The organism is Sinomicrobium halophytocola (assembly GCF_052983395.1).
The window spans coordinates 1-57,671 of sequence record NZ_JBRKIT010000021.1 but is presented as its reverse complement, the minus strand read 5'-3'; the positions used below and the strand labels follow the sequence as shown (position 1 = coordinate 57,671).

The following is a 57,671-nucleotide window of genomic DNA, read 5'->3' as shown; positions in this document are numbered from 1 at the left end:
TTCAGGAATGTTCCAGGATCATGGATATTTCGGAGGAAGTCTTATTCAATACCCTGGCGCAGATCGGACGGAAAGAAATTGCCGATGCCGACAAAAAATTGAGAAAAGAGCGGCAAAACAGGGTTTTTGAGGTGGTAAAGGACCAGAATGAGAAGCTGGAAAAAGTAGATCAGCAGTATCTCCTGGAGCGGAAGATCATTGAAGTACTGTTGCTATATGGTAGAAAAACAGAAGAATTTGAAGATTTTGTCCTTAAACAGGGAGATGAAGGAGAACTGAAACTGGAACGGGTGGTACATAACAGCCACGTTTTTGAAAAAATATTCCTGGATTTACAGGAAGATGAGGTGGAGTTGAGTAATCCTGTTTTCCGTAAGATATACCCGCAGCTTATACAGCAACTCAATGAGCAGGAAGGGTTCTCCGTGAAGAGTTTTGTACATATGATGGAAAATGAGGTGGCGGATGAAGTGACATCCATTCTTATGGAAGAAGAAAAGTATACCCTGCACCGGTGGGAGGAACAGGATATCCTCGTTAAAGATAAAACGGACAGCATTGCTCAACTGGTCAGTGAAACCGTTTTGAGCCTCCGGTGTTTTCTGATAGACAGACGGGTCACGGAACTTCAGGAGCAGACCCGGGAAAACAAAGATGGTAATTCAGAAATTTTGGAGGAGATCATGAATTACCATCAGTTAAAAAGATTGCTGGCTCAAAAGCTCAACAGGGTGCTATAATAAAAATATTTCGTAAGGGCACCGTTTTTAGTATAATTCCAAAGCTTTGGCCTGTTGCAGCATGTCTACCATGTTGTCTACGTTCAGTTTTCGCATAAGACGGGCCTTGTAAGTGCTTACCGTCTTTTCGTTGAGTCCGAGTTCTTCGGCTACATATTTGTTTCTCTTCCCCTCGGCGAGAAGTTTTAAAACTTCAACTTCTCTTGTGGAAAGTTTGCGAAAGAATTTACGGGGTTTGTTTGTACTCTCGTCAAAAGCCAGACGCTGGGCAAGTTCATTGGTGATAAACAGGCCACCGTTGGCGATCTTGGTTATGGCTTCGGAAAGAAGAGAGGTGTCTGCATCTTTGGAAAGATATCCTGAAGCACCGGCACGGAGAGTGCTCAATGCGTAAACATCTTCGGATTCGGAACTGTAAATAAGAACTTTGGCCTGAGAGTAATCCTTCTTCAATTGGCGCAAAGCTGTAATTCCGTTCACTTCCGGAATGTTCATTTCCAGAAGAATAATGTCCGGGCTAACTTTGGGTAAAACTTCGAAAAGTTCGGAAGTTGTACGCACTTTAGCCGCTACTTCGATTTCTTTATTGTCGCTGAGGGCTGCAACAATGCCATCTTGTACTACCGGATGGTTGTCGGCAATTAATACTTTAATCATGATGATCTGTTTTTATTTAGGATTAGTTAGGTTTTTCACAAACCATCGCGAATAAGTAGGAAATAGTGACTAAGCACAATTTGGGGTAAGAGGGTATAAATATAATTAAAAAAAATATCTTATGCAAAAATAAAGAAAAATATTTCGATTTTCTTTATACTTAAAGTCTTACATACGTCAGTAAATATGATGTTAAAATACAGTTAATTATTACGCATAATTTAAATATATCAAACTTTAACAGGTATACAAGTCAAAAAACAGCATCTTTTTTCGGTTGTTGAAAAATATAAAGAATAGGGGTTATAAAAAGAAAGGCAACCATATAATAGGTTGCCTTCACTGGTTTATAATTTTAATTCTTCAGGTATTTCACAAACGGGTATCGGGATCATTTTGTGTTTATTGGCCTTATTGAAGCGTTGGTAAATAGCAAACACTTCTTTTTTCCTGCCTTCAAAATCTACGGGCTTTTTACCTTCGGCATCCATTTTCATCGCCCATTCCAGTTCCGGGTACGAAGCTCCTATCTGGTCTTCGTCTGTACGGTCATCGCCCCACAAGCCATCGGTAGGAGGGGCCATAAGTATTTCTTCGATAATGCCGAGGTGTTTGGCCAGCTGATAGACTTCCGTTTTTAAGAGGTCCGCTATGGGGCTTAGGTCTACTCCGCCATCACCGTATTTGGTATAGAATCCTACACCAAAATCCTCAACTTTGTTTCCAGTACCGGCTACGAGGTAACTGCGTAATGCGGCAAAATAGTAGAGGGTAGTCATTCGGAGCCTGGCCCTGGTATTGGCCAGTGACATAAACCTTTCTTCTTCACTGTTTACAGGAGGCAGACTATCTATAAGGCTGTCAAAAACCGGGGTCAGGTTAACGGATTGCATACTTACGTTATCATGGTTTTTTTGTAGCCATTCAATGTGTTTCAATGCCCGGGTTACCTGGTTTTTCGCCTGGTGTATAGGCATTTCCAGGCATAAAAGGGGCAATCCTGTCCGGGCACACAACGTTGAGGTTACGGCAGAGTCTATGCCGCCGGAAACACCTATAACAAAACCGTTGATTTTAGCGTTCTCCGCATAACTCTTTAGCCAGTGAACAATATGATCGATTACTTTTTCGGTTTTCATTCCGTTGTAGTTTATTCTGTTTACCTTTGCCAGTTGTTAGGCCGGGTAAAATTATTAAAAAGATTGGTCGATAATAAATGGTAATTTCACACTTATGCGAAAAATTGTGATATTTTTATTAGCATTCCCGATTGTTTTATCCTGTAACCGGAAAGATCGCCTGGAAGAAGAAATAGGGCAGATTGATGTGAAGGTACAGGTAGACAGGTTTGATCTGGAATTTTCCAAAGCTACTCCCGAAACCCTCCCACAACTGAAATCCGATTATCCTTTCCTTTTTCCTCCGCAATATACGGATAGTGTGTGGATAGAAAAAATGAAAGATACCGTTCAGCAGGAACTTTCGGATGAAGTGCAAAAGAAATTCCCGGATTTTTCCGATTCCGCTGCCGGATTGCATTCTCTTTTTCAGCATATAAAATATTACTTTCCGGGATTTAAGGAACCCAGAGTGGTGACACTTGTTTCTTCGGGAGTAGATTATCGCAATAAGGTGATCTGGACAGATAGTTTGCTGTTGGTGTCTCTCGATACTTATCTGGGCAAAGATCACCGTTTTTACAAGGGAATTTCCAGCTATCTGAGTAAAAACTTTTCCGCAGAAAATATTGTCCCCGATGTGGCATCCGCCTATGCTGTACATCGGATACCTCCGGACCGGGACAGGAGCTTCCTGTCGGCAATGGTACAGGCGGGAAAAGAACTCTACCTGAAAGACCTTCTCATACCGTCGGTGCCCGATGCATTGAAAATAGGATATACCGAAAAAGAAATGATCTGGGTGAATGCCAATGAAAGGGAGATGTGGCGCTACTTTGTGGAACGTAACCTGTTGTATGCTACGGACACCAGGTTAAAGGACCGCTTTATAGAACCTGCCCCTTTTTCTAAATTTTACCTGGATCTGGATAACGAGTCACCCGGTGGGGTTGGTCGTTTTATAGGCTGGCGGATCGTACGGGCTTATATGAGAAACAATGATGTATCTTTGCAGGAATTGTTGAACGCTCCGGCGGAAGATATTTTTAAGAGATCGGGCTACAAACCTGAAAAATGAGGATATATCCCGGTTAACCGGGCATTACTGGAATACAAACAGAATTAACAAAGAAGAAAAATGGCAAAAACGCAGAAATCCAATATAAAAATCTCCGTAGAACTCGATGAAAACAGGGTGCCGGAAAAACTGCACTGGTCTGCCCAGGACGGTGGTGTTAATAATGAAGAAGCTAAGGCCATGTTCCTCTCTATATGGGATAGTAAAAACCAGGAAACATTACGTATTGACCTGTGGACAAAAGACATGCCCGTAGATGAAATGAAAGTGTTCTTTCATCAGACCCTTGTGGCTATGAGCGACACTTTTAACAAGGCTACACAAGATGAAAAAATGACCGCGACCATGCGGGATTTCTGTGAGTATTTTGCAGAAAAAATGGAATTGAAGGAGAATAAATGATCTTTTTTACCGGCTGCTGTTAACTTCCCGGTTGATACTTTCTATATATCCCAGGAGTTCTTCCTGTCCGCGGCCGTCCGAAGAAGAAGTGATAAAATGCGGGGGTGCTTCTTCCCAGGGACCTTCCAGCATTTTTGCTAAGTATACTTGGGTGTTCCTTTCTACTGCTTTTGGTTTCAGTTTGTCCGCTTTGGTAAATACAATGGAAAAGGGAATACTTTTCAGTCCCAGCCATTCCATAAATTCCAGGTCTATAGTCTGAGGTTCGTGCCTTATATCAATCAGTACAAAAGCGCATACCAGTTGCTCCCGCTTTTCAAAATAGTCTGTGATGAATTTCTGGAAGGTCTTTTTGATTGTTTTGGATACCCGGGCATAACCATATCCGGGAAGGTCTACCAAAAACCAGCGGTTGTTTATCCTGAAATGGTTGATAAGTTGTGTTTTTCCCGGTTTTCCGGAAGTCTTTGCTAGTTGTTTTCTATCCGTCAACATGTTGATCAGGGAGGATTTTCCCACGTTGGACCGCCCTATAAAAGCATATTCGGGTATGTGTTCGGAGGGGCATTTGCTTACATCCGTGTTACTGATTACAAATTCTGCCGTGCGTATCTGCATATTTAAAAATTTCGGGCTTTCAGCCATTTTTCCAGAAGTACATTAAATTCTTCAGGATGTTCCATCATCGGGGCATGGCCACATTTGTCGAGCCAGAACAGCTCCGAATCCGGCAGCAGGCTGTGAAATTCTTCTGCTACATTCGGGGGGGTCACATTATCGTTTTTTCCCCAGATGATGCATGTAGGGGTAAGCATGTGCGGAAGGTCGTTTGCCATATTGTGCCGAATGGCGCTTTTGGCAATGGCAAGGGTTTTTATGAGTTTGGAACGATCGTTTACCGCAGCATAAACTTCATCTACAATCTCTTTGGTGGCGACCTTCGGATCGTAAAATACATCTTCGCTTTTTTTCTTGATAAACTCATAATTTCCCCGCTTAGGATAACCGTCGCCCATAGCGCTCTCATAGAGTCCGGAACTCCCGGTAATGACCAGTCCCTTAACTTTTGACGGAAACATTTTGGCATGTAAAAGACCTATGTGACCGCCCAAGGAATTCCCTAAAAGAATCACCTGGTCCAGTTCCTTGTGCTCTATAAATTGTTCGAGGTATTTCGCAAAACTCTTTACATTGGTGCGTAAAAGAGGTTTTTTGTATATAGGCAACTCGGGCACTATAATTTTATATCCTCTTGTGGAAAAGTGCGAGGTCACACCGTTGAAGTTGCTCAATCCCCCCATTAAACCGTGGAGGATAATCATCGGGGTGCCTTCTCCGACCTCTAAATAAGAATATTTTCCTTCTTTCTTTATGTCGTGTACCATCAATAGGTTAGTTGTTATTCTAAGATAGCAAATTTACATAAAATTGTGTCACCGCAAATTTTACTTCCCAGCTCCTTTCATATTTTATGAAAAATAGGGAATTCCGGGCCCTGGATGGCTTGTTTAAGGGCTAGGATAATTCAACTTGACACAGGTGAATAAATGACATCATGTGTAAGGGTATTATGTTAAAATGAACTCGCTAAACGGGTGTTTGTCATAGGTGTTATTCCCAAAAACACCCATTAAAACGTGTATTTCAACGGAAAAATCGCAAAACTTATCAACAAAGTGGTAGGAAGTGGTAAAAAGTGGTAAATAATTCCATATATTTGAAAAAGTAAACCACAGAACCTTACGGTTTGATAATGAATAACTTCATCGGGACATACGAGTGTAAAGCGGATGCCAAAGGGAGGGTAATGCTTCCCGTGGCACTCAAAAATCAGCTTTCGCCGGTTTTGCAGCACGGATTCGTGCTCAAGAGGGCTGTGTTCCAGTCGTGTCTTGAATTGTACCCGATGGAGGAATGGAATGTGTTGATGCAGAAAATGAATAAACTGAACAGGTTCAAGAAAAAGAACAACGATTTTATTCGTCGCTTTACGGCGGGTGTTAAAATGGTGGAGGTGGATGCTACCGGGAGGTTGCTTATACCTAAAGACCTGGTGGCGTTCGCAGGGATCGATAAGGAAATAGTGTTGTCTTCGGCCATTAATATTATTGAGATTTGGGACAAAGATAAGTACGAGCAGGCTATTGACGATGCTGCTGTGGATTTTGCCGATCTGGCCGAAGAAGTAATGGGTAACGAAGAAGAGGATGGAATATCATAAGCCCGTGCTGTTGGAGGAGTCTGTAGACGGACTGCAGATAAAAGAAGACGGAGTTTACGTGGATGTAACTTTCGGGGGTGGCGGACATTCCCGTGAAATATTGAGCAGACTGGGAGAAAAGGGGAGACTCTTTGCTTTTGATCAGGATGAGGATGCGTGGGGAAATGCGCTGGAAGATGAAAGGTTTGTGCTGATCCGTGAAAATTTCCGGTATGTAAGGCGTTTTTTGAGGGTGAATGGTGTGCGGCAGGTGGATGGTGTGCTTGGTGATTTCGGAGTGTCTTCGCATCAGTTTGATGTTCCGGAAAGAGGGTTTTCTACCAGGTTTGCAGCCGGACTGGATATGCGGATGAGTAAAAAAAACGAACTGTCGGCCTACAATGTGGTAAATGATTATGACGAAGGACGTTTACGTGAGGTACTGAGTTTGTATGGAGAACTGAAAAATGCCAGGGCCATGGCCAGGGCGGTGACAGAGGCCAGAATGCAGGAACCGGTAAATACCACAGAAGAGCTGAAAGAAGTGTTGAAGCGGTTTTTGCCCAGGAATAAGGAAAATAAAATATTGGCCCAGGTATACCAGGCCATCAGGATAGAGGTGAACCGGGAGATAGAGGTATTGCGGGAGTTTTTGTTGCAAATGCCGGAATTGTTGAAGCAAGGGGGGAGGTTGAGTCTTATAAGTTATCACTCCCTGGAAGACAGGTTGGTGAAACGGTTTATACGCAGCGGCCTGTTTGAAGGAGAGCCGGAAAAGGATTTTTATGGAAATATAGAGGTCCCCTTTAAAAAGGTGGGAGGACTGATCGTTCCGGATGCAGCGGAGATAGAAAGAAATAGCCGGGCGAGGAGTGCGAAGCTTCGGATAGCGGAGCGGATTTGAGAAGACCGGAAAACAAATAATAAATAAACAGGTGGTGAAAAGCAGGGTGATTGACATACTGAAGGGAAAATTCCTTGTAAGTGAGGATGCGGTGAAAAACTGGAGGTTTATCCTGTTCGCATCTGTCCTTGCCGTGCTTATGATCGCCAGTTCCCACAGTGCGGACAAAAAAGTGCATGAAATAGCAAAGCTTAATGACGAGGTAAAGGAATTACGCAGCGAATATGTAGATACCAGGGCAACCATGCAGCAAATGAAGCTCGAATCCACTATTATGTCGCGTTTGAAAAATAAAGGATTGAAACAATCGGAGACAGCGCCGAAAAAAATAGTGATTTTGGAAGGCAGGTAAAAACAAATTACCTGTTCCTTTCGGAAAAAGGATTTTTTAAAAAAGGATCAATGCCGATAACAGAAAAGAAAATATTGCACAGATTGTACTTTGTTGCCGGGGCCATGTTCCTGTTTTCTTTGGCTGTGGCCGTTAAGCTTGTGTTTATACAGGTAGATGGAGAAGAATACAGGCAAATGGCGGCGGAACGTACGATCCGGAATTTTACGATCCCGGCAAACCGGGGCAACCTCTATTCCGATGACGGTAGTTTGCTGGCCACGTCAGTGACAAAGTATGACATCCGTTTCGATGCATTAACTGTTTCTGCTAAGAATTTTGAAAAAAACCTAAAACCACTTTCCGATAAGCTGTCGGCCCTGCTCGGTAAACCATCTTCGTATTACCAACGGGTATTCCGGAAAGCCAGGGCTAATAAAAATCGCTATCTCCTTGTGGCCAGGGACCTCGGGTACGCCGATTATATCCGGATAAAAAATTTCCCGTTGTTCGAACTCGGACCTTATAAGGGAGGAATTATCGTTGAGCAGCATGTAGAGCGCGAGCATCCGTTGGGAAAAATGGCAGAGAGGAGTATCGGGTACGAGCGTCTGGATGGGGAAGGGCATGCTTTGCGGGTAGGCCTGGAAGGTGCTTATAGCGAATACCTGAGAGGAAGGGAAGGCAGACGCCTGAAGCAACGTATCGCAAAAGGACAATGGAAGCCGATAAGTGATAATAACGAAGTGGAACCCAGGGACGGTTATGACGTGATCTCTACCATAGATATCAATATACAGGATATAGCGCACCACGCCCTGTTATCGCAACTGGAAAAATATAAAGCGGAACACGGAACCGTAGTGGTAATGGAGACCAGAACCGGGGAAGTGAAGGCTATTTCCAATCTCGGCAGGACAGAGGATGGGAAGTATTATGAAAAGCTGAATTATGCCATAGGGGAATCTCATGAACCGGGATCTACGTTTAAACTGATGGCTCTTGCTGTGGCGCTGGACGATAAGGTGGTTGATACCAGTGATATTGTGGATACCGAAAAAGGTACTATATATTATCATAGGAGGAGAGTCAGGGATACTAAGACAGGGGGTCATGGAAAGATAACCATTTCCAGGGCCTTTGAGGTATCGTCCAATGTTGGGGTAGTGAGGACCATTCATGACCATTACAGCGATAACCCCGAACGGTTTGTGGGAAAACTCCGTGATATGGGACTCGATAAGCGATTGGGGCTGTCTATTAAGGGAGAAGGGAAACCTTATATCCCCGATCCGAAGAACAAAAAACAATGGAGCGGTATAACTCTGGAGTGGATGGCATTCGGTTATAATGTTTCACTCACGCCGCTTCAGACGCTTACTTTTTATAATGCTGTGGCCAATAATGGTGAAATGGTAAAGCCAAGGCTTATAAAAGAAGTAAAAGAGTGGAACAAAACCATTCTGAAATTTGATAAAGAAGTGATCAATTCGCAGGTATGTTCGCCGGAAACCATAAGCAAGTTGCAGGAAATGATGAAGAATGTGGTGCTTCGGGGAACAGGTAAGCGGTTGTATTCTCCTAATTTTTCCATGGCGGGAAAAACGGGGACAGCCCAGAAAAACTACGGTCAGAAAAAAGAAGGGAAATTACAGTATATATCGTCATTTGCCGGCTATTTTCCTGCTGACGATCCCAAGTATTCCTGTATCGTAGTCATTCATGAGCCCGACAAGAGTGTCGGTTACTACGGCGCGGATGTGTCCGGGCCCGTATTCAAGAGTATAGCACATAAGATTTATACGAATTCCCCCTTGATGGATGAAGTAAAAGACCTGGAGAATGATAAAGAGGAGACCGATAAGGATTACCAGTCTTACTACGCCAAGGCACAGAAACGCCTGGAGATTGTGCCCGATGTTATGGGGATGAGTGGCATGGATGCCATTCCGCTGTTGGAAAACCTGGGGTTGAAAGTTAAGGTGGAAGGAAATGGAAGGGTTAAGAAACAATCCATATCGGGAGGAAAAAAAATAGTACCGGATCAAATTATAGTATTAGAACTGTCGTAGCAGATGAACGTGTTAAAGGACATATTGTATAAAGTGCCTATAGATGCCGTTACCGGAAATACTTCGGTGGCGGTAAACGCGTTGTGTTTCGATTCGAGAAAAGTATCTCTTAACGATGTTTTTGTCGCCATACGGGGTACGGAATCGGATGGACATGCTTATATAGCGGGGGCTGTTAAAAAAGGCGCCATAGCTATAGTTTGTGAAGAAATACCGAAGGATATTGTTAATGGTGTTACTTACGTACAGGTGTCCGATACACATTCTGCCCTGGCTATCATGGCTTCCAATTACTACAGGAACCCTTCGGTGAACCTTAAAATGGTGGGGGTAACCGGTACCAACGGTAAGACTACTATTGCTACCTTACTGTATCAATTGTTCCGAAAAGCGGGGTATAAGGTAGGATTGCTCTCTACGGTAAAAATACTCGTAGACAATAAAGAATATAACGCAACACATACCACCCCCGACCCGGTCACCATCAATTATTACCTGAACCTCATGACACTGGAAGGGGTGGAGTATTGTTTTATGGAAGTGAGTTCACACGGTATCGCTCAAAAGAGGACACAGGGACTGCACTTTACCGGTGGCGTGTTTACCAATCTTACTCACGATCACCTGGATTATCACAACACTTTTGCGGAGTACAGGGACGTTAAAAAATCCTTTTTTGACCATCTGCCCAAAAGTGCTTTTGCGCTGACCAATGTAGATGATAAGAATGGTCTTGTAATGATACAGAATACCGCAGCGGAAAAATATACCTATGCCCTGAAGTCTTATGCGGATTACCGGGCAAAAATATTGGAGAACCAGTTTGGGGGACTTCTGTTGAAAATAGGTGAGAATGAAGTTTGGGTAAAGCTTGTGGGTAAGTTCAATGCTTATAATATGCTGGCCATTTACGCTACTGCGAGGTTGTTGGGACTGGAAGAAATGGAAGTTCTTAGATTGATGAGCGAGCTCAACAGTGTAAAGGGGAGGTTCCAGTATTTCATATCCGGAAGAAAGATAACCACTATTGTCGATTATTCACACACTCCCGATTCCCTTAAGAACGTATTGGAAACCATAAACAGCATCCGTACGGGGAATGAAGAGCTGATCACAGTAGTGGGATGTGGAGGAGACCGGGATAAAAGTAAAAGACCATTGATGGCGGCGATCGCATCGGAACTGAGTACCAGGGCCATTTTTACATCAGATAACCCCAGAACCGAAGATCCCGAAGCCATAATAAAAGATATGGAAAAAGGAGTGGCCCCCCTGAACTTTAAAAAAACATTGTCCATAACCGATCGAAGACAAGCTATAAAAGCAGCATGCCAGATGGCGGACGAGAATGATATTATCCTTATCGCCGGTAAAGGTCATGAAACCTATCAGGAGATAAACGGTGTGAAAAAAGATTTTGACGATTTCAAAATAGCGGAGGAAATGATGAAGGAATTGCAGAAGTAGTCCTTTTCACCCGGTTAAGATAGTAAACAAAGGCAAAAACAGTAAAAACAGATAGATTAAATGCTTTATCATTTATTCGAATACCTGAGCAAACACTACCAGATCCCCGGATCGGGACTTTTTCAGTTTCTTTCGTTCCGGGCGGCAATGGCTATCATTTGCTCTTTGCTCATATCCACTATTTTCGGAAAGCATATTATCAATTTCCTTCGCAGGCAACAGGTGGGAGAAACAGTGAGGGACCTCGGATTAAAGGGGCAGTCCGAAAAAGCGGGTACGCCCACTATGGGGGGGATCATCATTATACTCTCTACGCTTGTGCCTGTATTGCTGTTTGCCAAACTGAACAACATTTACATCATTGTATTGCTCGTAACTACGGTATGGATGGGGGCAATCGGTTTTGTGGATGATTATATCAAAATATTTAAAAAGGACAAAGAAGGTTTAAAAGGCAGGTTTAAGGTCCTTGGTCAGGTAGGGCTGGGTATTATAGTAGGCACTACCTTTTATTTTCACCCGGAAGTTACTATCAAACAAGATCCCAAAGCGGATAATACCGAAATAGTAACTACTGTAGGCGCTACGGGAAATGAGGGGGAGAAATCCACAAAGACAACCATACCCTTTGTTAAAAATAATGAGCTGGATTATTCCAGGATCATAGCGTGGACCGGGGAAAATTATAAAGATTATGCATGGCTCGTATTTATCCCTATCGTGATATTCATCGTTACGGCGGTTTCCAATGGCGCGAACCTTACCGATGGTATAGATGGGCTTGCAGCCGGATCATCGGCGATAATTGTTATTGTCCTGGGGCTATTTGCCTGGGTTTCCGGTAACATTATCTTTTCCGATTACCTGAATATCATGTATATACCCCGTGTGGGCGAGTTGTCTGTTTATATAGCTGCTTTTGCAGGAGCACTGGTAGGTTTTCTTTGGTACAATACATATCCTGCCCAGGTTTTTATGGGAGATACCGGAAGCCTTACGATAGGGGGAATTATCGCCGTAATAGCTGTAGCTGTAAGGAAAGAATTACTTATCCCTGTGCTGTGTGGTATTTTCCTGGCGGAGAACCTGTCTGTTGTTTTGCAGGTGAGTTATTTTAAATATACCAGGAAAAAATACGGTGAAGGCAGACGTATATTTTTAATGTCGCCCTTGCACCATCACTACCAGAAAAAAGGGTATCACGAAAGCAAGATCGTAACCCGGTTCTGGATCATAGGTATTATGCTTGCTGTGATTTCCATTGTAACGCTGAAGGTCAGATAGGATTAGTTGTTAAAAGAGCGGTTGTTATGAATGTAAATAGCAAAGAAGACAAAGCCGGATTAGTAGTGCTTGGAGGCGGAGAAAGTGGTGTCGGGACGGCGATTCTTGGAAAGAAGGAAGGTTTTGAGGTTTTTGTTTCTGATAAGGGAACTATAAAAGAGAAGTATAAAGACGTTCTTAAACACTATGAAGTAGAATGGGAAGAAGGTGGGCATACCGAAGAAAGAATATACGGTGCCAACCTGGTGATGAAGAGTCCGGGAATTCCGGATAAGGTGCCGCTCATCCGGGAGCTGGCCGACAGGGGAATTCCGGTGATATCCGAAATAGAATTCGCTGCGGGCTACACAAACGGACAGTTGATCGGGATTACCGGAAGTAATGGTAAGACAACAACAACCATGCTTACCTGTCACCTGTTGAAAAGCGAAGGTCTCAACGTAGGTATGGCCGGAAACATAGGAGATAGTTTTGCGCAGATGGTGGCTGAAGATGATAAAGCATACTTTGTCCTGGAGATCAGTAGTTTTCAGCTGGACGGAATAAAACACTTCCGGCCGCATATAGCAGTGATCACCAATATCACCCCCGACCATCTGGACAGGTATGAGTATAAATTCGAGAACTATATAGCATCGAAGTTCCGGATAACGATGAATCAGACAGAAGAAGATTACCTCATTTACGATGCCGATGACGAAGTGATAACCGACTGGCTCGAAAAGTACCCTGTAAAGTCCCGGTTATTGCCTTTTTCCCTGGAAAAGGAGATAAGTAACGGCGCTTATGTAAATGAAAATAAGATAATACTAACTATAGATAACGATCAGATAATTATGTCAACAGACACATTAGCATTAGAAGGGAAGCACAACATAAAGAATACCATGGCGGCTTCCCTGGTAGCCCACCTGGTGAAAGTAAGAAAAAAGACCATAAGGGAGAGCCTGGAGAATTTCCAGGGGGTGGAACATCGGTTGGAAAAAGTATTGAAGATACAGAATGTACAGTACATAAATGACTCTAAAGCGACTAATGTAAATGCTGCCATGTATGCGTTGGACAGTATGTCTGCTCCTACGGTCTGGATTGTCGGAGGAGAAGATAAAGGGAATGATTATGCCGTACTGATGCCCCTGGTGCGTGAAAAAGTAAAAGCGGTTATCTGTCTCGGCCTGGATAATAGCAAGATTATCGAAACTTTTGGTAAAGTGGTAGACCTGATGGTGGAAACCCAGTCTATGGAAGAAGCTGTTAAGATCGCATATAAGATTGCCGAGAAAGGTGATAACGTATTGCTTTCGCCTGCATGTGCCAGTTTTGATCTGTTTCGGAATTACGAAGACCGGGGTAACCAGTTCAAGGAGGCCGTAAAGCGATTATAAGGAAGGTGCCGGTCCCTTAAAGGCCGGATAGTTGATATATAAATGTTGATTCGGGTTGGATATATCCGGAAGAACTGATAAACAACGACAAACCGGAAAAAATGCATAGTATATTTAAAAATATAAAAGGAGATAAAACCATATGGGCTGTAGTAGCTTTGTTGGCGGTGCTTTCCTTTTTACCGGTGTACAGTGCCAGTTCCAACCTGGTATATGTGGTGGGAAATGGGACTACCGTAGGGCATTTGTTGAAACACGGCCTGTTGTTGTTGTTAGGGTTCGGTATTATTTTTGGTATGCACCGGATACCGTACAGGTATTTCAAAGGTCTGTCCATCATAGCAATGCCCGTAGTGTTTTTACTGCTGGTATATACACTGGCACAAGGTACGACCATAGATGGAGCCAATGCCAGCAGGTGGGTTCGCATACCATTTGTGGGGGTTAGTTTTCAGACCTCTACGCTGGCCACGGTGGTGTTGCTGATATATGTAGCCAGGTACCTGTCAAGGATAAAAGAACAGGAAGTGACTTTTAACGAAACCCTGTTGCCGCTTTGGGTCCCGGTTTTTCTGGTGATGGCATTGATACTACCTGCAAATTTTTCTACCACCGCTATCCTGTTTTTTATGGTATTGGTATTGTGTTTCCTGGGGGGGTATCCTATGAAATATATAGGAGCCATAGTTGGTGTAGGGGTTTTTTGCCTGTTGATCTTTGTTCTGGTTAATAAAGCATTCCCCGACCTGTTGCCCAACAGGATAGATACCTGGGTGAGCCGTATAGAAAATTTTACCAACGATGAAGATACGGAAGCCGATTACCAGATAGAGAAAGCAAAGATTGCCATAGCTACCGGTGGTGTTTTGGGCGTAGGTGCCGGTAAAAGTGTAATGAAAAACTTTCTGCCGCAGAGTTCTTCCGATTTTATCTATGCTATTATAGTGGAAGAATATGGCCTGGCAGGAGGGTTGTTATTGTTGTTCCTGTATATGTTATTGCTGTTCCGTATAGTTATAGTGGCCTATAAGGCCGATTCCGTATTCGGAAAACTCGTGGTGGTCGGTGTTGGGTTGCCAATCGTTTTTCAAGCTTTGATCAACATGGCGGTTGCGGTGGAATTGTTTCCGGTTACCGGGCAAAACCTGCCGCTTATCAGTACCGGGGGGACTTCCATCTGGATGTCTTGTATGGCATTGGGTATTATTTTGAGTGTCAGCGCCAAGCGCCAGGAAGTTGTGGAGCAGGCGGAAGTGAAGGTAGAAGAGGAAGAACAAAACCCGTTAGAGATATTAAGTGAGCAATTATAAGTTTATCATATCAGGAGGAGGTACCGGGGGGCACATTTACCCGGCAATTGCCATCGCCAACGAGCTGAAAGCACGTTACCCGGATGCAGAGTTCCTTTTTGTAGGGGCCAGTGACCGGATGGAAATGGAGAAAGTACCCCAGGCTGGATATAAAATAGAAGGATTGTGGATATCCGGGATACAGCGGAAGCTGACGCTTAAAAACCTGCTGTTCCCGTTTAAATTGATAAGCAGTTTGTGGAAAGCCACCAAAATAGTGAACAGAATTAAACCGGATGTGGTTATCGGTACCGGAGGATTTGCCAGTGGCCCGCTTTTACGGGTGGCTTCTGGAAAAGGTATACCCTGTGTATTGCAGGAGCAAAATTCCTATCCCGGGATCACTAACCGCCTGCTGGCCGGTAAAGCACGAAAAATATGTGTGGCCTATGACGGACTCGAAAGGTTCTTCCCTGCGGAGAAGATCGTTAAGACAGGAAATCCGGTGCGTCAGGACCTGTTGAATGTCGGGACAAAAAGAGCCGAAGCACAGGAATTTTTTCAGCTACAGCCGGGTAAAAAAGTATTGCTGGTGCTGGGAGGAAGTCTGGGGGCCAGGGCGATAAACGAACTGGTTAAGGAGTATTTACCTCTTTTCCGTGAAAAGGATGTCCAGGTATTGTGGCAGTGCGGAAAATTATACTATGAAGAATTTAAAAAACACACGGATAATACCATCCGGGTGCATGCGTTTATAAACCAGATGGCCCTGGCCTATGCCGCGGCGGATGTAGTGATTTCCAGAGCAGGCGCCGGTTCGGTTTCTGAGTTGAGTATTGTGGGGAAACCGGTAATTTTTATTCCCTCGCCTCATGTGGCAGAAGACCATCAGACCAGGAATGCCTTGGCTATAGCAGAAAAAAATGCAGCTATCCTTATCCGGGAAAAAGACCTGGATGCGGTTTTCGGGAAAGAGTTTACCGCTCTCATTGCTTCGGAAGAAAAGCAAAGAGAATTTGGGGATAATATCCGTAAACTCGCTCTGCCGGATGCTACCGGGGATATAGCGGACGAGATAGAGAAATGCATTCGAGAAAAGAAATAATGATCAGGAAAATTCCTGTCAGAATAAAGAAAAGAAACAGTAGAAGCCGTAAATGAACCTGAAGACCATACATAATGTCTATTTTATAGGTATAGGGGGGATAGGAATGTCCGCCCTGGCCCGTTATTTTAAGTTCATCGGGAAGAACGTGCGGGGGTATGACCGCGTATCTACAGAAATAACGACCGAACTGGAAGATGCCGGTATGACAGTGACGTTTAAAGACGAAGTCGATGAAATTCCGGAGGAGTTTCGCAATACAGTAGATACCCTGGTAGTGTATACACCGGCCATACCTAAAGATAGTGCCTTACTCAACTACTTTACCGAAAGCGGTTTTGAAGTTTGTAAACGTGCTCAGGTGTTAGGATATATCACGGCAGATTCTTTCTGCTATGCGGTTGCCGGGACACACGGTAAAACAACGACTTCCGCAATCCTGACCCAGGTATTGCAGCAAACGGGAACACCTATTACCGCATTTCTCGGGGGGATTTCCGAAAACCTGGACAGCAACTTTCTGCTCGAAGGAGATAAAATAACCGTGACCGAAGCAGATGAGTTCGATCGTTCTTTTTTACATCTTTCACCGGATATCGCCTGTATAACCTCGATAGATGCCGATCACCTGGATATTTACGGGGATAAGGAAGAAATGGATCGGACCTTTAACGCTTTTGCCGGAAAAATAAAACCCGGAGGCAAACTTATTGTTCGCTACGGGCTGCCGCTTAAAGGGATTACTTATGGTATTGAAAGCGAAGCGGATTATGCCGTAGAAAATCTGGAAATCAGGGACGGGGGATATGTTTTTGATATCCGAACACCGGAAGAACTGGTAACCCTTGTGAAATTCGGTAAGCCGGGAAAACACAACTTGCTGAATGCCCTTGCGGCATTTGCCATGGCAGTGGAAGGCGGAACATCTCCAAGAGCAGCAGCAGACGCACTGATCAGTTTTAAAGGGGTGAAGCGGAGGTTTTCGTATCAGTTGAAAACCGATACGGTAGTTTATGTAGATGACTACGCCCATCATCCTACGGAGATCGATGCCGTACACCAGGCCGTAAGGGAAATGTACCCGGAGAAGAAAGTACTTGCTGTTTTTCAGCCGCATCTGTTCAGCCGTACCAGGGATTTTCTGGAAGAGTTCGGCAGAAGTCTCTCCGGCTTTGATGAAGTGGCGCTGCTGGATATATATCCGGCCAGGGAAGAACCGATAGAAGGCATCACTTCCGGTCGCCTGCTCGATGAAATTAATAATGAAAACAAACAGCTGGTGAGTAAGGTGGAATTGTTGTCCCTGCTGAAAAAAACGGATGCAGAAGTAGTACTTACATTAGGCGCGGGGGACATCGGGCGTGAAGTAGGCAAGATCAGGGAAATACTGTCCGAAAAAGAAAAAAAATAAGTATGGGGTTCCGTAGAGAGGCCCGTAAAGAGTTAAAAAAAATAGAATATTAACCAATTTATAAAAACAGAAATGTAAATATCCGTAATATGCGAAAAGTAGTAAACATAATCAAGTTGTTTTTCGCACTTATAGTGCTGGTATTTCTGTATTCATTTGCTAATCAAAGGCATAATAAAAAAACGATAAATAGTGTTAACGTAGAATTTCTGGATGGAGATAACCTGTTTGTTACCTATCCTATGGTTAATAAATTGTTAATACAAAATACAGACTCTGTCCCGAACATACCTAAAGAAAAATTAGTTTTGAATAAGTTGGAGGATATTCTGAACTCTAACGAAATGATACAGGATGCCCAGGTCTATCTTACTGTAAACGGGCAGCTTGGTGCAAAGATAAAGCAAAGAGAACCCATAGCCCGTGTAGAGGGGCAGGCTTCGTTTTATATAGACAGAGAAGGAAAACGGATGCCCCTTTCCCCCGTACATACGGCCCGCGTACCATTGGTAACAGGGAAGATGAATGAAAATGACCAGGAAGATATCTATGCGTTGGTGAAGTATATAAATGAAGATAGGTTTTTAAACAGGAATATTGTAGGAATACACAAAACGGGATCAGGATACGAACTTAAGCTGCGAACGGACGACTTTACTGTAGCTCTGGGTAACACGGATAACCTGGAACAGAAAGTCGTTAATTTTAAGGCGTTCTATCAAAAAGCGTTAAAGGACAACTCTCTCGAAGCGTACAAAAAAGTGGATCTGCGATTCAATGACCAGGTGGTGTGCACCAAAAAGTAAGATATGGAACAGGAGAAATACGCAATAGGATTGGATATAGGAACCACGAAAATCGTGGTAATGATCGGCCGTAAAAACGAATACGGTAAAATAGAGATATTGGGCATTGGGAAAGCGAAAAGTCTGGGTGTCCATAGAGGAGTGGTGAACAATATTACACAAACCATCCAGTCCATACAACAGGCGGTGCAGGAGGCAGAGAACAATTCCGGAAAACGGATAACCGAAGTAGTAGTGGGTATAGCCGGACAACACATTCGAAGCTTACAGCATAGCGATTATATAACCCGCCCGAATTCGGATGAGGTTATCGACGAATCGGACGTGGACAGGTTGTGTAACCAGGTGTATAAACTTGTGATGCTTCCCGGAGAGGAGATCATACACGTATTGCCACAGGAATATAAACTGGACGGGCAATCCGAGATAAAAGAGCCGGTAGGGATGTACGGAGGCAGGCTCGAAGCTAATTTTCATGTGGTGGTAGGACAGGTGTCTTCCATTCGAAATATAGGTCGTTGTGTAAAGAGTTCCGGACTGGAATTATCCGGTATAACACTGGAGCCCCTGGCCTCGGCAAATGCCGTATTAAGCCGGGAAGAAAAAGAAGCCGGTGTGGCGCTTATCGATATAGGAGGCGGAACAACAGACCTGGCGATTTTTAAAGATGGCATTATCCGCCATACCGCGGTAATACCTTTCGGAGGAAATGTAATAACCGAAGACATCAAGGAAGGCTGCTCCATCATCGAAAAGCAGGCGGAACTCCTTAAAATCAAATTCGGTTCCGCATGGCCGGGAGAAAATAAAGACAACGAAATCGTTTCCATCCCCGGTTTGAGGGGAAGGGAACCAAAAGAAATAACCCTGAAAAACCTTTCTAAGATCATCCACGCCAGGGCGGTGGAGATCATAGAGCAGGTATATATGGAAATAAAGAATTACGGGCATGAGGACCAAAAGAAAAAACTCATTGCCGGTATTGTACTGACCGGAGGAGGAAGCCAGTTGAAGCACCTGAAACAACTGGTTGAATACATAACAGGAATGGATACCAGGATAGGATATCCCAACGAACACCTGGCCGGGGATTCCGATCCCGAAGTGGCCAGCCCCGTGTATGCCACGGCTGTTGGCCTTGTTATGAATGCGCTCGACCGACAGGAAAGAAATTTTATAGAAGAAAAAATTGTAGAAAAGGGAACTGAAACCGATCAACAACAATCCCAGCAACCAACCAATGATGAGCCCGAAACTATATCACAACCAAGGAAGGAACGAAAGTCGTTCCTGGAAAAATGGTCTGATAGAGTGAAAGATTTTTTAGACAATGCGGAGTAAAAAACAGTATTGGCTAAAGGAAAATATTTTAAAACCTGTAAACAAGAATTATGAGTAGCAACACAGATTTTGGAAACATCTCATTCGACATGCCTAAAAACCAGAGCAATGTAATCAAGGTTATCGGTGTTGGAGGTGGTGGCAGCAATGCCATAAACCACATGTTTCAACTGGGTATTAAAGGTGTCGATTTTGTAGTGTGTAACACGGATTCGCAGGCTTTGGACAATAGTCCTGTGCCTAATAAGATACAACTCGGGGTGTCTCTCACCGAAGGGCTGGGAGCAGGGGCCAATCCCGACGTAGGAGAAAAAGCGGCCATAGAGAGTTTCGAAGAAATAAAAGGCATGCTCGACAGCAATACCAAAATGCTTTTTATAACTGCCGGTATGGGTGGTGGTACCGGGACCGGGGCAGCTCCTATTATAGCCAAAATGGCCAAGGAATTTGATATTCTTACTGTGGGGATTGTTACCATACCCTTCCAGTTTGAAGGTAAAACTCGTAACGAACAAGCCCGGAGAGGAGTGGAGAACCTGCGTGCACATGTAGATTCACTTGTAGTGATCAATAACAATAAACTTCGGGAAGTATATGGTAACCTTGGTTTTAAAGCAGGTTTTTCCAAGGCCGATGAAGTATTGGCAACAGCATCCAGGGGGATAGCGGAGGTTATCACCCATCACTATACACAAAATATTGACCTCAGGGATGCCAAGACCGTTCTGTCCAACAGTGGCACCGCTATTATGGGGTCTGCTGCCGCATCAGGAGGTAACAGGGCACAGGATGCTATAATAAAGGCATTGGATTCCCCGTTGCTCAACGATAACAAGATCACCGGAGCCAAAAACGTACTGCTACTTATCGTTTCGGGTGGAGAGGAGATCACTATAGACGAAATAGGAGAGATCAACGACCATATTCAGAATGAAGCCGGGCACGGAGCCAACATCATTATGGGTGTGGGAGAAGACGATACTCTGGGAGACGCTATTTCGGTTACGGTAATTGCTACAGGTTTTGATATAGAGCAACAGCACGAGATCGTAAATACCGAGGCTAAAAAGATAATTCATACCCTGGAAGACGAGCAAAAAGCGACTCAGGAGCTTATGCCCAATAAAACTTTTTCCACGATGAACTTTCCCGGAGAGCCCAAAGCTGCTCCGAAGGAGGAAAAGGAACCAACCGTAAAGCACACACTTACGGATGATGCACCCGAAGATTTAAAAAAAGGACCGGACCTGGTCTCAACGACAGACCTTATCCGGAACATAAACGTCATATATGATGAAGTTTATGCCAAAGAAGAGGACTTTGTCATTATAGATACGACCGAAAATATCCGGAATATAGAGGTTGAAGCAGAAGAGGTGAGAATGAAAGAACAGCAGAGACAGCAACAGCAGACAATGCTTTCTTTTGATATGCCTTTAAGTAATAAACAGGATAATCCCGAAGCAAAAAAGACCGAGCAACCGGAAAACCCTGAGAAGAAAACCCATGTGTTTACTTTTGAGATGGACCATGATGCGAGGGATTTTGATGTAAAAGACCATGTGGAAGTTGTGCCTGTTACCGAAGTTTCCCAGGAAGGAGTAAGACGGTACAGCCTGGATGATTATATGGAAATGGAAAGCCGGCTTTCAAATGCCAAACCTGTACAAAAGAAGTCCGAAACCATAGATAAGGAACTCGCCATAGAGAAGAAAGTGGTAAATGAACCTGAACAACAAACTCAAAACAGGGAAGTAGATCCTTTTAATACTTCTATCGAAGATAGCCTTAAACTAAGGGCAGAAGAACGAAGAAAAAAACTTAAGGAGTTTAATTATAAGTTTAACAACAATACCACCAAGATCGATGAGATCGAAAAACAACCTGCTTATAAGAGAATGGGGGTAGAATTGCACGAAAGGACATCCGAAGACGGGACTTCCAGAATTTCCGTGGGAAAGGATAGTAATGATGATGTGCAGTTGCGATCTAACAATTCTTTCCTGCATGACAATGTAGATTAAAGAAAGTATTGTTCCCGGAGAGCCGTTTTTTCCGGCAGGTTTCGGAGAACAGATAATATAGGGTTAAGTTATGCTTTAAAGAAGTTAAACGTTATGTGTTTTTAAAAACCATGACGTTTAACTGTTTTTAAGAGATCAGTCAAAAAATCTTATAATTTTTAGATACACGTTTTGTAATTCTTTCTTATATTCGCAGTCCGGAAATAAAAGCCGATAATATGAGTTTGCAAAGTAAAGTAATGGAGGAGATGAAGGCGGCGATGAAAGCCAAAGACACAGTGTCTTTAGAAGCTTTACGCGCTATTAAATCTGCTTTGTTACTTGCCCAGACCGAGAGTAGTGCCAAAGAATTGAGCGAAGCGGATGAGCTTAAGTTATTGCAGAAACTGGTAAAGCAACGTAAAGACAGTGCGGCAATCTATACGGAAAAGGACAGGGAAGACCTTGCAGAACCTGAGATAGCCCAGGCGGCGGTAATCGAAAAATTTTTACCGGAGCAGATGACCGAGGAAGAAATTGCAGAGGTGATAGAAAAGATTATTGCCGAAACCGGCGCCGGAGGCATGAAAGATATGGGTAAGGTAATGGGACTGGCTACCAAGCAATTGGCCGGAAAGGCAGACGGGAAGGTTATTTCCACAATAGTAAAACAGAAATTAGCATAAAAATAAGTATCCCGGACTTTTATAGTTCAGGAATGGCTCCGTAGTTCAACTGGATAGAATATCAGATTTCGGCTCTGAGGGTTGGGGGTTCGAATCCCTCCGGGGTCACTACAAGTACCAAGTCCGGCAACAAATGTTGCCGGATTTTATTTTTTGGAGAAGTTGAAACGCAGTTTCCAAACTTCGGAAAAAAAAGTAGCAAAGCGAGAACTTTTCGGGCTTGGTATTTGCAAAGAGGAGCTATAGGGATCACGAAGTAATCCCTCCGGGGTCACTGGATGGAACAAATTCAAAAATGATGAGTTTATCCCATTTTTATTTTCATTTAAGTGTTTGTAAATTACAACAATACGCTTGATTGCTTCGTTGACCGGGGCGGTTCGATATTCAAATTCGCTAAAAGTCAGATTTTCTTCGGCAACCCGATTAATGATATTATTGAATTGTTCATCAGTTATAGTCCTTACGTCTGTCTTTTGTGGGATTGAGTGTAACTATAATCAATAAATCGAGCCACTCCCATGGATATAATTATGATTGTATTTCACTTTTCAAAACTATTTTTTAGATAGATAAATCACGTTTAATAAAATTGAAAAAAGGATTATCGGGATGAAGACTTCATTTAGATTTTGAGGAATAACAGACCACAATGCCAAACATAGCATACTTATACCTATGGCTATAAATGACAAATAATTGTTTCCTGTTTTTAATGTCACCAATAAATAAATAGGATTGAGCCACAGTAAATTCCAGTTATACTGAAAACCTGTATGGTGTGAAAAAAGGCATAAACAAGTTAGTATTAAACCTAATGACCCCAAAATGACATTGCTTATTTGAGTTACGGTTTTTAGACTTTTGGGAATTAATACAACGAATGTGGCAAGGCAAACCACAAGGATGATGGTGATAGCAAGTGGAGAAAATGCAGGCTTTGTGATTTTAAAACTTTTCGGCAATAGCTGTTGTGTATTTGTAATTAACTTTTTATTGTTTTCAGTTTTTGTGGATTGAAAGTTCTGGGCTAAATAAATGGGTAAAAACGTTTGATCCCATATTGTTATCTTTTTATCTGTATTTTCCCCCAGAACAACATCAATACCCAACCTATACCAGGGCTTATCATGTAGCGCATTGTGTAAACGCTCTCTCCAAGTTACCTCGGTAATTTCATTATTTTGTTTTATTTCCGGTTTTATTCTAAAGACTAAATCCCTGATTTTTGTAGAACAATTGTTCTTAAAGAAATCGTAGTAATAATACCTGTTGGCAGGTTTTAGATTTTCCGTAAGAAAATTGCTGATATAAATTTTTTCTGAAGGGTTAAGGTTTATTTCTTGTTCTACAACACCACGTTGCTGATCCAGATACGAATATATAAATTCCGGATATGTTCTCTTTTCCAGGCTATATTTCAATTTCCCGGTTATAAACTTGGTAAAAAAGAAGGGTTCATCGGGATTAAAGACACCAAAATCATAAACAAAATCTTCCCCTTTTGACTGGTTTTGAATCCTGATTGCGCTATGACCGAAGATGGAATATGCTGCTCTTCCAGTAGAACATGTAAGTAAACTTACTGTAATTGTATCTTGTTGGGAATAGGTGAAAAGAGGATTGCAAAGAAGGAATAAAAACGGAAGACCTATAAGTACCTTTCTCAATATAGCTGTGGGAGTGTAGCATTCTGCTATACTTTTATGATGTCTTGAAATAGTTCTCAATTTGTATGGAAAGAATGAAATACTTATGGTTGCATAGCTATTTGATTAGCTATATAAATTCCTGAAAATGTAAGTCCTCCGCCAAATCCTGCCAACAAAAGCTTATCACCACAATTTATATTTCCATTTTTCAACCCGTTATACCATGCAATCGGTATGGATGCTGCCGATGTATTTCCGTATTCTTTGACACTTTCAAGACATTTGTGAATAGGAAAATCTAATTCGCTACATACAGCTTCCAGAATTCGTATGTTAGCACTATGTGGAATAAGCCAGTTTAGCTCATTAAGGGCTACGTTATTTATGATACATAGCTTTGTAATATTCTTTACCAGTGCATTTACAGCCCATTTAAAAACGACTCTGCCATTTTGATGAATCTTACCATCATTTTTAATGTATTCACCATTTAACATAATTGGCAATGACGTCTTATAGAGCTCTTTACCATAGCTGCCATCAGTTGTTGTAATAGGGGCAAATAAGTGATTTTTTTCTGAAGACTCGACTACTACCGCACCTGCACCATCACCGAACAAAATACATGAGGTCCTGTCTGAAAAGTCACAAATTTTAGAAAGTGTTTCGGCTCCGATTACTAAAACCTTTTTATGAGTATTTGCAGCAATCAGACCCTTAGCCAATGTTATGCCGTACACAAATCCTGCACAGGCTGCCGATAAATCCATACAACCTGCATTTTCAATTTTAAAATAATCCTGAACTCTACTTGCTACACTCGGAAATGATTGATCTGGTGTGCTGGTAGCTACTATGATAAAGTCTATTGTTGAAATATCAAGCGAATAATTTTCCGTTAAATTCTCAACTGCTCTGATGCATAAATGACTTGTGCATTCTTTGGCTTCGGAAAAATATCTGTTTTGTATTCCTGTTCGGCTTGTTATCCATTCGTCAGAGGTGTCCAATATTTTTTCAAAATAAGCATTGGATATTTTTCTTTCCGGAACATACATGCCTATGGTTTTAATTGTCGCATTCATAAATTCAAAATTGCCTTACAGATATTTTTTAAAAATCACACATCCTATATGACCTCCAAAACCAAAGGTGTTGCTCATGGCATAATTGATAATGCGTTCTTTTGCCTTTCCCAATGTGAAATCGAATTTTCCTGAAAAACCAGGCTCAATTTCTTCTGAGTTAATGGTAGGAGGAACAACATTATTTGACACGGCAAGGACAGAAGCCACGGCTTCCACAGCTCCGGCGGCTCCTAACAAATGTCCGGTCATCGATTTAGTAGCACTTAAAGAGGTTTTTGTATGTTCTCCGAATACGGTACGAATGGCTTTTAATTCGCTTAAATCTCCTGCTGGTGTAGATGTGGCATGTGCATTAATGTAATCTACTTCATTAGCTTGAATACCGGCTTCCTCCAAAGCTAATTTCATACCTAAGACAGCACCTTCTCCTTCGGGATGAGTACCCGTAATATGATAGGCATCAGCGGCAAGTCCGCCCCCAACAACTTCTGCAATGATTGGTGCATTACGTGCAAGCGCATGATCTAAGCTTTCCAGGATTATAGCTCCTGATCCTTCGCCTAATACAAAGCCATCCCTGTTTATATCAAATGGTTTGGATGCTTGAAGATAATTAGTGTTGTTTGTAGACATGGCTTTAGCTGCATTAAAGCCTCCAATGGAACTTTCTGTTATTGAAGCCTCCGAACCTCCTGTGATAATAACATCTGCTTTATTCCAACGGATATAATTAAAAGCATCTATTATTGATGTATTACTTGCAGAACACGCAGCGACTGTTGTATAATTCACCCCTCTTAAACCATACTTAATAGAAATGTTTCCGGAGGCATTATTTATCATTCTTTTGGGAACGAAATAAGGACTAAATCGAGGTATCCCATTTCCTGTGTAATATTCCTTTACCTGTTCTTCAAAAGTGGAAACCCCTCCATCTCCTGAGGCCCAGATGACACCAATTCTGTCTCTATTTAATACCTCAAAATTGATTTGAGCTTTGTTTACGGCTTCGTGTACCGCGGCTAATGCAAATTGGGTGAAAAGATCGTATTTACGTACTTCCTGTTTAACCATTGTTCGTAAAGGATCAAAATTGATTACTTCGCAAGCAAATTTTGTTTTGAAGTTGGTACTATCAAACCTACTTATATTCTTCGCTCCGCTAATTCCGTTAACCAGAGATTTCCAAAAATCATCTGCATTATTCCCTAAAGGTGTTATAGCTCCTAATCCTGTTATTACAACTCTTTTCATTTTTTACAAAATAGCCATATACCTAACGGTATATGAGTGTTAAAATTTTTTAATTTATACGGAGCCTTAAAATTTCTTCTTCTAATAAATCCATGTTTTTTAAGAGTATTTCAGGTTTGTCAAGTGTTTTTGAGATCAGAATGCTTCCCTCTATCAAGGCGATCATTTTATGAGAAAAAGACCTGGCATCAACATCTTTAAAGATTGATTTCTTTATTCCTTCATTGACAATGCTTTCAATCAAGTCTGACCAATGAACAATTTTTTTCATAACAGCACCTCTAAGCAATTCATTGCCATTATCAGCATCTACAGCGGTATTTAAAATAGCGCAGCCACCATTGTCAAATAGGGTTTGGTAAGCAGATTTAAAATAAACGACAAAAGCCAATAATTTATTCAAAGGATCTTTTGCGTTTTTAACGCATTCATAAAGTGGCCCTGTTTGCACATTATAATTATATATAAAAGCCTCTAATGCCACCTCGTTTTTATCTTTAAAATTACCATATATGCTACCTTTTGTCAATCCGGTAGCCTCTGTAATATCAGATAAATAGGTACCTACATAACCTTTCTTATTGAAAATGGGAGCCGTCTTTTCAATGATGAACTTTCGAGTATTCTCGTTTCGTACCATAAAACAAATATACCTTACGGTATATGGTTATCCAAATTTTTTATCTTAATTATTAAAAGAACTTCTGAATTCAGAGGGTGTTATATGGGTTTTATTTCTAAATAATTTATTGAAAGATTGCGGGTATTCAAAGCCTAATTGGTATGCAATCTCCCGAACGGTCAATTGTGTTGTGGTTAACAATTCTTTTGCTTTCTCTATCAATTTATTATGTATATGTTGCTGGGTAGTTTGTCCAGTGGAATTCCGAAGCATATCGCTTAAATAATTGGGAGAGATGTTCAACTGTTCAGAAATGTATTGTACCGTAGGTAATCCATCAACTGAAAACTTTTCATTATCAAAGCAATTATTCAATAATTTCTCGAGCCTCACCAATATTTCGCTATTCCCTATTTTCCTTGTTATAAACTGCCTATTGTAAAATCGGTTACTATACTGTAACAATAATTCAATCTGTGCAATGATTACATCCTGGCTATAATGGTCAATATTACCTTCATATTCTTTTTGTATATTATTGAAGATTCCATCAATAACCGCTTCTTCTTGCTCTGATAAATGCAGTGCTTCAGTCAGTTCATACGAGAAAAAGCCATATTTTTTGATTTCCTTTGCCAATGGATAGCCGTGTAAAAAGTCTGGATGAAAAAGAAGAGTCGTTCCTCCTTTTGGAAGAGCATCTCCTTTTGAAAAAGACATAGCCTGATTGGGCGCGACAAACGACATCACCCCGGCATCAAAATCATAGTAACGCTGACCGTATTTTAATTTACCTTCAAAATCTTTTTTTATTGAAATAGCGTAAAATCCAAAAGTAAAATACTTGGGCAGGCTATCTTGCGGGTCCATATCTGCAGACCTGAAAATACTTACCAGAGGATGTTTCGGGCTAGGCAACCCCCAGTGCCGGTGTTCCTCAAGAATGGACTTGATTTGAAATGGGGTGTGATTTTCTTTCATAACTACTAATTTATACTTTTTTAAACAAAAAATCTAATATCAAAAATATCAGATGATGGTCCTTAAGTTTTACGCCTGGTCTGTTGGTCTTACCACAATTTCATTAATTGCCACACGTCTTGGATTAGTAACTATAAAGCCCACTGTTTCTGCAATATCTTCTGCATGCAGACGTTCAACCTCGCCAAACATTGCTGTAAAACCTTCCCATTGTCCTTCTTTCTGTTCAAACAGTTCTGTGGTGGTTGCACCGGGTTCAACAACAGAAAAGCGTACAGACTGTTTGGTGAATTCTTGTCGCCACGCCTCTGTGGCTGCCGTAACTCCAAATTTCGTGGCATTGTAAATAGCAACTTGCGGCGCTGCGAAGCGGCCACCAACTGATGATATATTTACCACATCCACAACTTTGCGTGGGCTGGTTGCAACCGCTTCAATAAGATGTGGCAAGGCTGCTTTGGTTATATACATTAGTCCTTTTAAATTGACATCTACCATTTGTTCCCATTCTGACAATGGCGATGACACGGAAGGACCATTCAACATAACGCCCGCAGCATTTACAAGTGTGTCAAGCCTGCCAAATTGGGCAATTGTTTTGGTAATGGCTTCATTAGCTTCATTCACCCTGGTAAGATCTGCTTCAATTAAGAATGCTTCGCCACCGGCGTTTTTAATTTGTTGTTCCAATTCGTTAAGCCGCTCAATTCTTCGTGCTACAAGGACTACTTTGGCACCTTTTGAAGCAAGATGAATTGCAGTTGCTTTTCCTATTCCGCTCGATGCACCTGTAACAAGTGCTACGGTATTATCTAGTTTTTCTGACATTTTTTTTGTTTTTAATTAAGTTGAAGCTTATTATTTTTAATTTCTTCTGAAGTCATAGTACTTTATCTTCTCGTTTCATCTGCTTTTTCTTTTTCCAAATCAGATGAATTCCCTTACCTCAATTCCTGACTGGAAGGGCTGAGTTTTGAGTGGATTTCGATAAGGTCAAAATCTTTTCAAGGTGTTTGTTGTACTCTTCAAAGTAAAATTCGGGTTGTGGGTTTTTGACCACATCAAAACAGTTGAATTGAGGTAATATATCATAGCCTGAAAACTTGTAGTTCATGGCTACATTAAACAATACATCTTCAGGCGATTTACCTTCCAACAATACTTGATTTGGGTCGTTGAAAGCGTAGGCGGGTGCGTTCCACGAAGCAGAAACAAAAAACTTTCTGTTCGGTAATTGACCACCTGTACCGTATTGTTTGTCCGGTTGTTCGTCAATACGCCCGTCTCCCCAAACAATTTTTCTGGTGAGCATACCGTTCATAAATACCTCGTCTGTATACTTTTTGTAGGTATAAGGCGGATTAAACCAAAAAATCGGTGTCTGAAGAAGTACCAAATCTGCTTCTGTATGTTTAGCAACTTCCTCTTCTACATCATAGCCCTCGCTAATCACGGTTTCAAGAACATTTAAACCTTTTCCTTTGAAGAAAGAAATAGCTTGCTCCGTTAATGTTCTATTTAATTTACCTTCTGAAATGCCTTCCCATTTTTGGTGTGCATTAATGATTAAAACTTTTTTCATTTTTAATGTTATTTAATTATACATTACAAAATTCCGCAAATGAAGGAAAGTGGGAGTGTCCAAATCTCTGAAATGATTATCCAAAATTTTTTTCATTATGGAAAGCTTTTACTATTATCGAGTAAAGTTGAATATATCCCTGGTTTTTCTGCTCCGGAAATTGTCTTCTTTCAGGAATACACCAGTTTCTTACAGATGGGCGTAACAAGAATAGATGTTTAGCTGTGCGGACTGCTATTCAAATAATTGTTTATATTTTGTAGGGGTAAGATTGGTTTTCTTCTTAAATAACCTATTGAACGATTGCGAATGCTCAAAGCCCAGTTGATAAGCAATTTGTGAAACGGATAAATTGGTCACCGTTAAATATTCTTTTGCTTTTTCAATCAACCTATTGTGAATATGCTGTTGTGCATTTTGCCTTGTTAATGAACGAAGCATATCACTTAAATAACGAGGCGAAACATGTAATTGCTCAGCCAAATGCTCCACTGTCGGGAGTCCGTTATTTATGGTTTCTTCTTTATCAAAATATTCATTTAATAGTTCCTCCATTTGTGCTAATAGATCACTGTTTACCGCTTTTCGTGTGATGAACTGGCGCTCGTAAAAACGATTACTGTAATTGAGCAATAAATCAATTTGAGAAAGAATAATGTCCTGGGTGTGGCGATCGATATGCTGATATTCTTTCTCTATTTTCTGAAAAATTTCAATACTATTTTTTTCCTCCTGTTCTGAAAGATGTAAGGCTTCATTAACAGAGTAGGAAAAGAAACCATAATTTTTAATGGTGGTCTGCAATGGATGTTTGTACAAAAAATCCGGATGAAACATTAGCATATACCCTTCTCCCGGTTCTACATTCATTCGTAAGATATCTTTATTACTAAATGATTGTACTTGTTTTGGCGCAAAAAAACTCATTGCACCTTTATCGAAATCATAGTATTGCTGTCCGTACTTCATTTTTTTTAAAACATCTTTTTTGAGAGAGATGATGTAAAAATTCACAGAAAAATGTTCCCAGATTTCGCTTTCAACAGCTTTTATACCAGAAGCGGAAATCACGCTTACTAACGGATGCAAAGGGTCGGGCAACGACAAATGACGGTGAAACTCGGATATGGAATTGATAACGTTCATCACTGACTTTTTTTATTAAACTTAGATAAAGCAACTGCTATTTTTAGGCAGTTGCTTTATCTTCTAATTAACCAAAAATGTTTTTATGCATTTCTTGTCTGAATGCTTCATTTCCAATTTTTAATCGCCTTTCATACTGCTCTTTAACATCTTCTCCTGCTACATAGCGTATTTGGTCTTTCCCGTCGGTGACGGCTTGGTAAACCACTTCGGCAATTTGTTCGGCAGTTGAAGCCGATTTGTGCGCTTCTTCAAAATTACTAAATGCTTTGGCTTCAACGTCCTGATATTCAGGAAGCGAATTCATATCGAGCGAACGACCAATAAAATCGGTTAACATAAGACCCGGGGCAACTGTTTTAATACCAATTCCGAATTGCCCTAATTCGAGCGAAATACTTTCCGACCAACCTTCCAAAGCGAATTTGGTAGCATTGTAAACAGAACTTAACGGGAAACCCCAAATTCCGCCGACAGAAGTGGTACTGATAAATAAACCACTTTTCTTTTCTCTGAAATACGGAATAAATGCTTGTGTTACACGCAGCACCCCTAAAATATTGGTATCGATTTGACGAATGATTTTTTCATCGCTACTTGCTTCCATCGAGCCCATCAATGCATAGCCGGCGTTATTGAAAACCACATCAACACCTAATTGAATCGCTTTGTTTGCCGTATCTTTAATCTGATCTAAATTGGTAACATCAAGTGGTAACAGCGTAATGTTTTCCAATTTTGAAAGTTCTGTTTCTCTTTCAAGATTTCGGACGGTAGCAATTACATTCCAGCCTTTTGACTGAAATAATTTTGCGGTGGCTTTTCCCAATCCTGATGATGCCCCTGTAATAAAAATTGTTTTTGACATTGTTTTGCTTTTTAAATTTTACGAAACAAAGATCGACTGAAGACAGAAATCAAATGTTGCGAAAATGAGTTATATTGTAACCAAAATGACGAGCTAATTCGGGATGTAAGCCGCCTATTAATAGCTACGATTTTGCCCCATTCACTAAGCAGACATTCAATTGATGGAAGGTTTGACACCCCTCTGGCTGCGTTTATAAGTATACCCGCTCAGTCAAATTCTTCAATCGTCGTGTACTTTTTCTGCTTCTGAAGATTTCCAAATACCATTTGATACACTTGTAAAAAGAGTGACAGTCTTGTCAAAGTGTTAGTCCTCCATCAACTAATAATACTGCTCCGTGTATGTAATCCGAATCGGAAGAAGCGAGAAATAAAGCGGATTTAGCAATATCAATAGGAAGACCTATTCTGCCCGCAGGTAACTTTTTAGTATCTTCCCGTGTTTTATTTTCTTCATCCGGAGTAACATTTTCTGTAAAAAATTTAGTTTCAATTACACCAGGACAAATAATGTTGGCGCGAATGCCATATTTACCATAATCATAAGCCAACTGCTTGGTGTATCCGACCATTGCATGTTTTGCTGATATGTAAGCAGCACCTCCAAACTTTGCAAAAAGGCTAGCCACCGAACCTACGTTAATGATGATGCCGGAATTTTTTATTAGCATGCCATTTAGGGCAGCATTTGTAACGAGATAACAGCCTTTCATATCGGTGTCAAAAACTTTATTCCAAAGAGATTCATCGGTTTGATGTGAAGGCGCAAATTTGTCAAAATAACCAGCATTATTTACCAAAATATCAACGTGTCCGTAGTGATCTAAAGTGTCTTTAAAAATTTGATCAACACTACTCTTTTCAGAAATATCTCCTGCAACAGCAAAGGCATTTCCATTATTTGCATTAATCGCATCTGCAACAGCTTTAGATTTTTCCAATTTTATACCTGCCACTACAACTTTTGCGCCCTCTTGGGCAAACAACTCCGCAATAGCTTTTCCAATACCACTTGATGCACCAGTAACAAGTGCGACTTTGTTTTTTAATTTCCCGTTCATTTTATCTTGAGTTTTTAATTATCTGGGCTTACATTTTAAGTTTAATATTCAACGGGAATAAGAATAATACATTCCCTTATTAAGTTACTATTATGCTTGCTCTGTAGGAAGAATAAATAGTTCTGCTAAATTCACATGTTCCGGTGCCTGAAGAGCATACATAATACTATTAGCTATATCTTCTGGTTCCAGATAGGTGATTTCTTTTTTATAAGCGTCCAGTTGTTGCCGTTTCGTGGCATCTGTTGTCTGATCAGGTAATTCTGTATCTACAGCTCCGGGTTGTATACAAGTAACCCGAATATTATGCTTCTTACCTACTTCCATACGCAGACCTTCGCTAAAAGCTGTTACTGCAAATTTTGTTGCCGAATAAACGGTATAGCCCGGACCAAAAACCTTACGCCCGGCAATCGATGAAGTGTTAAAAATATGACCAGAATGATTTTTGATCATATATGGAAGTACTGCTGCGGTAGTATTTAAAACTCCTTTTATATTAATATCAACCATGCGATTCCATTCATCTGTATGCAATTGGTCTATATCGGAAATAGGCATGATACCGGCATTATTAAAAAGAATGTCTATGCAACCATATGCCTCCATTAATTTTGTGATACCTGATTTTACTGAAGCATCGTCCGCTACATCCATTTCTATGGCTAAAGCTTCTCCACCGGCTTTAGTAATTTCTTCCTGTAGCTGATTAAGACGGTCTATTCGCCGTGCGGCAATTCCAACCCGGATGCCTGCGGCAGCCAAAGTTTTTGCCGTGGCTGCACCTATACCACTGGAAGCACCAGTAATCAGAGCTACACTATCATTAAGTTTTTTTCTCATTTTATTATTTTTTTAGTTTCTGTTTTACAATGTAGACATGTCTATTACGAAACGGTAACGAACATCGCCTTTCTGCATTCTTTCAAATGCGGCGTGAATATTTTTAATGTCAATCAATTCAATTTCTGCCGTAATGTGGTGTTCTGCACAAAAATCAAGCATTTCTTGTGTTTCATAAAGCCCCCCAACCGCAGAACCTACTATGCTTTTACGACCTAATTGGAACATTCCGACATTTTCAACCGTAAATCCCTTTGGTGGAATACCTATACAAATATGAATGCCGTCCAGTCTTAGCAAAGAGAGATAAAAGTCGAAATCGTGTTCTGCACTTACGGTATCAATGATAAAATCAAAAGAAGATTTAACCTGATCAATTTGTTCGGGATCTGTTGTAACAACAAAATGATGTGCTCCTAATTTTTTAGCATCGGCTTCTTTCTTTGGTGATGTACTTAGAATGGTTACTTCTGCGCCCAATGCCACACCAAATTTAACGGCCATATGTCCCAATCCGCCTAAGCCAAGTACAGCAAGTTTGTGTCCCTTGCCTACTTTCCAATGTTTCAATGGTGAGTAAGTGGTGATACCCGCACATAATAATGGCGCAGTAGCAGCAAGGTTAAGATTTTCTGGAATACGTAATGTAAATTGCTCATTTGCCACAATAGTATTAGAATAACCTCCATATACCGGTTTATTGTCCCTATATTTATCTAAACTGTTATAGGTAGGAACAACCCCGTTTTCACAATACACCTCAATTCCCTGCTCACAAGGTTCGCAATGTCCACAAGAGTTTGAAAGCGTTCCAACCCCAGCAAGGTCTCCAACTTTAAAGTTCTTAACATGTGCTCCTATTGCTGTTACTCTACCAACGATTTCATGTCCTGGAACCATAGGGAAAATGCCGGGAAACCATTCGTTGTTTAGCTGAGCTACATCTGAATGGCATACCCCACAGTAAAGAATATCTATTTGAATATCATGAGCACCTACATCTCTGCGTTCAAACGTCCAAGGTACCAATTCACTATTTGCGCCTAAAGCTGCATAAGCTTTTGTCTGTATCATAGTATTTCATCTTATAATACAAAGTTCTGCAAATGAATGTAAAAGGCTGTTGTCCAAATCTCCGAAATGAGTATCCAAATATTCGGCTTATTTTTTCCTTTTTTGGGATTAGTTTTTTAAAGCACAATTAAAATATATCAATTCTGACTGCTTACAATTACTTATAGGATTATGAAAACAACATCTCCACAAAATATTTTAGCCTTTTTTTGATTAAAAATGAATATATTATGCATTTCCCGGATGAACACGATAAAAGGATATTGAGATTGTTGCAGCGAAACAATAAATTGACCGCGGAAGAAATGAGTTTTAAAGAAAATTTAGCCAAAGTGCGGTTCAACGCAGGATAACAAAATTGAGAAGAGAAAAGGTAATTGAGGCTGATGTGTCTATAATCTCTCGAAAGCGGCTGGGGTCGGAATTACCTGTGTAGTGGATGTGGTCTTTCACGAAGGAAGCTCAAAATCTATCGATAAATTTAAAACCGCTATGCAAAAATGTATAGAAGTAGCACAGTGTTATTATGTGACGGGAGCCTATGATTTTATCCTGATCGTTATTGTAAGGGATATGCAACATATCGAAGAGTTTTTTAAAAAGCAGCTTATGGATAATTCCGATTTAAAACATTTCTATACCCATGTCGTAATAGACAAGGTCAAAGTAAGTTATGGTATTGACATTTAAATACAAGATATTGAGGTATCTTTTTCAGCTTTTTTATTTTGTTTATTGTTACTGTTTACACATTTAATGAAGGAAAGCTGTTAATTAATTCAATTAATCTCCCAGATGGTTTTCCATTTTTTAAATTCAGAGGGTGTAATCCTGTATCGGGCGAAATTTCCTTCATGCATACTTATGAGCTCCGTTTCTACTGCTTCTGCAAATCTAGCCTGATCTTCAGGTGGTAAATTTTTAGCTTCACTTTTTATCCTAATTGAAGCTTCTTCTTTCGGCATTGCCGTCAGTATAATATTCACTATTATAGCTCTAATTTCTTCCCTGTATTTCAAACGAAATGTATCAGGTTCACCCAAAGATTGGCGTATGGCAGCATAGCGCATTGCTGACCTTTGGTACGCCCACATGAAAACATCTTTAAACAATTCAACGCGATTCTGTTCATATATACCGAGAATTCCTTTTACATAATAGGTCTCCGGCACATCTATAAATGACAAGGGGGCAAGGTTGTGACGGTTTAGGGGTATATTTGCTGCTAATCGTGAAACTCTTTTATTAACATCGTCAAAGGGTTGTAAATATGGGAAATGAACTAAAATAAAAAAAGCTTGTTCAAAAGGATTTTCAATTTGTCTTACCTTCTCCAATATGAGATCGAAGAATCCGGATATAAGTTGGGGAATACCCAAAGGGGTAAAAACAGAGTTGGTAATACCTACTCCAAATTCTCGCAATCTACCTGAAGCAGCCGGATTAGGCAAAAGGTTATTGGATAGAAGCGCATGTAAATTGAGAATAGTGTATCGGTTAAAACCAATCTCCTCGGCTGTATCTACAAGGAATTCAATCGCATCTTTATGGTTTAAAATCATTTGGGTTTCTTTGGGAGATTTATCCCCTGCAGGCTTTCCCTCGTAAATGAGCAGTTCTGTATCTAATAAAGAGTAGGTATTCCCCTCCAAACGACTGGAGTTCCATGACAGATCAATCAATAATCGGTTTAAAATCTGTTGTGCATATGTTCCTGCTGGTTGATTCTCCCCTTGCGTTTTGCCTATTTTTACTAATTTTTTTTTATCCTCAGATGTCAGATAGCTGTCTACATTAGGTCGGTAATTTTCCAAAAAATCCCTGTTATAACCAACAGGTATTCTATGAGCTTCGGATTGGGAAACAAAGGCAAGTATTTTTTTACTTTCGGGAGATAATGGAATTAAATCTTTTAACTGATTTTGTGGCTCTGTCTGCTGCTCTTTCGGAAAGTACCGTCTTGCCCGCGCTTCTCCAGATATAATGATCTGATTACGGTCTTTAAGTTCTTTAAGCCGCCGTTGTAAAGTCCGTTTTTCAATTGGAAAGTCCAATCTGGTTAAAATTCCATCAATGGATAAGCCGTCCTTGGTTAATATAGCTAAGATAGCATTTGTTTGCCGTTCCTTTTTCATAGCTTATATAGTTTGAAAATTATGACAATAGTACTTTTTTTTTGTCGCAAAAAAAGAACCAAATCAACTTTGGTTTTTGGGACGATTTTCATAAAAGATATATACAATCAACCACGAAGGAAGCTCAAAATCTATCGATAAATTTAAAACCGCCAGGCAAAAAAGTATGGAAGTAGCACAGTGTTATTATGTGACGGGAGCCTATGATTTTATCCTGATCGTTATTGTAAGGGATATGCAACATATCGAAGAGTTTTTTAAAAAGCAGCTTATGGATAATTCCGATTTAAAGCATTTCTATACCCATGTCGTAATGGACAAGGTCAAAGTAAGTTGTGGTATTGACATTTAAATACAAGATAATTGAGATGTCTTTTTCAGCTTCTTCAAATTTTCCATGAACCGGTTTGACAATCGTTTTGTCAAGCCTGCAAAGAAATCTCTTGTAGGCAGATTTGTCCATTCTGTAAGTGCGATTTGAAATATTCCGATGCTTGCGTCGAAATACTTGATGATTTTTCTCTGGTATTTCCCGGGCTTCACTTATAGGTTTGGAGGATCATCGTGTACTACCGGAATTACCACAGGGAATCTTTTATGAATTCTTTTCCGCCTGTTCAGTTTCTCCCGGAAGGAAATTTAGTTTCTTGTTTTATAAGGTCTGCATGTTTTTCAGAATGATTTTTTTATCCGCAGCAGTTTTAGCCAGTTCCAATGCCTTTTCAAAACTTTGTCTTGCTTTTTTGATATCTACCGATCGGTATAACGTTCCTAATAACGTATGATAAAGGTGATCCTTTTTTAGTATTTCCAACTTTTCAACTTCTTTTATCGCTTCTTCCGGACCCTTTATTTTGGAAATCACATAGGCACGATTAAGTGCTGCTATCGGGGAGTAGGCTATGGAGATTAACTGGTTGTATAATTCTACGATTTGCTGCCATTTTTCCGGCGAATCTTCTTTTCGGGTGTGCCAGTACGCAATTCCCGCTTCCAGATGATAAGTGGATAGGGTATCACCCCGGGAGGAACGCCCTAAAAAATAGGTCCCCTTTTCTATGAGTTCCCGATTCCATAAAGAAGTGTCCTGGTCTTCATAAAGGATCATTTCTCCGTTATTGTCCATTCTCGCTTCAAAACGGGAGGCGTGAAAACACATCAAGGCCATTAAAGCATTTACCTTCGGTACATTACAATGAGGGGTTGCCAGTAATAATGAATTCAACCGCATGGCTTCCAGACAAAAATCTTTTCGCAAAACGTTGTTGTTGGAAGTAGAGTAATAACCTTCCGAAAATACCAGGTAAATGATCTTCAGAACATTATCCAACCGATCCTCTATCTGTTTTACGGTGGGATAAGTTATAGCTATCTGCTGTTCTTTTAGTTTTTCTTTTCCTCTTTTTATCCTTTTATAGATTACTTCCCTATTGGTAAGGTAGGCCTCACAAATTTCATTAATTCCGAAACCGCATAAAAGGTTTAGCGATAAGGCTACCTGCGATTCGTCGGGTAGGGAAGGAGTGCAAAGTGCAAAGATCATGGCAAGCTGACTGTCATCTATGTTTTTTGGCGAAAGATCAACTTCTATTTCCTGGTGGAGATTTGAAAATTTATGATGGAGTTCGGGAGCAATTTTCTGATCGAAAACATGGGTATGTTTAAAGTAATTTTTGGCCTTGTTTTTTGCCACGGCATACAGCCAGGCTTCCGGATGTTCCGGAACTCCTTTTATGGGCCAGGTTTCCGTGGCTGCCAGAAATGTGTCACTCACAATATCCTCTGCAATTTCTATATATTCCATGCCAAAGAGATGAGATAACACGGAAATCATTTTCTGATGCTCCCGGCGGAATAAATGAGGTATAATCTCTTTTTCTGTCATAAACTAAAAAATGCCTGTTGTAAATATACAAAGGCATTTAATACTACGGGAAGGAATTCTTTTTGGGCAACATTCGTTCAGGCCAGCCACATGGAGGATTGAAACGATGTTTGATAAGAAAAGTACGTATAACATATATTTCCGACATCGTAGTATTCACAACTTTCTTTTCCTTTTCGAACAGCAACTTCCTGTTCATTGTTATACGCTTCGGTAATTAATACATACGAATGGGAATGAATATGGTTTTTGAGCAGCCGGTGGGCTTCTATCAATACGCTTCCGTATAATTTGTAAAATCCTCCTATTTCATAACCCGATAACTCTCCGTAATGTACTACGGCTTTGATGGTCAAATCCTTCAATTCGGGATATTTTTGCTTCAGGATCTCTGTTTCGGAATGAAAAGCATCCATCATTTTACGGAATTGAGACAAAATCCGATCGATGGAAATTGCCTTGCCCATGCGATAGAATAAAACAGCATCACCTTCTATTTCAGCCACTCGTAAAGAAAGATCATTTGCCCGAAGTACGGATTTAAGAAGTATGGGCATAATTGTTGTCCCTTCTTCGGTGGAAATTTTCTTTACGAATTTTGAATATCCGCTGATATCAACGATAAAAATAGTTCCTGATGCCGTTCGATTTCTCATCATTCTTAATTTTAGCAATAGTGTTTACCTGTTAGAAGCTGCTCTGACCGGTTAGCCTGCAGCCATCCTGATTTCAACATTTCCTCCCAATTCCAGGATCGGGCACCCCGAGGCTATTTCTGCTGCCTCTTCATAATCTTTGGCTTTGACCATGATCATTCCCCCGATGGACTCTTTTACCTCTACATACGGGCCATTGGTAACTCCTTTGTTATTTACAACCATTCCCTTTCCATCCCAGCGCTTTAGCGGGGCAGCGAGCTTATCCTGTTCTTTTAAGGTGCCAAACCACTCCTGCCAGTGTTCCAGATGCTTTTGCAATTCATTTGGAGACGGTTGTATGTCTTTTCCCATAAAATCTCTTCGGAATATTAATAAGAATTCATTCATAACGATTGTCCTTTTAAGGTTTAGATTTAAAGATACGATGAAATATTATTTGTTTTAATTAAAAAAGGAAGCCCTGCACGAAGTACAGGAGCTTCCTTTTAACCTTGATTACGAAAATTGCCCGACTTTATAACCTCCCGGTTCATTGGCAAAGGCAATATTAATACGGTTCCAGCTATTAATTGCCGTTACACCAAGTGTTAAATCAATCAGTTCCTCTTCGGTAAACTGTACTTTAACTGTTTCGTATACGTCATCCGGAACTTCCGAAGCCGTAACAGCCTCTGCCCAGGCCAGGGCAGCCCTTTCTCTGTCCGTATAATAAGGAGTTTCCTTCCAGGCGCTTAACCCGTAGATACGTTGCTCGGTTTCTCCCATAGCCCGCAGTTCTTTGGAGTGCATATCCAAACAGTATGCACAACCGTTGATCTGGGATACCCTGAAATCTATCAGCTCCAGCAATTGTTTGTCAATAGTTCCTTTTTTTAAATAAGCATTAATACCTAATAAGGATCCTATTGCTTTTTGTCCTTTTGCGAATACGTTTAATCTGGTTTTCATGAGAATAAATTTTTAATGTTATACCTTAAGAACAACCGAACTATTCATATTGGACAAAAAAATCAAAAAAAAATAAAACATGAAAAAAGCCGGAGAATATCCGGCTTTAGCACAATTTAAATAGGCTTGACCGAAACCGATTCCTTGGCGATCTTCCACCCGGACGCGGTCTTTTCCCATATCAGGGTAAAAAACATTTTTTCCGGCCTGTTGTTGAATTCCATCTCCCTGTTGACAATGACCATAGCGGTATGATCGTCCGCGTTAGCATACAAAAAGTCACTGTCTTCTCCCAGTGGAGCCAACCCTTGATCTCTACGGCTCGTAAAATAGGTAATAAGGTCACTTTTACTCATAGTGCTAACCTGATCCTTTTCATTTACCATAACGTACATCACATTATCCGAATAGACTTTTTTCAGGAAATCCACGTTATAATGTGTTGCCTCGTGAATGTGCTCTTTGGTAAGTGCAATCAATTCTTCTTTATTCATGATTATATAAAATTAAATTAATACATATTTCAGGATATGGAGATCCCTCCGTCAGCCGGAAGGATGACCCCGGTGGTCCAGTTCGATCCGGAATCGAGAAGTAAAATGGCATTGGACACAATATCCCGGACTTCTCCCCTCCGTTGCATGGGGATTTCTGCTTTTTCACTATTGTGAATGGCAGCAACGGTTTCTTCGTCAAAACCCGCGGATTTCAGAATATCCGTATTGGTCGGCCCGGGAGCCAGGGCATTTACGCGTATACCCAAAGGAGCCAGTTCCAAAGCCCAGATCCTGGTCAGCATATTTAACCCGGCCTTAGCAGAACCATATGCGCTGGTCTGCGCATAGGCCTTTATACCATGACTACTGGTGATATTTAATATTTGACCCTGTGTAGCCGTTAAAAAATCCAAACACTTTGAAGTTAATAAAGAAGGTCCGATCAAATGTGCCTGGTACATGTTTACCATGGAATCCCTGGAAATATCTTTTATACCTCCCAGCTCCACATGACCTGCACAATGCACCAGAATATGGAGTTTTCCATCCCAGTGTCTGTTGATAAAGTAGATAACCTTATCGGTATCGCCGTCGTTTAAGCTGTTGTATTCCAGAGTGCTAATTCCCGGCATTTCCTGTTTAGCCGCTTTTAACTTATCTTTGTTCCGTCCGGTAATAAGCACATCCCATCCTTTTTTATAAAAATAGGAGGCAATACCTTTACCAATACCTGAAGAACCACCTGTAATGAGAATTTTATTTTTCATTTATAACGAATTTTGAGGTAAAATTAATATTTAAATAATTGAAAAACAATAACTTACCATAGGGTTAGTAACTGGTAAGGCAGTTTGAATTATTGATTAGGAAAGGGTTATAAACGAAAAAAACTGAAAAAAAATGAGTTATAGCAGGAGAACAACTATAAATTGTGAGAACAATCCTGAAGCCGATTGTACTATTGAAGCATCACTATCGATTTTGGGCGGAAAATGGAAACTCAAGATCTATAAAGCGTTAAGACCGGGAAAGCCCTTGCGGTTTACCGAGATTAAAACCATTATGGATCCCATTTCAGATAAAACCTTATCCGCCCAGTTACGGGAAATGGAAGAAGACCATCTTTTGGCAAGAGAAGTGTTTCCTGTAGTTCCCCCAAAGGTAGAGTACCGGTTGACAGACATGGGAAGGTCTTTGGAAAGTATCTTTGTAGCTCTTGAAGAATGGGGAAAAAATTATATACGCCAGCGGTAATATCAGGTCCGTAACAGCGGTTTTCAATTTAAACGAAATAAAAAAGTTCCTTTTTTGTCCAATTTTAAAGACATGATTGTTATACCGGTGTATAACCTTTAAAATTTGACAACATGGAATTAAAACAAACATCAGACAACGGGACCTCTTCTGAGAAAAAGAAACTGTTAATTATCGGAGGCGGATTTGCTGGATTTTGGAGTGCTATGAGTGCCGTTCGGCAATCCCGGGAACTTCAGAAAACAAAGGAACTGGATATCACCCTGGTTAACGCTGACAATTATTTTACCATACGCCCGAGGCTATATGAAGTTTCTTTGGAAGGGCTACGGGTCCCACTGGATAAATACTTGAAACCCACAGGAGTTCATCAGATTATCGGAACAGCCGAGATGATTTTTCCCGATAAGAATGAAGTAACCGTAAAAACCCCGCAAGGTGTAATGGACCTGCATTACGATTATCTTGTACTTGCCACCGGGGGGACATTAAGAGCATTAAATGTGCCGGGAATAGAATACACACACAACGTAGATACCTTTAACGGGGCAAAACGTCTGGAGGATCATATCAAGGCCCTGGCCCGGAATGATTTCGGGGAAGAAGGAGCAGATACGTTCGTAGTGGCCGGAGCCGGGTTTACAGGATTGGAAACGGTAACACGGATCAGGGAAAAAGCAACTGTTTTTCAAGAAGAACATTCTCCGGAAAAAACAAATATCAGGGTTTACCTCATTGACAGGGGAGAAAAGGTAGGTAGCATGTTTTCCGAAGAAGGACAGGAATATGTAATACGTGCCTGTAAAAACCTGGGCATTGAAGTCATAAACGAAACTACCATTGACAAGATAACACCGGACGCTGTTCAGTTGAGTAACGGGCAGAACATCCCCGCCAAAACAGTGATCTGGACCATTGGCATGGTAGCCAGCTCCCTTACCAGATTTTTTAACGGAGAGAAGGATCAGTTGAATAGGCTGATAGTGGACAAATATTTGAAACTGCCGGGATATGATAATGTCATAGTAACCGGTGACGTTGCCAGTGCTTCCGTAGACGACGGCCATACAACCATAATGACATGCCAGTATGCACAGTTTATGGGGAGATGGGCAGGACATAATGCGGTTAACGACCTGTTTTCAGAGCCTCTGAAAGAATACGATCAGAAGGGATATGTGACCTGTCTTGACCTGGGAGAAGGTCAGGCCGTTTACAGTTTCGGATGGGACAGGGTGGTACAGCAGAAAGACAGGGAAGCCAGCGAAACCAAGAAATGGGTGAATACCATTCTTATTTATCCGAATGAAGATGTAGAAAAAGCATTGGCGGAGTCTTATCCGGAAATACCCCAGTTTTAAGTTAACGGAATATCTTGTGAACGGTGTAAAATGAAATAAGTATTACTTATTCGTATGTCAATTTCTTTACGCTTTTTATAAACAGTTCGAAAATTGTTTTGTAAGGTTTACAACTAAAAAGGCTTCTCATTTTCGGGGAGCCTTACACTTAATCTCAACCAAATCAGGTGGATAAAACAATAAAGGCAAACTGTTTGTCACGTTTTATATTGTCCTTGCTGGCGATTTTCGCCTTTTCTACGATCAATGCCCAATACAATATGGAACTCTTTAGACCATAAAAGAAAGAGAAATTATTTTTTCCCACTTATAATTTCCGAAAATTTAACCGCAATGGATGTCCCTATGAAAAAATCATGATTGGAAACGCTGTCTTTTGTTTCAAAGATCCGGTCCCGGCTATGCAACCAGCGGCCCTCCAATCTACAGGATATCCAGGGTGCCGGCAGATAGTCCACGTTCCATGATAATCCTGTAGTCCTAAACCCATTTGTCGTTTCTGTAGGGATGATAATCCCTGTCTTATCCTGGTAATATTCCACCCGAATTGCAGTTTTCCAGGTTTGGTTTAAAGTGAATTGGCCAATGATAATGGGGCTGAACCAAAGGTCATAAGCAGAACTATTTTTTTGCTGTTGTTGTATTCCGACATCAAAACCGGTAGTAAGTATGACCCTGTCCGTAAGTTGAAATTGGCCATATAGGTTGTTAAAATATCGCATTCGCCGGGTAGTGTCCGGATCATCCGTACCCATAAATGTACTCCAGTTCAATGTTACCCGCCCATCAGGGTTAAAAGTTACCAGGGTACCGAAAGAGGGTAGTGAATTTCCCTCCAATCGTTTAATACGTTGCCAGCCATTGCAGATCAGTACGGCAAATTTCCAGTTGTCGTTGAGAGTATAAGTGAGTTTTGTTCCCGTGAGAAAGTATGGGGAGTTCTCTGCTGATATGGAACGTGTCAACGTCGGGTTATCCATAGAAATGGCAGTTTCAAAACCGATATGTGAAGGCAAGATCCCGGCATCCAGCCAAAGCGTGTTGTTTTTGTTCAGTGATATTCCGATGCTGGCTTCAAAAATATTTTTCATAACCCCTGATTCTGCGGCATAATTATCACTGGCATAAGTACCTGCCTGCAGGGCAATACTACCCCTGAATTTTGGATGTTCCAGCTCCAGTTTTACCAATCCTAAGTTCAGGTTAAGTTCATTGTGCCGGTTGTGGTTAAAGAGAAAAGGCTGGCGATAATCTTTTCGGGGGTGATTCAGGTCATATACATAAAACACATCCATAAAACCTGAAATATATAGGGTGGGCTTTTGTTGCCAAATATGGTCTGCCTGTGCCCCACAGAGATTTACCATAAAGGTTAGGCAAGTACATAGAATTATTGACTTTCTGAGCATGGTATTGTCTTAATAAGTGAGGTATTTGCATTAAACCGCCAAATCTTCCCGGCTGGTCTTTGTTTTTAACTGGTGTTTCTTTGCCAGAATGGCCAAACCGAAGGTTAATACCCCCAATCGCCCGATAAACATTACAAAAATGACCACCAGTTTTCCCCAAGCACTCAAATTACCGGTAATTCCTGTGCTTAACCCCACTGTTCCAATGGCGGAAGTAATTTCAAACAAGATATTATCCAAAGGGAAGTCTTCTGTAAATGCCAGTAATAAAGTAGCGACAAATATGACGGAGGCGTATAGTATAAAAACCGATGTGGCCACGTACAACCGTTCTAAAGGAATGGTTTTGCCGAAGAAGGCCACCCGGCTGTTATTTCGTATTCGACTCCACATAATGGCTATCAGGGCAGTCAGGGTTGTGGATTTCAATCCTCCCCCGGTACCGGAGGGAGAAGCTCCTACATACATTAAAAGGATTACGATAAGCAGAACAGCTAATGAAAAATTTCCTATCGGAACGGTGTTAAAACCAACGGTGGTCAGTGCTGTCATGGCTTGAAAAAAGGAAGCCGTGAATTTGGAATTTCCCAAATGATCTACGGATGGCTCAAAAAAATAGATCATTGTGGTCCCGACAGCTAATAAAAGGGCAAGTACCATAAAAATAATCTTGCTGGTGTAGGTAATGCGTCTGGTTTTTCCCGATATTCTGTTCCATAAATCGGTAACCACAATAAAACCCAGGGAACCGCATATAGCTAGTACGGAAAGGATCACATTCACAGAAGTATTCCCGGCAAATTGTTCAAAACTATCGTTGTAAAGGCCGAAGCCTGCAGTGCAAAAAGCGGAAATACTGTGATAGATACTGCTCCAGATGGCAAAATTGTGCTCCACTCCCGCATTGGTGAAAGCAATATAGAGGCACAATGCTCCGATAGTCTCTATTACTACCGTGAAAATAATGACTGACCGTAAAAAATCTTTGATCTGAAATCCTTTGGGCATAGCAAACTCCGCATTTAAAATACGCTGATGCCAGTGGGTAAGATTACTCCTTTTGGATAGTAGAATAAAGGAAGTAAATGTCATATAGCCAATACCTCCTATCTGGAAAAGCAACATCACTACAAATTGACCAAACCAGTTATAAGTATCATAAACACTTACGGTAACTAACCCGGTGGTAGAAATGGCCGAAGTAGCTATGAATAAACTGTCCAAAGCCGAAACCGCCTGTTTGTGGAAAAAAGGCAAGCATAGAAATAACCAACCTATACAAGTGTAGGTGGTAAATCCGAACAACAAATTTTGTTGAGGAGAAAGTGAGAGTTGGAACTTTCTGTATTTTTTTAAAAGACTGTGCATTGAAGTATTTTTTATTTTTATAATCGCTATTCGGGAAACCGGCCTGTTTCTTCCTGTAATGTGCTTAAATGAAATTGTAATTCTGCCAGGGTTTTTTCTATTTGCGGTTTATTGCTGAAATTTATATTAACTGTTTTGTACAGTTCCAGGATTTCATTCAGGCGAGCCTTAATATCCATCAGTTTTGTCTTAAATTCTTTTGGATAGTCTGAAGCCAGTAATCCGTTTACCTTTTCTTTGATTTCCCGATCAGACTGAAATAAATCTTTTAATCCCTCAACCTCATTTTTTTTGAATTGACGGCTTAACTCATTCACCTCAAAACAAATGGCAACAATGGTTTTACAGGCGCTTTCGTTCAAAGGGAAAGTTGCCGCTTTTTGTGGGTTCATGGTTATTTGTTTTAAGCGTGAGAATTGTTAAAAAAGAAGTACAGAAAAATGAGGGCCAGTATTCCGGTCATTATGACTGTTGGCCAAACAAGATATTTGATGTCTGTATACCAGTCACTTAATGATTGGTAGGATGCCTCTTTATCCTGATCGTTGAAGAAAAAATTCCGTTTCATTACCTGTGATATTTGAACGTTACAAAGGTCGGATGAAAGGAATATGTAAAAAATCAAGGTTTACCCTACTGGTATAAAGATTTTGTAAAGATTATTGAAACCGGTAACCGACACCGCTTTCGGTGATAATGTGTTCCGGGTGGTTGGGATTGTTTTCTATTTTTTTTCTGAGAGTACCTACAAAAACCCTTAAATACTGGGTTTCTGCCTGATAGCCATAACCCCAGATTTCTCTTAAAATATGTTGGTGGGTCAGGACCCTGCCTTCATTTTTCGCAAAAAGGGCTAAAAGATTGTATTCCGTAGAGGTGAGTTTAACGATGTCCTCATTCTTCTTTACCACCCGTGCTACCAGGTCTATTTTAAGATCACCGCAGACGATGGCAGATTCGTTGATCACATCCCGGTTCCTTCGTATGGCAGAACGTATCCTGGCCAACAATTCGCCGGTTCGGAAGGGTTTGGTCAGATAATCGGTTGCGCCGTTATCCAACGCAGTGATTATATCCTTTTCGCTGTCCCGGACGGAAAGAATAAGAACAGGCCTGTTATACCATTCCCTTAATTCCTTTAATATTTCGTGCCCGCTTTTATCAGGCAGTCCCAGGTCGAGCAGGATCAGGTCCGGAGGGTGATTTGCTGCGAGGATCAGGCCTTCCCTTCCGTTGACAGCCTGGACTACTTTATAGTCGTTGCTTTCCAGGTTAATCTGAAGCAGTTTGCGTATTTGAGGTTCGTCGTCGATGATGAGTATTTCCGCTTTATTCATTGTCCAGTGGGTTGATCGATGATGTTTCCGAGGGGATCCGGATAGTGAATTTAGCCCCACCTTCATGTTGATTTTCCAGTTGTATTTTGCCGTCAAGAGCTTCGGTAAATCCCCTGGCTATGGAAAGGCCCAATCCTGTTCCCCCGGTAGCAGAATGGGACAGCCTGTAAAACTTGTCGAAAACAAAGTCTATTTCGCTTTCCGGAAATCCCGGCCCGTTATCTGAAATGATGATCCTGCATTCGTTCCCTGTATTATCGGCCTCAATTTTAATAGTTGTTCTTTCGGGGGTGTGCTGCAAGGCATTATGGACGATATTGTGTAATACCTGCTCTGTCAATACTCTGTCGATTTTAAACAGGGGGAGGTTTTCATCCGGATCAAATGCTATACGACGCTCGCCGATATCTTCCTTATTACTTTGAATTACCCTGAAAATCAGCTCATTTATATCACACCAATCCGGATTGGGTTTTAAAACGCCTGCCTCCAGGCGGCTCATGCTCAAAAGATTTTCTACCTGCCGGTTCAGGCGAAACCCCGCAATTTCAATTTCCGAATACAGTTCCGTTTTGTTGTGATCCGACAACCTGGCCCCACTATCTTTAATCGTGTCAATAGCTCCTATAATAGTGGATATTGGTGTTCTCAATTCGTGTGACAATGAATTGAGCAGGGTATTGTACAACCGGATACTTTTTTTTCTTTCTTCTTCGTCCCGGACCTTTCTTTCATATTCCCTGATCTTAAAGGTCAGTACCGCATTGATGAGGGCGATGACAAAATACATCAAAAACATTAAGGCATCTTCCGGTGTACCGATATGAAAGGTAAATGTAGGCGGGATAAAGAAGAAGTTCCAGATCAACGCACTCAGAAGGGCTGTAACCAAAACCGGGAAAATATCGAACAACATGGCCAACAGAGAGACAATGAGCAACAGAATAAGCGCTACAACCCGGTAACCAATAAAATCTACTGAAAAAAAGGAGATGACCGAAGTCAGAATGATAAGCGAAATACTGATCAGATATTGACCGGTAGGGCTATATTTTTTTGTTCTGAACAAATTCAAACTTTTTTATTGCAAATTTAACTAATGGAATATAAAGATTTTGCAAAAATATCATACAGGTCATTCAGACACAGGGGAGATACTGTTTTCCTGGTCGTAAATTGAAAATATTCAAAGTAATCCGGCCTTGATTGAAAGGTTGAAAATCCCGCTATAGTAGAGTGTCTTATTGCGAAAACATATGATTCGGGTGTTTTCCTTCTATTCTTTACTTCGGGCCGCAGACAGCTTCGTAAATTTTAGCCACGGATACACGGATATAGCAATAGTTATTATCCGCGTATCCGTGGCTAAACAGATTTTCCGTGTAATGATTGGGTTTTATAAATTACTTCACTACCGTAGCTTCAAATTCGATTTTCAGCGTTTCGAAAAGGACTTTTACCTCCATTAAGGTAAGTGCTGTTTTGACACCGTGTTTCTTTACCCAGTCCAGGTAAATATCAAAACCGGTATCAAAGAGTTCTTCCGATGAAGTGGTGTAGACATTTAGTCGTACGATATTTTTACATTCATACCCGGCTTCTTCAATTACCCGTTCCAGGTTTTCCAGTGCCTGGACCAACTGGCTTTTCATATCGGCGTTGCTCGAAGTCCCATCCGGATTTACGGCTGCCTGCCCTGCACAATAGAGCGTGCCTTCTGCTTGTTTTACTTCTACGGCCTGTACATAGCCGCGTTCGTCCTGCCATGACCAGGGACTGAATTCTCTTTTTTCCATTTGTCTGTTTTTTGGTTAATAATTACAAATCACATGGCAAAGATGAGCACGGTATGAAGTTTAATTGCGTGATAAATATCACAATTAAGAATAGGAGAAAGCGGCTCAGGAAGAAAGCCGGCTGAGGGTTTCGCGCGAAACACCGAGGTAGGAAGCGATCAGGGTTTTAGGCACTCTTTGAAAAAGGGAAGGATAACGTTTGATCAACTGTTCGTAGCGTTCTTTTGCATTGGAACTCAGAAGGGACAAGATGCGTTGCTGTGATGCGATATGGCCCGAAGTCGCTTTTTTGAGAAAAAAATGTTCCATCTTCGGAAGGCCCGAACATAGTTTCTGATAATCTTCCAATGAAATACAGAGTACACAGGTGTCCTCCAGGCACTGTAAGGACATGGTGGCTTCGGTCTTTGAATAAAAAGCGAGAAAATCCGTCTCCCACCAGTCTTCCATAGCAAAGGATAAAATATGCTCTTTGCCAGACTCGTCGTTATATATCAGTTTTAAAAGTCCGGAAACCACAAAATAAGTATATGTTACATCTTCTCCCTGGCGAATAAGATATTCACGTTTTTTGAAGTTATGAACGGAGAAATGAGTAACGACAAATGCAAATTCATCTTCTGTTAGTGGTACTATTTCTTCTATATGTCGCCTTAACGTTTCTCGCATATGTCCGGTCTATAGAAGTTTTAGTTGAAGTCCAGTTGATCCAGGATATCACTTTTACGATTAATAACAAGGGAGTCTGCTTTTTTAAGTAACCGTTCCTTGTTGCTAAAGTAATATTTATATTTTGCCTTGTTTAGCAGGCTGATGTCGTAGTCGTCAAAATTTCCCGTTACATCCACACCTGTTTTGAACGGAACAGGAGATTTGAGTACTGAAATGTGGTAGTCATAACTCATGTCCAGGTTTTGTATTCCCCCCACGGCGAGTTGGTAACGGTCGATTTCGAGCAGTGCAGGAAGTATTTCCAGGTGGCTTTCTTCGAAGGTCATTTCCATATTCAGTTCCTTTATCGGGTTCTTTTCTTTGTTTTTGAACATAAAGGTTTTGGCGAGATCGGAAAAGGTCGGTCCGTCAAGTACCATGATATCATGGGCTTTCAAGGCAGCAATACCTTTAAGTGTGGGGATTTTTATGTCCATGTCTTTGCTCAGTTTGGCGTTACCTTTCAGCCTGAAATCGGCTTTGCCTTCAAAGGATCTGGTCATCGGGAAAAGAGAATCCAGAACAGGAAACACGCGATGGATCTGGTCCATTTCAATATTGCTCAGGTATAAGCGGAAATCGAGATCGGCTTCTTTATTGGTTTTGGCCGAGTAAGATATGTCAGCCTGCAATTGCGCTGCCAGGGTATTGAGATGAAAATCCTCCAGTTTCATTCTGCCTTCTTTAATTCTCGCTCTGCCATAGATATTGCGCATGTCCATATCACCGAATTTCAACCGGTTGATATTGGTGTTTAAGGTGAAACGAAGATTGTCCGGGATTTTAAAAGTGTGTTTTTCGCCTTTAAGAGCATCCGTTGCAACTTCCTGATCGATTTTCTCCATGTTATCTACATCCACAACTTCGTCGGGAGGAGAGGAGAATACCTGCATTAACTGATTGGCGTCTATAAAATCTGCATCTACCTCCAGGATTGCCGTCACGGGATCGCCGGATTTGAAGCCTTTGAGGTGTTGTATATTTCCGGTAAGGGTTGCATCGGAGTGTCCGAAATGGAACTTGGCGTGATCCAGGGTAATATTGTCATTTTCAAAAGAAATCCTGGAAGCAGGCATTTTAAGCGGAACACCCATTTTCGGACTGTATGCGATAAGGCGGTGAAAGTTAACGTGGCCTTTCGGGGTCCATTTTTTCGGAGCCTTTTTGTCCAGTCTCATCACGTAGTTCCCCTGTTTTATCGCTACAAAATCTTTCTTCTGACGTAAAGCCGCACTGTCTATGGTAAAACGAGATGTAATATATGCCGCTTTGCCGTCCTCTTCAGGAAAAAGCCGGGCTTCCACATTTGCTTTTTTGACTATTCCCCTCAGAGAATCCGATTTTGAAGTGAATTTAAGTGTTTTCAGACCCATCGTCACGTCGAGCTTGACTTTCTTTTCTCCTTGCTGGTCTACTTTAAGGTCAGCCGTGAGCTCTTCGGCGGTAAAATCGAGATCGTTCTTATAGACAAGTCTGGCATCCCGGATATCCACATTTCCGGCCATGTTACTCCGCTCATTTTTCTGTTGAAAGAAAGAAGTTTGCAGTTGTCTTGTACGAAACCACAAGCTGTCTTTGGGCGAATCGATATCTACATCGTCAAATTGCAGATTCCCTATCAGATTGATGTTCTCATAGTGATTGCCCGTGAGGTCATTGAGTTTAAAATTGGTTTTGAGATCGGCCTCGATATTCCCTTTGGCTTTAATGTTTTCGTCTACCGGGAAACTGGTGTAGAACTCGGTAAAGTGGATATTGCTTTTCAGGGCAATATCAAAAACAGCGTTTTCGAAAAGATGCTCTATATTCCCGGATGCGTCTATATGAACTCCCGTTCCGTTAACACGCAGATGGTCGATGGTCACCGATGAAGGAGCGGACCCATCCGGGAATAGGACAGAAGTGGCCCTGACCGACATATCCTCAATTTTTCCCGGGAAATCCGAATAGGCCAAACTTGCATGATCTATATGGAGAATGGCATCTATACGGGGTTGATGATCCTTGCCGTAAAGGCCGTTTACAGTTAGCTGAAGATCGACTTTCCCCTCGGTATCTATTTTTTCGTTATGCAGGATATGGGGAGGTATCAGTTCAACAATATTTTTAAAGGAATTGGTAACCAGCCGGGTTTCCAGGTCGGCGGATAATTCCTGCCGTTCCGGATACAGTTGTATTTGGCCCTTAGTGGAAAAGTGGATGTCGTTCAAAGAAAAATCACTCTCTTTGATATGTATTGTTCTATCGGATTGATCGTAAAAAAGTGTGGAAATTATGGTGATATTTTTTATTTGATAAGGCTTGCCTCCATCTTTGTACATGGAAATATTATCGCTCTTATTGTGAGTGTTGAGAAAAAGTCCCTTATCTCCTTTCACAGCCTTCACACGGAAATTGAAATCCTGTACCCGGTAATTGTTTTTGGAGAGCCCGTCTTCATAAAGGAGGTTCCCGTGTTGAATCTCGAGATTCTTCAGTACGATTTTCTTAAAGGAAAAATCGCTTTCGGTGGTATCGGTCGGAATAGTGTCTGTTACCAATCCCAGTACATCCCAGTTGGGATTGCCCAGGGAGTCTACCATAGCGTGTATGTCCGGACGATATAGTCTTATATTGTTAATATGGAGTTCATTTTTCGCTAGTAATTTATACATATTAAGGGTTACCTGGGCGTCGTTAAAGGCTGCCAGCGTATCCCCGGAACCGGAGTGTGCCGGGGGCAATACGGCGCCGTTTTTAAGACGGACGCCAAACCGGGGGAAACTGGAAAAAAAGGTGAGTTCTATACTTTCGCAATCTACTTCTCCGTGAATGTTTTCATTGATGATCCGTACCACCTCGGGAGTGATCTTTTCCGGAGTGAAAATAAAATTGAGGGCTATGGCAATGACTATCGACATCACTGCAAAAAATGTCAATAATACGATCCCTGCCCTTTTGAATGTTTTGCTGATCTTCATTTGTAACGGGTACTGTTTCCGGATAACAAAGATATCACGAGAAAAATATCGGGGGTCAAATCTTTTAAATTTCTTTCTTTGATAAACGAGTTCATTATAAAAGAACCGGGAAATTTAAGAAATACACAATTTTAATTAAAACTGTTTGATAAACATTCATTATATTTGGTTATAGTACATTAGACTAAAAGGTGCTCCAGGGGACAGAACGGGAGTAAAAAGAGAACCTTTCCGGTTTTGATGGGGTCAGGATCATAAACGGATTAAAGAAACTGAGAAATAATGATAAATACAGTACGCTTAAATGGTATTAACAGTATGAGGAAGTGGAGCTTTATTATTGCGCTGATGGTTAGTTTTGTGACCTACGGACAACATAAGTTCCCGTTTCAAAACCCGGAATTACCGGTAGAAGAGCGGTTGAGTGACCTGGTGTCGAGGCTTACCCCGGAAGAAAAAATAGCACAGTTGATGTCCGATGCCCCGGCAATAGAACGCCTGGGAGTACCGAAATATGACTGGTGGAATGAGGCTTTGCATGGTGTTGCCAGGGCGGGCTACGCCACTGTGTTCCCGCAATCCATAACCATAGCGGCTTCGTGGAATGAAGACCTGCTTTTTGAGGTGGCTACGGCAATTTCTGACGAAGGCAGGGCGAAGCATCATGAATATATCCGGAGAGGGCAGCACGATATTTACCAGGGACTTACCTTCTGGTCGCCCAATATCAATATTTTCCGGGACCCCCGATGGGGCAGGGGACATGAAACGTATGGGGAAGACCCGTTTCTGACAGGACAGTTGGGGCTGCAATTTGTAAAAGGACTGCAGGGCGATGACCCGGAATACTTAAAGACGGTAGCCACTGCCAAACATTTTGCCGTGCATTCCGGGCCCGAACCGTCGCGACATGAGTTTAATGTTATACCGGATAAACGCGACCTATGGGAAACCTACCTGCCTGCCTTCAGGACATTGGTTAAGGAAGGCCATGTCTATTCCGTAATGACCGCTTATAACCGGGTGAACGGCGAAGCGGCAAGCGCCAGCGAATATCTGTATGATATCCTGAGAAACAAATGGGGTTTTGAAGGATATGTAGTATCCGACTGCGGGGCGATCTCCGATATCTGGAAAACGCACAAGATAGCAGATAATGCGGCCATAGCCTCGGCACTGGCGGTAAAGGCCGGATGTGACCTGAATTGTGGAAACTCCTACGAATTCCTCAATGATGCCATTAAGGAAGGACTGGTAAGTGAACAGGACCTGGATATAGCTGTTAAAAGACTTTTCAGGGCCCGGTTTAAACTGGGGATGTTCGATAATGAAGAGCAATCCCCTTACTTTCAGATACCATTTTCAGTAAATAGCAATGCTGCTCATAATTATCTGGCAAGAAAAGCAGCACAGGAAAGTGTAGTCCTGTTGCGCAATGAAGACCAAACGCTGCCCTTATCCAAAAATGTAAAGAATATTGCTGTCATAGGCCCCAATGCGGATAATGTCCAATCCCTGTGGGGGAATTATAACGGTATTCCCGAAAAACCTGTTACCGTATTACAGGGAATAAAAAATAAATTGTCTCCGGAGGTTAATATTTTATATGAAGAAGGAAGTCCGCTGGCCGACGGTATTCCTACCATGGAGGTTATACCCTCGGTTTATTTGCAGGACGAGAACGATTTGCAGGGACTGAAGGGGGAGTATTTTGATAATAGCAACTGGGAGGGGGAACCGCTGTTTACACGACAGGACGATAATATCGATTTCCAGTGGGACATTAATACACCTGACCCCCGCTTGGAAATGAGGAATTACAGTATACGCTGGACAGGGTATCTCACCCCTCCGAAAACAGGAACGTATTACTTCAGCGATTGGGGAAAACCATTTATGCAATTTTCTATCGCAGACAAAATAGAGGGGGGAGGAAATCATAAGCACCGTGCTTCCCTGAATCCCAAAGAAATAGTTCTGAAAAAGGGAAAGAAATATAAAATAGAGGTAAAGTATAAAAACGACTACGGGGACGCTACGGCACAAATGCTTTGGAGTACTCCCAAAGAAGATCAAAGGAGCAAAGCTGTGGAAACAGCTAAAAAGGCCGATGTGATTGTTTTGGCCCTGGGACTGAACGAACGCCTGGAAGGAGAAGAGATGAGTATAGAAGTGGAGGGGTTTTCCGGGGGCGACCGTACAAAACTGGATTTACCGGAAACCCAGGAAAAACTGATGCAGGAAATTGTAGCCCTCGGCAAACCCGTGGTCCTCGTATTGCTCAATGGTAGCGCACTGTCCGTAAACTGGGCGGCAGATCATGTTCCGGCCATAGTGTCTGCCGGTTATCCCGGTCAGCAGGGCGGTAATGCCATAGCCGATGTTTTATTCGGTGATTACAATCCGGCAGGGCGGCTCCCTGTTACCTATTATAAATCCGCGGAACAGTTACCGTCTTTTGAAGATTATCATATGAAAGGACGAACCTATCGCTATTTTGATAAAGAACCTTTATACCCTTTCGGATATGGGCTCAGTTATACCAGCTTTACTTATGATAAGCTTGAAATACCTTCAGAAACAAGTATCAACGAACCTATTGCTGTTGAAGTGGAAGTAGCTAATGCGGGAGAGGCAGACGGAGATGAGGTGGTGCAGGTATATCTCAAAGACGAAAAAGCTTCTACCCCGAGGCCAAGGCACCAACTGGCAGGGTTTAAAAGGGTACATCTCAAAAAAGGAGAACGTAAAAAAGTACGGTTTACTATTCAGCCCCGGCAGCTTTCCATGATAAACGATGAGGAGAAACTGGTAATAGAACCCGGCTGGTTTACTATCACCGTTGGTGGCAAACAACCGGGATTTTCCGGCAGGTGCGATGCCGTTTCTACGGAGACCATTTCAAAACGCGTAAAGATTGTAGGTAAAACTGCGTACCTGGACTTTTAATGCTCCCGGAACTCCGGGTTACCCGGGATTTCCATAGATTCCGGAATAAACGAATCGCGGAACAGGTCGCTTTCTTCCCGTATTACCTGGTCCCGGTATTGCAGGGTCCATCCCATGGAATTGGTAAGGATGTATATTTTATGCAGTTCCGTAAGCAGCCGGTTCCGGGAATTGGACATTAAGGTAGAGTTTTTGATCTCCTTACGAAGAGAACTTTCTATCCGTTTCCGGATCTTGTTATGATCGCCGGCATCAAAACGGTTAAAGTAGTCCTGTTGTATATCGTAATACTCGATTTTAGGATTAATCTCCAGTTCCGGTGGAGGTATATAAGTGATAACCACAGTCTTTTCATCTTTGAGTATTTCCGTCTTTATTTTACTGAGATCATAGGAAACGCTTGCCGTAGCATTGACCACTACCAGGGCTTTTTTCCTTGCAGACAGTATATCGAGATAGAATTTCTTAGAATCCTCAAACGTAAAGACCTGGGCGTAATTACCTTCCGTAACGATGAGTTTCCCTACATTCTTAATCTGTTTTTCCAGTAAGGTAGTATTGTGCAGCAGCATTTCCCTGTTTTCTTTGCGATAACGGTAAAATTGCCATACACACACAAGGAGCAATGCAACTATAATAACCCTTAGCAGGGGGCGTGGTATATATTTGTGTTCTTTCAAAAGCTATGGTTTAGGTATTATATCCCCGTCTATATATATTTCTTAGAGGATCGGGATGCATAAAAATACGATTATTTTTCAGGGCGATGTATAACTTATAAACCGGTTAAGGAAGAATCTGCCTGTTTTTCGGACAGAAAAGCAAGTCTGCAAAGGGAACGAAACGTGAAAATAATGGTTTCGGGGTTGATCTGATTCCCCGACTTTAGACCTCCTGTCTTTGAAGGATCTCTTTAATAATTCTTATCCCGGGTACTTGTTTAAAATGATTTGATTTTTCAATCGTTTACATTAATTCTCTTTGAGGTTATTGTGATCTGTATTTCCAAGCAGTTCTTTTTACAGCTACTTTGTCCGGTAGCGAGGTGTCCGGAGTTAGTACTGTTTCGTAAGTTAAACGATCCACTCTCCGGTTATCATGTATTATTACTGTTGAGTAATAGGCTATTATCACTGTGAAAATCAGGATACGGTGTGCGCTCCTTCTGGTGTGGCGGATTTCTCTGACTTCGCAGTCCGCGTTCGGTAAAACCCCGGGGATACAACCAAAAGCATTTCTGCGGGTGCGATACCGGTGGGAACATAACTGTCAAACAGACGGTATCACTGCCGGCTTCCCGGCAAGTTCAGGACGGGTAGCCTCCCTGTAAAGAAGGGCCTGCCTCTGTCACGGGACCGGCATATCGTATCCCCGACCGGATAATCCGGGACCGGTTTTTGCCATTTAAGGGATTGTGTATACACTGAACCAGGTTACGTTTGCGGCATAGGTAATTGCGTATGCAGCAAACAGGATCCCTTAGGATTTCGTCCCCATCCCCTTAAGCGGTAAACGTAACCTGATAAATCGCTTAAGCAATTGCTTATGATATCACAAGCAACCCGGTAAGCGGTCAACGGAACTGTGTATGTTGTAAACAGGATCCCCCACGATTTCATATCCATTACCCTAAGCCGTAAACACAACCCGGTTAGTTGCTTAAGCAGTTGCGTGTGATTTCACAAGCTAGGGGGTAAACGGTCAACGGAACTGTGTATGCCGCAAACGAAATCCCTTAGGCCGCGTACCCATTCCCTTACGCCGCAAACAAAACCCGGTTAGCCGCCTGAGCAATTGCGTATGATTTCACAGGCAACCCGGTAAACAGTCAACGGAACTGTGTATGCCGCAAACCGGATCTCTTAGGATTTCACACCCGTTCCCTTAAGCCGTAAATATAACCCGGTAAGCCGCTTAAGCCGTTGTATGTGATTTCACAAGCAAGCCGGT

The 57,671-nt window shown here is 41.5% G+C and carries 54 protein-coding genes and 1 tRNA gene (1 of these 55 running past the window's edge); 23 read left to right on the top strand and 32 right to left on the bottom strand.

Features of this window, described 5'->3' with window-relative positions; genetic code table 11:
• On the top strand, positions 1-740 hold the end of the coding sequence (dnaG, locus tag ACVBDY_RS06980; RefSeq protein WP_447174748.1) for a DNA primase. Its footprint begins 1,243 nt before the window's first position; 740 of the gene's 1,983 nt are visible here — the last part of the coding sequence; its start codon lies beyond the left edge, outside the window; its stop codon occupies positions 738-740.
• A gap of 27 nt (positions 741-767) precedes the next feature.
• Here dnaG and ACVBDY_RS06975 read toward each other — a convergent pair whose 3' ends face one another.
• Together ACVBDY_RS06975 and nadE are read right to left on the bottom strand one after the other, a co-directional pair.
• Positions 768-1,397, bottom strand: coding sequence for a response regulator (locus ACVBDY_RS06975; protein ID WP_447174747.1), 630 nt, complete (start codon positions 1,395-1,397; stop codon positions 768-770).
• 347 nt (positions 1,398-1,744) lie between these two features.
• Positions 1,745-2,536 (bottom strand): NAD(+) synthase, encoded by a 792-nt coding sequence (gene nadE / locus ACVBDY_RS06970; protein WP_447174746.1) that lies wholly within the window; start codon positions 2,534-2,536, stop codon positions 1,745-1,747.
• Between the two features lie 94 nt (positions 2,537-2,630).
• On the opposite strand from nadE, the gene gldB reads away from it, so the two are divergent.
• Together gldB and gldC are read left to right on the top strand one after the other, a co-directional pair.
• Positions 2,631-3,593, top strand: coding sequence for a gliding motility lipoprotein GldB (gene gldB / locus ACVBDY_RS06965; RefSeq protein ID WP_447174745.1), 963 nt, complete (start codon positions 2,631-2,633; stop codon positions 3,591-3,593).
• A 60-nt stretch (positions 3,594-3,653) separates the two neighbouring features.
• Positions 3,654-3,995 (top strand): gliding motility protein GldC, encoded by a 342-nt coding sequence (gene gldC / locus ACVBDY_RS06960; protein WP_447174744.1) that lies wholly within the window; start codon positions 3,654-3,656, stop codon positions 3,993-3,995.
• 6 nt (positions 3,996-4,001) lie between these two features.
• Here the strand turns inward: gldC and yihA are convergent, their stop codons facing one another.
• The gene (gene yihA / locus ACVBDY_RS06955; RefSeq protein ID WP_447174743.1) at positions 4,002-4,613 is read right to left on the bottom strand and encodes a ribosome biogenesis GTP-binding protein YihA/YsxC; all 612 of its coding nucleotides are present in this window, start codon (positions 4,611-4,613) and stop codon (positions 4,002-4,004) included.
• 2 nt (positions 4,614-4,615) lie between these two features.
• Positions 4,616-5,380, bottom strand: a complete 765-nt coding sequence (locus ACVBDY_RS06950) for an alpha/beta fold hydrolase (protein ID WP_447174742.1) — start codon at positions 5,378-5,380, stop codon at positions 4,616-4,618.
• A 368-nt stretch (positions 5,381-5,748) separates the two neighbouring features.
• Between ACVBDY_RS06950 and mraZ the strand changes: the two genes are divergently transcribed.
• The 15 genes from mraZ to ACVBDY_RS06875 all read left to right on the top strand — a co-directional run bounded on the left by mraZ (position 5,749) and on the right by ACVBDY_RS06875 (position 22,387).
• On the top strand, positions 5,749-6,216 hold the full coding sequence (mraZ, locus tag ACVBDY_RS06945) for a division/cell wall cluster transcriptional repressor MraZ (RefSeq protein ID WP_447174741.1): 468 nt from the start codon (positions 5,749-5,751) through the stop codon (positions 6,214-6,216).
• Positions 6,203-7,099 carry a 16S rRNA (cytosine(1402)-N(4))-methyltransferase RsmH gene (gene rsmH, locus ACVBDY_RS06940; RefSeq protein ID WP_447174740.1) on the top strand — a complete coding sequence of 299 codons (897 nt, stop codon included), beginning with the start codon at positions 6,203-6,205 and terminating at the stop codon, positions 7,097-7,099. Before mraZ ends, rsmH begins: the two co-directional genes overlap by 14 nt.
• Before the next feature lie 34 nt (positions 7,100-7,133).
• Entirely contained in the window at positions 7,134-7,451 is a 318-nt protein-coding gene (locus tag ACVBDY_RS06935) for an FtsL-like putative cell division protein (protein ID WP_447174739.1), read from the top strand.
• A gap of 50 nt (positions 7,452-7,501) precedes the next feature.
• Positions 7,502-9,502, top strand: a complete 2,001-nt coding sequence (locus ACVBDY_RS06930) for a PASTA domain-containing penicillin-binding protein (RefSeq protein ID WP_447174738.1) — start codon at positions 7,502-7,504, stop codon at positions 9,500-9,502.
• A gap of 3 nt (positions 9,503-9,505) precedes the next feature.
• Complete coding sequence (locus ACVBDY_RS06925; protein ID WP_447174737.1) at positions 9,506-10,969, top strand: UDP-N-acetylmuramoyl-L-alanyl-D-glutamate--2,6-diaminopimelate ligase; 1,464 nt, start codon at positions 9,506-9,508, stop codon at positions 10,967-10,969.
• A gap of 60 nt (positions 10,970-11,029) precedes the next feature.
• Positions 11,030-12,253 (top strand): phospho-N-acetylmuramoyl-pentapeptide-transferase, encoded by a 1,224-nt coding sequence (gene mraY, locus ACVBDY_RS06920; RefSeq protein ID WP_447174736.1) that lies wholly within the window; start codon positions 11,030-11,032, stop codon positions 12,251-12,253.
• 26 nt (positions 12,254-12,279) lie between these two features.
• The gene (gene murD, locus ACVBDY_RS06915; RefSeq protein WP_447174735.1) at positions 12,280-13,638 is read left to right on the top strand and encodes a UDP-N-acetylmuramoyl-L-alanine--D-glutamate ligase; all 1,359 of its coding nucleotides are present in this window, start codon (positions 12,280-12,282) and stop codon (positions 13,636-13,638) included.
• 101 nt (positions 13,639-13,739) lie between these two features.
• Positions 13,740-14,948: an FtsW/RodA/SpoVE family cell cycle protein gene (locus ACVBDY_RS06910; RefSeq protein ID WP_447174734.1), complete on the top strand. Its 1,209-nt coding sequence runs from the start codon at positions 13,740-13,742 to the stop codon at positions 14,946-14,948.
• The gene (murG, locus tag ACVBDY_RS06905) at positions 14,935-16,032 is read left to right on the top strand and encodes an undecaprenyldiphospho-muramoylpentapeptide beta-N-acetylglucosaminyltransferase (protein ID WP_447174733.1); all 1,098 of its coding nucleotides are present in this window, start codon (positions 14,935-14,937) and stop codon (positions 16,030-16,032) included. The genes ACVBDY_RS06910 and murG overlap by 14 nt, the downstream gene beginning before the upstream one ends.
• A gap of 52 nt (positions 16,033-16,084) precedes the next feature.
• Positions 16,085-17,443: a UDP-N-acetylmuramate--L-alanine ligase gene (murC, locus tag ACVBDY_RS06900; RefSeq protein WP_447174732.1), complete on the top strand. Its 1,359-nt coding sequence runs from the start codon at positions 16,085-16,087 to the stop codon at positions 17,441-17,443.
• A gap of 89 nt (positions 17,444-17,532) precedes the next feature.
• Entirely contained in the window at positions 17,533-18,249 is a 717-nt protein-coding gene (locus ACVBDY_RS06895; RefSeq protein WP_447174731.1) for a cell division protein FtsQ/DivIB, read from the top strand.
• A 3-nt stretch (positions 18,250-18,252) separates the two neighbouring features.
• A complete protein-coding gene (gene ftsA, locus ACVBDY_RS06890) occupies positions 18,253-19,590 on the top strand; it encodes a cell division protein FtsA (RefSeq protein ID WP_447174730.1) in 1,338 nt (445 codons plus the stop codon).
• Positions 19,591-19,640: 50 nt separating this feature from the next.
• Complete coding sequence (gene ftsZ, locus ACVBDY_RS06885; protein WP_447174729.1) at positions 19,641-21,614, top strand: cell division protein FtsZ; 1,974 nt, start codon at positions 19,641-19,643, stop codon at positions 21,612-21,614.
• Between the two features lie 218 nt (positions 21,615-21,832).
• Positions 21,833-22,279, top strand: coding sequence for a GatB/YqeY domain-containing protein (locus ACVBDY_RS06880; protein WP_447174728.1), 447 nt, complete (start codon positions 21,833-21,835; stop codon positions 22,277-22,279).
• 34 nt (positions 22,280-22,313) lie between these two features.
• Positions 22,314-22,387, top strand: a tRNA-Arg gene (locus tag ACVBDY_RS06875).
• A 449-nt stretch (positions 22,388-22,836) separates the two neighbouring features.
• Here the strand turns inward: ACVBDY_RS06875 and ACVBDY_RS06870 are convergent.
• From ACVBDY_RS06870 to ACVBDY_RS06815, 12 genes are all read right to left on the bottom strand, one after another.
• The gene (locus ACVBDY_RS06870; protein WP_447174727.1) at positions 22,837-24,009 is read right to left on the bottom strand and encodes an Lnb N-terminal periplasmic domain-containing protein; all 1,173 of its coding nucleotides are present in this window, start codon (positions 24,007-24,009) and stop codon (positions 22,837-22,839) included.
• Between the two features lie 23 nt (positions 24,010-24,032).
• Positions 24,033-25,016 carry a ketoacyl-ACP synthase III gene (locus ACVBDY_RS06865; RefSeq protein ID WP_447174726.1) on the bottom strand — a complete coding sequence of 328 codons (984 nt, stop codon included), beginning with the start codon at positions 25,014-25,016 and terminating at the stop codon, positions 24,033-24,035.
• A gap of 15 nt (positions 25,017-25,031) precedes the next feature.
• A complete protein-coding gene (gene fabF, locus ACVBDY_RS06860; RefSeq protein WP_447174725.1) occupies positions 25,032-26,273 on the bottom strand; it encodes a beta-ketoacyl-ACP synthase II in 1,242 nt (413 codons plus the stop codon).
• A gap of 49 nt (positions 26,274-26,322) precedes the next feature.
• A complete protein-coding gene (locus ACVBDY_RS06855; RefSeq protein ID WP_447174724.1) occupies positions 26,323-26,913 on the bottom strand; it encodes a TetR/AcrR family transcriptional regulator in 591 nt (196 codons plus the stop codon).
• A gap of 45 nt (positions 26,914-26,958) precedes the next feature.
• Positions 26,959-27,876, bottom strand: coding sequence for a helix-turn-helix domain-containing protein (locus tag ACVBDY_RS06850; protein ID WP_447174723.1), 918 nt, complete (start codon positions 27,874-27,876; stop codon positions 26,959-26,961).
• A gap of 69 nt (positions 27,877-27,945) precedes the next feature.
• Entirely contained in the window at positions 27,946-28,704 is a 759-nt protein-coding gene (locus tag ACVBDY_RS06845) for an SDR family NAD(P)-dependent oxidoreductase (protein WP_447174722.1), read from the bottom strand.
• 118 nt (positions 28,705-28,822) lie between these two features.
• A complete protein-coding gene (locus ACVBDY_RS06840) occupies positions 28,823-29,458 on the bottom strand; it encodes an NAD(P)H-dependent oxidoreductase (protein ID WP_447174721.1) in 636 nt (211 codons plus the stop codon).
• Positions 29,459-29,692: 234 nt separating this feature from the next.
• Complete coding sequence (locus ACVBDY_RS06835; protein ID WP_447174720.1) at positions 29,693-30,604, bottom strand: helix-turn-helix domain-containing protein; 912 nt, start codon at positions 30,602-30,604, stop codon at positions 29,693-29,695.
• A 67-nt stretch (positions 30,605-30,671) separates the two neighbouring features.
• A complete protein-coding gene (locus tag ACVBDY_RS06830; protein ID WP_447174719.1) occupies positions 30,672-31,472 on the bottom strand; it encodes an SDR family oxidoreductase in 801 nt (266 codons plus the stop codon).
• A gap of 301 nt (positions 31,473-31,773) precedes the next feature.
• On the bottom strand, positions 31,774-32,535 hold the full coding sequence (locus ACVBDY_RS06825; RefSeq protein ID WP_447174718.1) for an SDR family NAD(P)-dependent oxidoreductase: 762 nt from the start codon (positions 32,533-32,535) through the stop codon (positions 31,774-31,776).
• Positions 32,536-32,625: 90 nt separating this feature from the next.
• On the bottom strand, positions 32,626-33,378 hold the full coding sequence (locus ACVBDY_RS06820; RefSeq protein WP_447174717.1) for an SDR family oxidoreductase: 753 nt from the start codon (positions 33,376-33,378) through the stop codon (positions 32,626-32,628).
• Positions 33,379-33,402: 24 nt separating this feature from the next.
• The gene (locus tag ACVBDY_RS06815; protein WP_447174716.1) at positions 33,403-34,452 is read right to left on the bottom strand and encodes an NAD(P)-dependent alcohol dehydrogenase; all 1,050 of its coding nucleotides are present in this window, start codon (positions 34,450-34,452) and stop codon (positions 33,403-33,405) included.
• Positions 34,453-34,887: 435 nt separating this feature from the next.
• Here ACVBDY_RS06815 and ACVBDY_RS06810 point away from each other — a divergent pair, with 435 nt between their 5' ends.
• On the top strand, positions 34,888-35,142 hold the full coding sequence (locus tag ACVBDY_RS06810) for an Lrp/AsnC ligand binding domain-containing protein (RefSeq protein ID WP_514360662.1): 255 nt from the start codon (positions 34,888-34,890) through the stop codon (positions 35,140-35,142).
• A gap of 89 nt (positions 35,143-35,231) precedes the next feature.
• On the opposite strand, the gene ACVBDY_RS06805 is transcribed toward ACVBDY_RS06810, so the two are convergent.
• The gene (locus ACVBDY_RS06805) at positions 35,232-36,587 is read right to left on the bottom strand and encodes a Fic family protein (RefSeq protein ID WP_447174714.1); all 1,356 of its coding nucleotides are present in this window, start codon (positions 36,585-36,587) and stop codon (positions 35,232-35,234) included.
• A gap of 97 nt (positions 36,588-36,684) precedes the next feature.
• On the opposite strand from ACVBDY_RS06805, the gene ACVBDY_RS06800 reads away from it, so the two are divergent.
• Positions 36,685-36,939, top strand: coding sequence for an Lrp/AsnC ligand binding domain-containing protein (locus ACVBDY_RS06800; protein ID WP_447174788.1), 255 nt, complete (start codon positions 36,685-36,687; stop codon positions 36,937-36,939).
• 300 nt (positions 36,940-37,239) lie between these two features.
• On the opposite strand, the gene ACVBDY_RS06795 is transcribed toward ACVBDY_RS06800, so the two are convergent.
• From ACVBDY_RS06795 to ACVBDY_RS06770, 6 genes are all read right to left on the bottom strand, one after another.
• Positions 37,240-38,391, bottom strand: coding sequence for an RNA polymerase sigma factor (locus tag ACVBDY_RS06795; protein ID WP_447174713.1), 1,152 nt, complete (start codon positions 38,389-38,391; stop codon positions 37,240-37,242).
• A gap of 158 nt (positions 38,392-38,549) precedes the next feature.
• Positions 38,550-39,131 carry a DUF2652 domain-containing protein gene (locus ACVBDY_RS06790; RefSeq protein ID WP_447174712.1) on the bottom strand — a complete coding sequence of 194 codons (582 nt, stop codon included), beginning with the start codon at positions 39,129-39,131 and terminating at the stop codon, positions 38,550-38,552.
• 48 nt (positions 39,132-39,179) lie between these two features.
• On the bottom strand, positions 39,180-39,518 hold the full coding sequence (locus ACVBDY_RS06785; protein WP_447174711.1) for a YciI family protein: 339 nt from the start codon (positions 39,516-39,518) through the stop codon (positions 39,180-39,182).
• Between the two features lie 108 nt (positions 39,519-39,626).
• Positions 39,627-40,079 carry a carboxymuconolactone decarboxylase family protein gene (locus tag ACVBDY_RS06780; RefSeq protein ID WP_447174710.1) on the bottom strand — a complete coding sequence of 151 codons (453 nt, stop codon included), beginning with the start codon at positions 40,077-40,079 and terminating at the stop codon, positions 39,627-39,629.
• A gap of 116 nt (positions 40,080-40,195) precedes the next feature.
• The gene (locus tag ACVBDY_RS06775) at positions 40,196-40,573 is read right to left on the bottom strand and encodes a hypothetical protein (protein WP_447174709.1); all 378 of its coding nucleotides are present in this window, start codon (positions 40,571-40,573) and stop codon (positions 40,196-40,198) included.
• A 29-nt stretch (positions 40,574-40,602) separates the two neighbouring features.
• Complete coding sequence (locus ACVBDY_RS06770) at positions 40,603-41,343, bottom strand: SDR family NAD(P)-dependent oxidoreductase (RefSeq protein ID WP_447174708.1); 741 nt, start codon at positions 41,341-41,343, stop codon at positions 40,603-40,605.
• Positions 41,344-41,476: 133 nt separating this feature from the next.
• Here ACVBDY_RS06770 and ACVBDY_RS06765 point away from each other — a divergent pair, with 133 nt between their 5' ends.
• Together ACVBDY_RS06765 and ACVBDY_RS06760 are read left to right on the top strand one after the other, a co-directional pair.
• Positions 41,477-41,830 carry a winged helix-turn-helix transcriptional regulator gene (locus ACVBDY_RS06765; RefSeq protein ID WP_447174707.1) on the top strand — a complete coding sequence of 118 codons (354 nt, stop codon included), beginning with the start codon at positions 41,477-41,479 and terminating at the stop codon, positions 41,828-41,830.
• A gap of 113 nt (positions 41,831-41,943) precedes the next feature.
• On the top strand, positions 41,944-43,191 hold the full coding sequence (locus ACVBDY_RS06760) for an NAD(P)/FAD-dependent oxidoreductase (RefSeq protein WP_447174706.1): 1,248 nt from the start codon (positions 41,944-41,946) through the stop codon (positions 43,189-43,191).
• A 293-nt stretch (positions 43,192-43,484) separates the two neighbouring features.
• Here ACVBDY_RS06760 and ACVBDY_RS06755 read toward each other — a convergent pair whose 3' ends face one another.
• The 8 genes from ACVBDY_RS06755 to ACVBDY_RS06720 all read right to left on the bottom strand — a co-directional run bounded on the left by ACVBDY_RS06755 (position 43,485) and on the right by ACVBDY_RS06720 (position 52,772).
• Positions 43,485-44,558, bottom strand: coding sequence for a porin (locus tag ACVBDY_RS06755; RefSeq protein ID WP_447174705.1), 1,074 nt, complete (start codon positions 44,556-44,558; stop codon positions 43,485-43,487).
• Between the two features lie 72 nt (positions 44,559-44,630).
• Positions 44,631-45,968: a TrkH family potassium uptake protein gene (locus ACVBDY_RS06750; protein ID WP_447174704.1), complete on the bottom strand. Its 1,338-nt coding sequence runs from the start codon at positions 45,966-45,968 to the stop codon at positions 44,631-44,633.
• Between the two features lie 26 nt (positions 45,969-45,994).
• The gene (locus ACVBDY_RS06745) at positions 45,995-46,360 is read right to left on the bottom strand and encodes a hypothetical protein (protein ID WP_447174703.1); all 366 of its coding nucleotides are present in this window, start codon (positions 46,358-46,360) and stop codon (positions 45,995-45,997) included.
• 267 nt (positions 46,361-46,627) lie between these two features.
• Entirely contained in the window at positions 46,628-47,305 is a 678-nt protein-coding gene (locus ACVBDY_RS06740; RefSeq protein ID WP_447174702.1) for a response regulator, read from the bottom strand.
• A complete protein-coding gene (locus ACVBDY_RS06735) occupies positions 47,298-48,374 on the bottom strand; it encodes an ATP-binding protein (RefSeq protein WP_447174701.1) in 1,077 nt (358 codons plus the stop codon). Before ACVBDY_RS06735 ends, ACVBDY_RS06740 begins: the two co-directional genes overlap by 8 nt.
• A 334-nt stretch (positions 48,375-48,708) precedes the next feature.
• On the bottom strand, positions 48,709-49,101 hold the full coding sequence (locus ACVBDY_RS06730; RefSeq protein ID WP_447174700.1) for a RidA family protein: 393 nt from the start codon (positions 49,099-49,101) through the stop codon (positions 48,709-48,711).
• Positions 49,102-49,206: 105 nt separating this feature from the next.
• Positions 49,207-49,770 (bottom strand): Crp/Fnr family transcriptional regulator, encoded by a 564-nt coding sequence (locus tag ACVBDY_RS06725; RefSeq protein ID WP_447174699.1) that lies wholly within the window; start codon positions 49,768-49,770, stop codon positions 49,207-49,209.
• 20 nt (positions 49,771-49,790) lie between these two features.
• Positions 49,791-52,772, bottom strand: coding sequence for an AsmA family protein (locus tag ACVBDY_RS06720; protein WP_447174698.1), 2,982 nt, complete (start codon positions 52,770-52,772; stop codon positions 49,791-49,793).
• 282 nt (positions 52,773-53,054) lie between these two features.
• Here ACVBDY_RS06720 and ACVBDY_RS06715 point away from each other — a divergent pair, with 282 nt between their 5' ends.
• The gene (locus ACVBDY_RS06715) at positions 53,055-55,721 is read left to right on the top strand and encodes a glycoside hydrolase family 3 protein (RefSeq protein WP_447174697.1); all 2,667 of its coding nucleotides are present in this window, start codon (positions 53,055-53,057) and stop codon (positions 55,719-55,721) included.
• Here ACVBDY_RS06715 and ACVBDY_RS06710 read toward each other — a convergent pair.
• Positions 55,718-56,401, bottom strand: coding sequence for a DUF4230 domain-containing protein (locus ACVBDY_RS06710; RefSeq protein WP_447174696.1), 684 nt, complete (start codon positions 56,399-56,401; stop codon positions 55,718-55,720). The two genes, ACVBDY_RS06715 and ACVBDY_RS06710, sit on opposite strands and share 4 nt — an antisense overlap.
• Between the last annotated feature and the right edge of the window lie 1,270 nt (positions 56,402-57,671).

Bases quoted from the DNA above. Each gene is read 5' to 3' on its own strand.
- gldB (WP_447174745.1), top strand. From the start codon at position 2,631: ATGCGAAAAATTGTGATATTTTTATTAGCATTCCCGATTGTTTTATCC.
- ACVBDY_RS06850 (WP_447174723.1), bottom strand. From the start codon at position 27,876: ATGAAAGAAAATCACACCCCATTTCAAATCAAGTCCATTCTTGAGGAA.
- ACVBDY_RS06750 (WP_447174704.1), bottom strand. From the start codon at position 45,968: ATGCACAGTCTTTTAAAAAAATACAGAAAGTTCCAACTCTCACTTTCT.
- murD (WP_447174735.1), top strand. From the start codon at position 12,280: ATGAATGTAAATAGCAAAGAAGACAAAGCCGGATTAGTAGTGCTTGGA.
- ACVBDY_RS06830 (WP_447174719.1), bottom strand. From the start codon at position 31,472: ATGTCAAAAACAATTTTTATTACAGGGGCATCATCAGGATTGGGAAAA.
- nadE (WP_447174746.1), bottom strand. From the start codon at position 2,536: ATGAAAACCGAAAAAGTAATCGATCATATTGTTCACTGGCTAAAGAGT.
- ACVBDY_RS06785 (WP_447174711.1), bottom strand. From the start codon at position 39,518: ATGAATGAATTCTTATTAATATTCCGAAGAGATTTTATGGGAAAAGAC.
- ACVBDY_RS06725 (WP_447174699.1), bottom strand. From the start codon at position 49,770: ATGCGAGAAACGTTAAGGCGACATATAGAAGAAATAGTACCACTAACA.
- mraY (WP_447174736.1), top strand. From the start codon at position 11,030: ATGCTTTATCATTTATTCGAATACCTGAGCAAACACTACCAGATCCCC.
- ACVBDY_RS06755 (WP_447174705.1), bottom strand. From the start codon at position 44,558: ATGGTAAATCTCTGTGGGGCACAGGCAGACCATATTTGGCAACAAAAG.
- ACVBDY_RS06765 (WP_447174707.1), top strand. From the start codon at position 41,477: ATGAGTTATAGCAGGAGAACAACTATAAATTGTGAGAACAATCCTGAA.
- ACVBDY_RS06715 (WP_447174697.1), top strand. From the start codon at position 53,055: ATGATAAATACAGTACGCTTAAATGGTATTAACAGTATGAGGAAGTGG.
- ACVBDY_RS06745 (WP_447174703.1), bottom strand. From the start codon at position 46,360: ATGAACCCACAAAAAGCGGCAACTTTCCCTTTGAACGAAAGCGCCTGT.
- ACVBDY_RS06925 (WP_447174737.1), top strand. From the start codon at position 9,506: ATGAACGTGTTAAAGGACATATTGTATAAAGTGCCTATAGATGCCGTT.
- gldC (WP_447174744.1), top strand. From the start codon at position 3,654: ATGGCAAAAACGCAGAAATCCAATATAAAAATCTCCGTAGAACTCGAT.
- ACVBDY_RS06740 (WP_447174702.1), bottom strand. From the start codon at position 47,305: ATGAATAAAGCGGAAATACTCATCATCGACGACGAACCTCAAATACGC.
- murC (WP_447174732.1), top strand. From the start codon at position 16,085: ATGAACCTGAAGACCATACATAATGTCTATTTTATAGGTATAGGGGGG.
- ftsA (WP_447174730.1), top strand. From the start codon at position 18,253: ATGGAACAGGAGAAATACGCAATAGGATTGGATATAGGAACCACGAAA.
- ACVBDY_RS06790 (WP_447174712.1), bottom strand. From the start codon at position 39,131: ATGATGAGAAATCGAACGGCATCAGGAACTATTTTTATCGTTGATATC.
- fabF (WP_447174725.1), bottom strand. From the start codon at position 26,273: ATGAAAAGAGTTGTAATAACAGGATTAGGAGCTATAACACCTTTAGGG.
- ACVBDY_RS06770 (WP_447174708.1), bottom strand. From the start codon at position 41,343: ATGAAAAATAAAATTCTCATTACAGGTGGTTCTTCAGGTATTGGTAAA.
- yihA (WP_447174743.1), bottom strand. From the start codon at position 4,613: ATGCAGATACGCACGGCAGAATTTGTAATCAGTAACACGGATGTAAGC.
- ACVBDY_RS06910 (WP_447174734.1), top strand. From the start codon at position 13,740: ATGCATAGTATATTTAAAAATATAAAAGGAGATAAAACCATATGGGCT.
- ACVBDY_RS06820 (WP_447174717.1), bottom strand. From the start codon at position 33,378: ATGAGAAAAAAACTTAATGATAGTGTAGCTCTGATTACTGGTGCTTCC.
- ACVBDY_RS06815 (WP_447174716.1), bottom strand. From the start codon at position 34,452: ATGATACAGACAAAAGCTTATGCAGCTTTAGGCGCAAATAGTGAATTG.
- ACVBDY_RS06835 (WP_447174720.1), bottom strand. From the start codon at position 30,604: ATGAACGTTATCAATTCCATATCCGAGTTTCACCGTCATTTGTCGTTG.
- ACVBDY_RS06840 (WP_447174721.1), bottom strand. From the start codon at position 29,458: ATGAAAAAAGTTTTAATCATTAATGCACACCAAAAATGGGAAGGCATT.
- ACVBDY_RS06855 (WP_447174724.1), bottom strand. From the start codon at position 26,913: ATGGTACGAAACGAGAATACTCGAAAGTTCATCATTGAAAAGACGGCT.
- ACVBDY_RS06730 (WP_447174700.1), bottom strand. From the start codon at position 49,101: ATGGAAAAAAGAGAATTCAGTCCCTGGTCATGGCAGGACGAACGCGGC.
- ACVBDY_RS06760 (WP_447174706.1), top strand. From the start codon at position 41,944: ATGGAATTAAAACAAACATCAGACAACGGGACCTCTTCTGAGAAAAAG.
- mraZ (WP_447174741.1), top strand. From the start codon at position 5,749: ATGAATAACTTCATCGGGACATACGAGTGTAAAGCGGATGCCAAAGGG.
- ACVBDY_RS06880 (WP_447174728.1), top strand. From the start codon at position 21,833: ATGAGTTTGCAAAGTAAAGTAATGGAGGAGATGAAGGCGGCGATGAAA.
- ACVBDY_RS06845 (WP_447174722.1), bottom strand. From the start codon at position 28,704: ATGTCAGAAAAACTAGATAATACCGTAGCACTTGTTACAGGTGCATCG.
- ACVBDY_RS06805 (WP_447174714.1), bottom strand. From the start codon at position 36,587: ATGAAAAAGGAACGGCAAACAAATGCTATCTTAGCTATATTAACCAAG.
- ACVBDY_RS06975 (WP_447174747.1), bottom strand. From the start codon at position 1,397: ATGATTAAAGTATTAATTGCCGACAACCATCCGGTAGTACAAGATGGC.
- ACVBDY_RS06780 (WP_447174710.1), bottom strand. From the start codon at position 40,079: ATGAAAACCAGATTAAACGTATTCGCAAAAGGACAAAAAGCAATAGGA.
- ACVBDY_RS06795 (WP_447174713.1), bottom strand. From the start codon at position 38,391: ATGGAATATATAGAAATTGCAGAGGATATTGTGAGTGACACATTTCTG.
- ACVBDY_RS06930 (WP_447174738.1), top strand. From the start codon at position 7,502: ATGCCGATAACAGAAAAGAAAATATTGCACAGATTGTACTTTGTTGCC.
- ftsZ (WP_447174729.1), top strand. From the start codon at position 19,641: ATGAGTAGCAACACAGATTTTGGAAACATCTCATTCGACATGCCTAAA.
- ACVBDY_RS06825 (WP_447174718.1), bottom strand. From the start codon at position 32,535: ATGAACGGGAAATTAAAAAACAAAGTCGCACTTGTTACTGGTGCATCA.
- rsmH (WP_447174740.1), top strand. From the start codon at position 6,203: ATGGAATATCATAAGCCCGTGCTGTTGGAGGAGTCTGTAGACGGACTG.
- ACVBDY_RS06950 (WP_447174742.1), bottom strand. From the start codon at position 5,380: ATGGTACACGACATAAAGAAAGAAGGAAAATATTCTTATTTAGAGGTC.
- ACVBDY_RS06895 (WP_447174731.1), top strand. From the start codon at position 17,533: ATGCGAAAAGTAGTAAACATAATCAAGTTGTTTTTCGCACTTATAGTG.
- ACVBDY_RS06720 (WP_447174698.1), bottom strand. From the start codon at position 52,772: ATGAAGATCAGCAAAACATTCAAAAGGGCAGGGATCGTATTATTGACA.
- ACVBDY_RS06865 (WP_447174726.1), bottom strand. From the start codon at position 25,016: ATGAATGCGACAATTAAAACCATAGGCATGTATGTTCCGGAAAGAAAA.
- ACVBDY_RS06775 (WP_447174709.1), bottom strand. From the start codon at position 40,573: ATGAATAAAGAAGAATTGATTGCACTTACCAAAGAGCACATTCACGAG.